At 46.0% G+C, this 57,671-nt stretch carries 45 protein-coding genes and 1 tRNA gene (1 of these 46 running past the window's edge); 25 read left to right on the top strand and 21 right to left on the bottom strand.

The genetic code is table 11. The features are described 5' to 3' along the window. Positions 1 to 99: 99 nt before the first annotated feature. From N2K84_RS13315 to N2K84_RS13325, 3 genes are all read right to left on the bottom strand, one after another. Complete coding sequence (locus N2K84_RS13315; protein WP_282592311.1) at positions 100 to 1,878, bottom strand: aminopeptidase P family protein; 1,779 nt, start codon at positions 1,876 to 1,878, stop codon at positions 100 to 102. A gap of 26 nt (positions 1,879 to 1,904) precedes the next feature. Beyond that, the gene (locus tag N2K84_RS13320; RefSeq protein ID WP_282592312.1) at positions 1,905 to 2,432 is read right to left on the bottom strand and encodes an NUDIX domain-containing protein; all 528 of its coding nucleotides are present in this window, start codon (positions 2,430 to 2,432) and stop codon (positions 1,905 to 1,907) included. Between the two features lie 172 nt (positions 2,433 to 2,604). Beyond that, complete coding sequence (locus tag N2K84_RS13325; RefSeq protein ID WP_282592313.1) at positions 2,605 to 4,221, bottom strand: ABC-F family ATP-binding cassette domain-containing protein; 1,617 nt, start codon at positions 4,219 to 4,221, stop codon at positions 2,605 to 2,607. A 474-nt stretch (positions 4,222 to 4,695) separates the two neighbouring features. Here N2K84_RS13325 and N2K84_RS13330 point away from each other — a divergent pair, with 474 nt between their 5' ends. The 4 genes from N2K84_RS13330 to N2K84_RS13345 all read left to right on the top strand — a co-directional run bounded on the left by N2K84_RS13330 (position 4,696) and on the right by N2K84_RS13345 (position 10,124). Next, on the top strand, positions 4,696 to 7,140 hold the full coding sequence (locus N2K84_RS13330) for an SLBB domain-containing protein (protein WP_282592314.1): 2,445 nt from the start codon (positions 4,696 to 4,698) through the stop codon (positions 7,138 to 7,140). A 37-nt stretch (positions 7,141 to 7,177) separates the two neighbouring features. Next, on the top strand, positions 7,178 to 7,423 hold the full coding sequence (locus N2K84_RS13335; protein WP_282592315.1) for a hypothetical protein: 246 nt from the start codon (positions 7,178 to 7,180) through the stop codon (positions 7,421 to 7,423). A 72-nt stretch (positions 7,424 to 7,495) separates the two neighbouring features. Continuing rightward, on the top strand, positions 7,496 to 8,626 hold the full coding sequence (locus N2K84_RS13340; RefSeq protein WP_282592316.1) for a Wzz/FepE/Etk N-terminal domain-containing protein: 1,131 nt from the start codon (positions 7,496 to 7,498) through the stop codon (positions 8,624 to 8,626). A 19-nt stretch (positions 8,627 to 8,645) separates the two neighbouring features. Next, positions 8,646 to 10,124, top strand: coding sequence for a UDP-glucose 6-dehydrogenase (locus tag N2K84_RS13345; RefSeq protein WP_282592317.1), 1,479 nt, complete (start codon positions 8,646 to 8,648; stop codon positions 10,122 to 10,124). A gap of 174 nt (positions 10,125 to 10,298) precedes the next feature. On the opposite strand, the gene miaA is transcribed toward N2K84_RS13345, so the two are convergent. Next, the gene (gene miaA, locus N2K84_RS13350) at positions 10,299 to 11,231 is read right to left on the bottom strand and encodes a tRNA (adenosine(37)-N6)-dimethylallyltransferase MiaA (RefSeq protein WP_282592318.1); all 933 of its coding nucleotides are present in this window, start codon (positions 11,229 to 11,231) and stop codon (positions 10,299 to 10,301) included. Positions 11,232 to 11,284: 53 nt separating this feature from the next. Between miaA and N2K84_RS13355 the strand changes: the two genes are divergently transcribed. The 5 genes from N2K84_RS13355 (at position 11,285) to N2K84_RS13375 (ending at position 14,373) form a co-directional block, all read left to right on the top strand. Next, positions 11,285 to 11,869 (top strand): Yip1 family protein, encoded by a 585-nt coding sequence (locus tag N2K84_RS13355; protein ID WP_282592319.1) that lies wholly within the window; start codon positions 11,285 to 11,287, stop codon positions 11,867 to 11,869. Further along, positions 11,859 to 12,317, top strand: a complete 459-nt coding sequence (gene smpB, locus N2K84_RS13360; RefSeq protein ID WP_282592320.1) for an SsrA-binding protein SmpB — start codon at positions 11,859 to 11,861, stop codon at positions 12,315 to 12,317. Before N2K84_RS13355 ends, smpB begins: the two co-directional genes overlap by 11 nt. Before the next feature lie 73 nt (positions 12,318 to 12,390). Next, positions 12,391 to 13,170, top strand: coding sequence for a nucleoside triphosphate pyrophosphohydrolase (gene mazG / locus N2K84_RS13365; RefSeq protein WP_282592321.1), 780 nt, complete (start codon positions 12,391 to 12,393; stop codon positions 13,168 to 13,170). A 12-nt stretch (positions 13,171 to 13,182) separates the two neighbouring features. Next, positions 13,183 to 13,710 (top strand): hypothetical protein, encoded by a 528-nt coding sequence (locus N2K84_RS13370; protein ID WP_282592322.1) that lies wholly within the window; start codon positions 13,183 to 13,185, stop codon positions 13,708 to 13,710. A 21-nt stretch (positions 13,711 to 13,731) separates the two neighbouring features. Next, complete coding sequence (locus N2K84_RS13375; protein ID WP_282592323.1) at positions 13,732 to 14,373, top strand: trimeric intracellular cation channel family protein; 642 nt, start codon at positions 13,732 to 13,734, stop codon at positions 14,371 to 14,373. Between the two features lie 50 nt (positions 14,374 to 14,423). Here N2K84_RS13375 and N2K84_RS13380 read toward each other — a convergent pair whose 3' ends face one another. Continuing rightward, positions 14,424 to 14,957, bottom strand: a complete 534-nt coding sequence (locus N2K84_RS13380; protein WP_282592324.1) for a CHRD domain-containing protein — start codon at positions 14,955 to 14,957, stop codon at positions 14,424 to 14,426. Positions 14,958 to 15,201: 244 nt separating this feature from the next. Between N2K84_RS13380 and N2K84_RS13385 the strand changes: the two genes are divergently transcribed. From N2K84_RS13385 to N2K84_RS13400, 4 genes are all read left to right on the top strand, one after another. Next, a complete protein-coding gene (locus N2K84_RS13385; protein ID WP_282592325.1) occupies positions 15,202 to 16,734 on the top strand; it encodes an AbgT family transporter in 1,533 nt (510 codons plus the stop codon). Between the two features lie 176 nt (positions 16,735 to 16,910). Continuing rightward, positions 16,911 to 17,915 (top strand): PhoH family protein, encoded by a 1,005-nt coding sequence (locus N2K84_RS13390; RefSeq protein ID WP_282592326.1) that lies wholly within the window; start codon positions 16,911 to 16,913, stop codon positions 17,913 to 17,915. Then, entirely contained in the window at positions 17,908 to 18,855 is a 948-nt protein-coding gene (locus tag N2K84_RS13395; RefSeq protein WP_282592327.1) for a phosphoribosylaminoimidazolesuccinocarboxamide synthase, read from the top strand. The genes N2K84_RS13390 and N2K84_RS13395 overlap by 8 nt, the downstream gene beginning before the upstream one ends. Before the next feature lie 127 nt (positions 18,856 to 18,982). Beyond that, complete coding sequence (locus tag N2K84_RS13400) at positions 18,983 to 20,344, top strand: sensor histidine kinase (RefSeq protein WP_282592328.1); 1,362 nt, start codon at positions 18,983 to 18,985, stop codon at positions 20,342 to 20,344. A 16-nt stretch (positions 20,345 to 20,360) separates the two neighbouring features. On the opposite strand, the gene N2K84_RS13405 is transcribed toward N2K84_RS13400, so the two are convergent. After that, positions 20,361 to 22,385: a cache domain-containing protein gene (locus N2K84_RS13405; RefSeq protein WP_282592329.1), complete on the bottom strand. Its 2,025-nt coding sequence runs from the start codon at positions 22,383 to 22,385 to the stop codon at positions 20,361 to 20,363. Between the two features lie 322 nt (positions 22,386 to 22,707). On the opposite strand from N2K84_RS13405, the gene N2K84_RS13410 reads away from it, so the two are divergent. Beyond that, the gene (locus N2K84_RS13410) at positions 22,708 to 24,153 is read left to right on the top strand and encodes a Do family serine endopeptidase (protein WP_282592330.1); all 1,446 of its coding nucleotides are present in this window, start codon (positions 22,708 to 22,710) and stop codon (positions 24,151 to 24,153) included. A gap of 110 nt (positions 24,154 to 24,263) precedes the next feature. Beyond that, positions 24,264 to 25,124, top strand: a complete 861-nt coding sequence (locus N2K84_RS13415; protein WP_282592331.1) for a sigma-70 family RNA polymerase sigma factor — start codon at positions 24,264 to 24,266, stop codon at positions 25,122 to 25,124. A gap of 53 nt (positions 25,125 to 25,177) precedes the next feature. Here the strand turns inward: N2K84_RS13415 and N2K84_RS13420 are convergent, their stop codons facing one another. The 13 genes from N2K84_RS13420 to N2K84_RS13480 form a co-directional block, all read right to left on the bottom strand. Further along, positions 25,178 to 26,488 (bottom strand): glycosyltransferase family 4 protein, encoded by a 1,311-nt coding sequence (locus N2K84_RS13420; protein ID WP_282592332.1) that lies wholly within the window; start codon positions 26,486 to 26,488, stop codon positions 25,178 to 25,180. Positions 26,489 to 26,893: 405 nt separating this feature from the next. Then, a complete protein-coding gene (locus N2K84_RS13425) occupies positions 26,894 to 27,091 on the bottom strand; it encodes a hypothetical protein (RefSeq protein WP_282592333.1) in 198 nt (65 codons plus the stop codon). Positions 27,092 to 27,284: 193 nt separating this feature from the next. Further along, on the bottom strand, positions 27,285 to 28,010 hold the full coding sequence (locus N2K84_RS13430) for a (Fe-S)-binding protein (protein ID WP_282592334.1): 726 nt from the start codon (positions 28,008 to 28,010) through the stop codon (positions 27,285 to 27,287). A gap of 144 nt (positions 28,011 to 28,154) precedes the next feature. After that, positions 28,155 to 29,738 (bottom strand): sulfatase family protein, encoded by a 1,584-nt coding sequence (locus tag N2K84_RS13435; protein ID WP_428221990.1) that lies wholly within the window; start codon positions 29,736 to 29,738, stop codon positions 28,155 to 28,157. A gap of 195 nt (positions 29,739 to 29,933) precedes the next feature. Continuing rightward, complete coding sequence (gene bglX, locus N2K84_RS13440) at positions 29,934 to 32,210, bottom strand: beta-glucosidase BglX (protein WP_282592336.1); 2,277 nt, start codon at positions 32,208 to 32,210, stop codon at positions 29,934 to 29,936. A 12-nt stretch (positions 32,211 to 32,222) separates the two neighbouring features. Next, positions 32,223 to 34,031: a family 43 glycosylhydrolase gene (locus tag N2K84_RS13445; RefSeq protein WP_282592337.1), complete on the bottom strand. Its 1,809-nt coding sequence runs from the start codon at positions 34,029 to 34,031 to the stop codon at positions 32,223 to 32,225. A 40-nt stretch (positions 34,032 to 34,071) separates the two neighbouring features. Further along, the gene (locus N2K84_RS13450) at positions 34,072 to 35,415 is read right to left on the bottom strand and encodes a glucoamylase family protein (protein WP_282592338.1); all 1,344 of its coding nucleotides are present in this window, start codon (positions 35,413 to 35,415) and stop codon (positions 34,072 to 34,074) included. Positions 35,416 to 35,422: 7 nt separating this feature from the next. Further along, positions 35,423 to 36,316, bottom strand: a complete 894-nt coding sequence (locus N2K84_RS13455; protein ID WP_282592339.1) for a metallophosphoesterase — start codon at positions 36,314 to 36,316, stop codon at positions 35,423 to 35,425. 76 nt (positions 36,317 to 36,392) lie between these two features. After that, complete coding sequence (locus tag N2K84_RS13460) at positions 36,393 to 38,378, bottom strand: glucoamylase family protein (RefSeq protein WP_282592340.1); 1,986 nt, start codon at positions 38,376 to 38,378, stop codon at positions 36,393 to 36,395. A 112-nt stretch (positions 38,379 to 38,490) separates the two neighbouring features. Beyond that, positions 38,491 to 40,230, bottom strand: a complete 1,740-nt coding sequence (locus tag N2K84_RS13465; RefSeq protein ID WP_282592341.1) for a LamG domain-containing protein — start codon at positions 40,228 to 40,230, stop codon at positions 38,491 to 38,493. 11 nt (positions 40,231 to 40,241) lie between these two features. After that, complete coding sequence (locus N2K84_RS13470) at positions 40,242 to 41,774, bottom strand: RagB/SusD family nutrient uptake outer membrane protein (protein ID WP_282592342.1); 1,533 nt, start codon at positions 41,772 to 41,774, stop codon at positions 40,242 to 40,244. A 12-nt stretch (positions 41,775 to 41,786) separates the two neighbouring features. Beyond that, positions 41,787 to 44,000 carry a SusC/RagA family TonB-linked outer membrane protein gene (locus N2K84_RS13475; protein ID WP_282592343.1) on the bottom strand — a complete coding sequence of 738 codons (2,214 nt, stop codon included), beginning with the start codon at positions 43,998 to 44,000 and terminating at the stop codon, positions 41,787 to 41,789. Between the two features lie 39 nt (positions 44,001 to 44,039). After that, entirely contained in the window at positions 44,040 to 44,837 is a 798-nt protein-coding gene (locus N2K84_RS13480; RefSeq protein ID WP_282592344.1) for a carboxypeptidase-like regulatory domain-containing protein, read from the bottom strand. A gap of 349 nt (positions 44,838 to 45,186) precedes the next feature. On the opposite strand from N2K84_RS13480, the gene N2K84_RS13485 reads away from it, so the two are divergent. The 8 genes from N2K84_RS13485 to N2K84_RS13520 all read left to right on the top strand — a co-directional run bounded on the left by N2K84_RS13485 (position 45,187) and on the right by N2K84_RS13520 (position 55,246). After that, positions 45,187 to 48,018, top strand: a complete 2,832-nt coding sequence (locus tag N2K84_RS13485) for a helix-turn-helix and ligand-binding sensor domain-containing protein (protein WP_282592345.1) — start codon at positions 45,187 to 45,189, stop codon at positions 48,016 to 48,018. Positions 48,019 to 48,171: 153 nt separating this feature from the next. Next, a tRNA-Trp gene (locus N2K84_RS13490) sits at positions 48,172 to 48,244 on the top strand. Between the two features lie 153 nt (positions 48,245 to 48,397). Further along, positions 48,398 to 48,880, top strand: a complete 483-nt coding sequence (locus tag N2K84_RS13495) for a methylated-DNA--[protein]-cysteine S-methyltransferase (protein ID WP_282592346.1) — start codon at positions 48,398 to 48,400, stop codon at positions 48,878 to 48,880. Between the two features lie 249 nt (positions 48,881 to 49,129). Next, positions 49,130 to 49,516: a hypothetical protein gene (locus N2K84_RS13500; protein WP_282592347.1), complete on the top strand. Its 387-nt coding sequence runs from the start codon at positions 49,130 to 49,132 to the stop codon at positions 49,514 to 49,516. A gap of 9 nt (positions 49,517 to 49,525) precedes the next feature. Then, positions 49,526 to 50,215 (top strand): DUF2490 domain-containing protein, encoded by a 690-nt coding sequence (locus N2K84_RS13505; RefSeq protein WP_282592348.1) that lies wholly within the window; start codon positions 49,526 to 49,528, stop codon positions 50,213 to 50,215. A 9-nt stretch (positions 50,216 to 50,224) separates the two neighbouring features. Next, a complete protein-coding gene (locus N2K84_RS13510) occupies positions 50,225 to 51,028 on the top strand; it encodes a polyphosphate polymerase domain-containing protein (RefSeq protein WP_282592349.1) in 804 nt (267 codons plus the stop codon). Then, entirely contained in the window at positions 51,003 to 51,683 is a 681-nt protein-coding gene (locus N2K84_RS13515; RefSeq protein WP_282592350.1) for a DUF4956 domain-containing protein, read from the top strand. The genes N2K84_RS13510 and N2K84_RS13515 overlap by 26 nt, the downstream gene beginning before the upstream one ends. Positions 51,684 to 51,706: 23 nt before the next feature. Then, positions 51,707 to 55,246: a CotH kinase family protein gene (locus N2K84_RS13520; protein WP_282592351.1), complete on the top strand. Its 3,540-nt coding sequence runs from the start codon at positions 51,707 to 51,709 to the stop codon at positions 55,244 to 55,246. Positions 55,247 to 55,281: 35 nt separating this feature from the next. Here the strand turns inward: N2K84_RS13520 and hydE are convergent, their stop codons facing one another. Then, positions 55,282 to 56,373, bottom strand: coding sequence for a [FeFe] hydrogenase H-cluster radical SAM maturase HydE (gene hydE, locus N2K84_RS13525; RefSeq protein ID WP_282592352.1), 1,092 nt, complete (start codon positions 56,371 to 56,373; stop codon positions 55,282 to 55,284). A 111-nt stretch (positions 56,374 to 56,484) separates the two neighbouring features. Further along, positions 56,485 to 56,724: a hypothetical protein gene (locus tag N2K84_RS13530; RefSeq protein WP_282592353.1), complete on the bottom strand. Its 240-nt coding sequence runs from the start codon at positions 56,722 to 56,724 to the stop codon at positions 56,485 to 56,487. A 47-nt stretch (positions 56,725 to 56,771) separates the two neighbouring features. Between N2K84_RS13530 and N2K84_RS13535 the strand changes: the two genes are divergently transcribed. Beyond that, positions 56,772 to 57,026, top strand: a complete 255-nt coding sequence (locus tag N2K84_RS13535) for a TM1266 family iron-only hydrogenase system putative regulator (protein ID WP_282592354.1) — start codon at positions 56,772 to 56,774, stop codon at positions 57,024 to 57,026. Positions 57,027 to 57,031: 5 nt separating this feature from the next. Next, positions 57,032 to 57,671, top strand: partial view of a [FeFe] hydrogenase H-cluster radical SAM maturase HydG gene (gene hydG, locus N2K84_RS13540; protein ID WP_282592355.1) — the start only. Its footprint extends 758 nt past the window's final position; 640 of the gene's 1,398 nt are visible here — the first part of the coding sequence; the start codon lies at positions 57,032 to 57,034; its stop codon lies off the right edge, out of view.

The following is a 57,671-nucleotide window of genomic DNA, read 5'->3' on the forward strand; positions in this document are numbered from 1 at the left end:
TGGAACCATAAACAAACCAACTACAAAATCTAAAATCTCCAAAATCCAGAAAAAGAAAGACCGTCCCAAATTTTGTTTTGAGACGGCCTCTTTTTATGCTCACAAGCTGGTAGTCAACCGTTTCAAAAATGCCTGTTTATCAGGCTCCAACAAAGGCGACAATTCGTCGAAACACCATTGATGATAAGCATTGATCCATTCTATTTCCGTTTCGGTCAACAAATCAACATCAATTAATTTCAGGTCAAGCGGGCACAAGGTTAGCGTTTCAAAACCGTAAAATGTTCCGAAATCCGTAATTTCACGCGGAACGCAGACCATCATATTTTCGGTTCGCAAACCATACTTCCCTTCCCGGTAAAAAGCAGGTTCGTTTGATAGCACCATACCCGGTTCAATGCTGTATTCATTATATTCCTGCCGGATGCTCATCGGCCCTTCATGAACGTTCAAAAAGTATCCGATACCATGACACGTACCATGTCCGTAATTCATGCCGTTTTGCCACATGAAAAAGCGGGCAAGCACATCCAGGTTGCAGCCTTTGGTCCCGGCAGGAAACTTGGCCAGCGTCAGGTTGATCATTCCCTTTAGCACGATCGTGAAATCAAATCTCTGCTGATTGGTAGGCTCTGACAGGCTGATCGTCCTTGTAATATCTGTGGTTCCGGTCACATATTGCCCTCCCGAGTCAAATAAAAGCATTCCATCCGGTTTCAGCTCGCTTGCAGTTTCCCGGGTCACCGAGCGATGCACAATAGCACCGTTTTCGTTGTATCCCACAATCGGGAAAAAGCTGTCGCCCCGGTAGCCCTCCTGCAACGACCGGAATGAAGACAACTTCAACGCAATATCATATTCGGTAACCGTTTCTTTCCCAATTGCCTGATCCAGCCAAAACAAGAATTCAACCATGGCCACGCCATCCTTTCGCATGGTTTCGCGGATGTACTTCAATTCGGTTTCCGATTTAAGCGCCTTCAACCGAGCAGGCACCGAAAGCTGGAACTGCACTTCAACATCCGGATTCAGGCATCCCAACAACGCTTGGTTTGTCCGGTCAGGATCAACCAGCAGCGTACCGCGGAAAGCTCTTAGTACTTCAAAAACAGCCAAATAAGGAAGCATCCTCACACTATCTGAAGCGAGCTTCGTGCTCAACGCCTCCGGCACCTTCACAGGATCAACAAAAAGCAAGGCCTCTTCCGGAGTAATCATGCCGTAACCCACAAATACCGGGTTGAAATCCACATCCTGCCCCCGAAGGTTCAGCACCCATGCCAGATCGTCCAATGCGGTAATCAACAAGCCATCGGCCCTGCATTCGCGCAATTCATCACGTACTTGCTGGAATTTCTCCTGTCGGCATTTTCCGGCAAAAGGCAGTTCATGTTCAAAAATCGGAATTGAAGGCAAAGGCTGCCTTTCAGTCCAGCACGAAGCCAACAAATCACCGGTATCACTCAGTTGCAGGTGACATTTTTGAAGATCGGCTTGAAACGTTTTATACTGGTTCACCGACATACAACAGGCGTCTGTTCCCACCAAAGCGCTTGGCTCCAATACAGCTCCAAGCCATTCTGCCGGCGTTGGGGTACCTGCTATCCGCAACTTCATAAGCTGGATTCCGGTGCCAGCCAATTGCTCTTCGGCCTGCAAAAAATACCGCGAATCGGTCCACAGCGCAGCTCGTGTGGCTGTAACAACCACCTGCCCTGCCGAACCGGTAAATCCGGTCAAATATTTTCGCGCCTGCCAATATTGCGGCAAATATTCACTTTGATGCGGATCAGTCCCCGAAACATACCAGGCACGAACACCCGATTTTTCCATTTCCCGGCGAAGCCCGGCCAAACGACTGACAATAAGTTCATTCATCGCTTTTTCTGATTAGGTTGAAATAATTACTTTTCCTGCAATTTATGCAAGGCAAGACGAATGGAGTTAGATGGCACCTCGCTGAGATCAACTTCGTGCGGGTAATAAAACTCGATAGACGCAACATCATCCATCGGCACCATGTTATCTAACGAAACCACAGTTACCCTGAACGTGAGGTCGAGCGTAAAAACCGAAATTCCGGAATAAGGATATTCGTTTGGAAAGGAACCAAAGTACTCCATGCTTTGAACCGTTACGCCAAGCTCCTCTTTCAATTCACGACAAATGGCCTCCTCTGCAGTCTCCATCGGTTCAATAAAACCGCCGGGCAAATCAAGCATGCCCAAATGCGGCTGAATGGCCCGACGTGCAAACATCAACCGCCCCTGCGGGTCAAAAATCAGGGCCGCTACGGCCGCCGATGTATTAAAATAATAGGCAAAACCACATTGTGCGCATTTTTTAGCACGGTCGCCCAGCTGGTTAAAGTTTGCAGAACCGCAACGCGGGCAATACCGAAAGAACTGAACAGGAGGAATAGCTGAATCCATACTGGTAAAGTTTAAACGCAAATGTAACCAAGCTCGAAGGAAACACCAAAACAAAGTCAAGCGCAGCTTGCCCCCAAATTTCAACAAAAGTATATTCATTAAAACGAAGGAAGACGGCTGATTACCAACCGTCTTCCTTTTTTCCCTTTTTACTTTTGACTTTTACCTTATATTACCGATGATAGCGGGCCTCGCGATTCGCTCTGATTTTTTCATCGGTCAGGTATTCTTCAAAGTCCATATATTTGTCAATCACACCTTCCGGAGTCAGGTCGATCACGCGTGTACAAACGGTGCTGATAAACTCGTGGTCATGCGATGCCATCAGTATTTGGCCCGGGAAAACCTTCATATTATTATTGAATGACTGAATCGATTCCATATCCAGGTGGTTTGTGGGGTGGTCGAGAATGACCGTGTTTGGGTGCTCCAGCATCATGCGCGAAATCATACAGCGCATCTTTTCACCACCCGAAAGCACTTGTACATTTTTCTGCAAATCATCGCCCGAAAACAACATCTTCCCCAAGTATCCGCGCAGGAAAGCCTCGCTGGTATCGTGCGAATAATCGCCCAACCATTCATACAATTTCTTATTCTCAGTGAAATATTCGGTGTTATCCATCGGCAAGTACGCCTTTTTGATGGTCACGCCCCACTCAAAACTACCGGATGTGGGTGCCAGTTCGCCCATGATAATTTTAAAGAACATGGTCATCACGCGGTTATCTTTTCCGAGGAAAACCACTTTATCATCTTTTTCTATTGTAAAAGTGGCATCTTTGAAAAACACTTCACCATCCTGCTCGTAACTCAGTCCTTCAACACGCAACACGCGATCGCCTGTTTGCCGTTCGGGCTGAAAAATGATGCCGGGGTAGCGTCGGGTTGACGGCTCAATTTCTTCGATATTAAGTTTTTCCAACATCTTCTTGCGGCTGGTTGTTTGCTTCGACTTGGCCACGTTGGCGCTAAACCGACTGATAAATTCCTGCAGTTCTTTTCGCTTTTCTTCAGCTTTCTTGTTGGCAGCTGCCTGCTGCCGAAGTGCCAGCTGGCTCGACTCGTACCAGAACGTATAGTTTCCTGAAAACGCGTGGATCTTTCCATAATCGATGTCCACCACGTCGGTACAAACATTGTCCAGAAAGTGACGGTCGTGCGACACGACGATGACCGTATTTTGGCTGTTGCCGAGATAGTTCTCCAGCCACAAAACCGTTTCAAGGTCGAGGTCGTTGGTTGGTTCGTCGAGCAACAAGTTATCGGGATTGCCAAACAAAGCCTGAGCCAGCAAAACCCGTACTTTGGCTTTTGCATCCAGGTCTTTCATCAGCTGGTAATGAAAATCTTCTTTAATACCCAGGCCACTGAGCAACATGGCGGCATCACTTTCAGCATTCCACCCGTCCATTTGGGCAAACTCATCTTCCAGTTTCGCGGCCAGGTGCCCGTCTTCTTCCGAAAAATCAGTTTTTGCATACAACACCTCCTTTTCTTTCATCACCCGCCACAACTCTTTGTGTCCCATCAGTACTGTGTCCAATACCGGAAAACCGTCGAACGCGTGGTGATCCTGTTTAAGTACCGAAAGGCGCTCGCCAGGGCCCATCAGCACTGACCCACGGGTCGGGTCTAATTCGCCCGAGATCAATCGCAGGAAGGTGGATTTTCCGGCACCGTTGGCACCAATGACCCCGTAACAGTTTCCGGGGGTAAATTTCAGGTTTACGTCAGCAAAAAGCGGCTTCTTTCCAAACTGGATCGCCAAATTTGAAACAGTAATCATTCGTCAAGTCTTTCTATTACATTTAAGGGGCGCAAAGGTAACACATTTTCGCCCGAAACAGCTAATTTTCAGTTAACAAATCCTTAAACCTGACAGGTTAGTACGGCTACGCTCAAACCATTTAAGAGAGCCTCATGATCTCAAAACCTATGACTGTCAGTAAAGAAAGACCCCAAATTAATTGACCTGGAATAAACGACATAAAGAACAGAATGAGCTAAAAATAACTTAACAATAGAAAATATTCCTGTGACTAAACAGATAAATCCTTAAATTTGCCAACCGGAAACATTTCTGAAATAATACCAGGGATGTTTTTGTTATCACGAACATTGAAAAAAGCTTCAAAAGCAATAACTTACGCCTGTTTTACGCAAAGCTGATCCGGGATGAAAGGTTTAGCGGGAAACGGCTTGGCAACAAAATTGAAAAAAAGTAGTTATCAGATACATTCAGGCACATAAATACGATCACATGTCTAAACAAATTTTTCTATTCCTTTTTCTTTTCTGCCTGTTGGGAACCGCAACAGTCTCGCTAGCCCAACGCGAAGCTTCATCTGTAAAGATTGAAAATCTTTCCGATCAGCAAATTAAGCAAATCATCGAAGAAATAAACGCACGTGGTTTAAGCCAGGAACAGGCCATCCAACTGGCCAAGGCCCGCGGCGCCACCCAACAGCAAATTGATCAGCTCACCCGCCGCATCAACCAGATGAAATTTTCGGGCGAAATAGGTACGAAAAGCAGTACGACCAAAATCGACCAGAAAATTCCAGGCACACCCGATCAATATCTGGACAAGGATAGTGCGAAAATGGAGGTTTCACAAAAAAAACTACTGTCGCCTGTTTCTGAAAAGAACCAAAAACTATTTGGATATCATTTGTTCAACCAGGAAAACCTGACTTTCGAACCTTCGGTGACTATTCCGGTACCGGCAGACTATGTGCTGGGCATTGGCGACGAGGTGAACATCCAGGTTTGGGGCGCCAGCCAACAAACTTATCTTTTGCAAATTGATGCCAATGGTGCAGTCAATATTCCCGACGTTGGTCCTGTCAAAGTGGCTAACCTCAACTACGAATCTGCCAAAGAGCTTTTACTGAAACGGCTAACCTCCATTTACAACGGTATGGCTGGGGCAACCCCAAACACCTATGCAGAGGTGAGCCTCAACAACCCGCGTTCTATTAAAGTAAACGTTATTGGCGAGGTCATCGCCCCCGGCACATACACCTTGCCGGCCACGGCTTCGGCATTTAACGCCCTGTACCTGTCGGGAGGCCCGGGCGAAAACGGCTCTTTCCGCAACATACGCATCATCCGCAACAACAAGCTGTTTGCCGAAATTGACGTATATGATTACCTGATCCGGTCGAATACTAAAAACAACATTTCGCTGCGCGATCAGGATATTATTTACATCCCTACTTACCTGAAACGGGTAGAAACGATCGGCGCTTTCAAACGCCAGGGAATATTCGAACTGAAGGAAGGCGAAAATGTTCGCGAACTCCTCCAGTTTACCGGGGGGTTCAGCGAAGCAGCCGCCCAATCGCGCGTATTACTGACCCGCTTTACCAACGACCAATACCAGTTGGTTGACCTGGAGCAAAATCAGTTTGACAGCTTTGGACTAAAAAACGGCGATCTGATCCGCGCTGAAGAAGTGATTGACCGGTACGAAAACCGTGTCAGCATAGAAGGCGCCGTCTTTCGTCCCGGCACTTACGCCTTGGATGAGGGCATGACCCTTTCCAACTTAATTGGCAAAGCCGGTGGCCTCCGCGAAGATTATTATGCCCAACGCGGCCTGATTATTCGCCTCGACGAACAGCTTTTTCCCACCACCATTCCATTCGATCTGGGTGAATTGTTCAGCGGCGTCAACGATCCGGTGCTTCAACGGGAAGACCAGATCATCATCCGCGACATTTTCAGCATGGGTGAAAAGAAAACCGTGCGCATTTTGGGAGAAGTATTGGCAGCTGGAGAATATGGCTTTTTCAGAAACATGACCCTGAAAGACCTCATTTTTATGGCTGGTGGCATGACCGAAGCAGCCAGTGAATCGTACATCGAGGTGGCCCGGCGCAACAGCAAGGAAGAAGCAAGCACCATCAACAGCAAACTGGCCTCGCTGTTTCAGTTTGAGATCGACCGCAACCTACAACTGACCGATGAAGATGCAGCCTTTGTGTTAAAACCGTTCGACCAGGTTTACATCCGCAAAGCACCTTCGTACCAGGTGCAAAAAACGGTTCGCATAGAGGGAGAAGTTCAATTTCCCGGTGAATACAGCATTAGCGACAAGAACGAGCGAATTTCCGATCTGCTCAAACGGGCCGGTGGGTTGACCCCCTACGCTTTTGCCGAAGGGGCCAAACTCAAACGTTCCGTCGCAAGCCAACAAATGGCCCAGATGGAAGCGATCCAACGCCTGCAGGAAACCAGCGACTCCTCTCTTCAGGTAGAAATGCCGGAGCAATTCGAAAGTCTTGAACTCCGTCTGGAAAGAATCATGCAACAGCCAGGTTCTTCCTACGATTATTTCCTGCGTGATGGCGACCAGCTAAGCGTTCCGATGCGCTCAGAAGAAATCTGGGTAAACGGAGAAGTGATGAACCCTATTGGCTTGGCCTGGGAGCGCGGACGCGGAGTAAAATACTACATCAACAGCACCGGAGGGTTCAGCCAAAATGCTAAAAAGAATAAAGTTTACGTGGTTTACAGCAATGGCACCACCGACGTTACCCGGAGTTTTATCCTGAAAAAATACCCAAAGGTAAAACCAGGAAGCCAGGTTATTGTGCCCGCAAAACCGGAAAAGAAAGACACGGATAATACAGGCAAATGGCTGGCCATCACCAGTACACTTTCATCCCTGGCCGTAGCGATTGCCGCCGTTCTCCGGTAACTTGAAGATCCATGAATACCACACATCAAACAACTACATGAAAACATTGAAAATCAAAATCATGAACGGCAAGGCTGAAAAAATTCTGGATGCCTTGGTGGAACTCAATCTGGTAAAAGTGATAAAAAAACCAGAACCAGAACCAATTATGGTTAAGGTTCCAGCACCTACGGGAAATGAATATTCTCGAAATATTTCGCAAAATTTCAACAACAATGCCCCAAAAGCAACCAGTATGGAGGAAATGCGCAACATCATCAATGCTGTCAGGAACAAAAAATAAGGGAATCAACCGAACAAGGATACAGCTTACCGAAAGACAACGGACATCAGACCGGTAAGAAAAAGAATAGCTATGGAAAACTCGAACAATACACAACCGCAAGTAACACATAACGCTGCCGATGACGAAATTGATCTGATTGAACTGGCCAAAACGCTCTGGAATGGCCGGGGCACTATCCTTCGTTATGTGGTTGCCGGAGCAGTACTGGGTGTGTTGGTGGCACTTGTATCGCCCAACAAGTTCACCGCCTCCACCACCATTGTGCCACAGTCGGCCAACAGCCAAAGTTCCAAGCTGGGGGGGCTTTCCTCCCTGGCTGCCATGGCCGGGTTCAACCTGAATAATATGGGCACCAGCGAATCGTTGTCCCCGTTAATGTATCCGCGGATCATCAAGTCGTTGCCACTCCAGCTCGAACTGATGAACTCCACGTTCCATTGCCCAGGCGTAGAGCAGCCGGTCAGCCTGTATGAATTCTACACAGAACATCAAAAAGCGGGAATTGGATCCATCGTTATAAAATATACACTGGGCCTGCCCGGCGTCATCATTAATGCATTAAAAGGAAACGAGCTTGCTGATGATGAACAGCTTTCCCCCGGTCAATTATTATCCTTAACGGATGAACAGGAAAAAGTCAGAAAAATATTGGACGAGCAAATTAGCCTGGAACTGAACGACAAAGAAGGGTACCTATCGTTAAGCACCACCTTTGGCGATGCCCGGTTGGCTGCCGAAGTAGCGCAAAAAGCACAGACGATGCTGCAGGATTACATCACCCGTTACAAAATTGAAAAAGCGGCCACGCAGTTAAACTTCATACAGGACCGCTACAACGAGAAAAAAACCGAATTTGAGGAGGCCCAAAAGAAGCTGGCCCTGTTCCGCGACCGCAACAAAAACGTTTCGACAGCAATGGCGCAAACCGAAGAAGAACAACTGCTCAGCCAATACAACATTGCCTATTCGGTTTATTCCGAGTTGGCCAAACAACTGGAGCAGGCACAAATACAGGTGAAAGAAGACACACCCGTACTTACAGTAATCGACCCGGTGCGTATTCCTACCGAAAAATCGGCGCCTAAACGCTCACTCATCCTAATTGTATGGATATTTTTAGGAGGAATTATCGGTACCGGAGTGGTTTTCGGCAAAGAATTTATGGGCTCGATAAAAAAACGATGGCTCGAAGTTAATTGATAATAAAAAACATTCATCCATGATAGCATCCAACATTACCAAGATTGCCTGCATTGGAGCAGGATACGTCGGTGGCCCAACCATGGCCGTTATTGCGAAGCAATGCCCGCATATCAAAGTTACCGTTGTTGACATCAACGCACAACGTATTGCCGACTGGAACCAAATCGACCTGGACCGCCTGCCGGTGTATGAACCCGGGTTGCCTGAAGTAGTGGCCGAAGCCCGCGGACGTAACCTCTTTTTCTCCACCGATGTGGAAGGCGCCATACGCGAAGCCCAGATGATTTTCATCTCGGTAAACACACCCACCAAAACGTACGGGGTTGGCAAAGGCATGGCTGCCGACCTGAAATATGTGGAACTTTGCGCCCGGCAAATTGCAGAAATCGCTACCGACGATAAAATCGTGGTCGAAAAATCTACTTTGCCTGTGCGCACAGCCCAAGCCATCCGCACCATTTTGGATGCCGCCGCGACCAACGGGAAAGACACACAACTAGCAACATCCCGCCCCAAATTTGCAGTTCTTTCCAACCCGGAATTTTTAGCTGAAGGCACAGCCATCAACGACCTGCTTTATGCCGACCGCATGTTGATCGGCAGCGAAGATAACGAAGACGGAAAACGCGCCGAGCAGGCCCTGGCCGATGTTTACGCCAACTGGGTACCGCGCGAACGGATCGTCACCACACGCATCTGGTCATCTGAATTATCAAAATTGACGGCCAATGCTTTTTTGGCGCAACGGATCTCTTCTATCAATGCCATCTCTGCCCTTTGCGAACGAACCGGAGCCGATGTGGACGAGGTTGCCCATGCAATTGGCATGGACTCCCGCATCGGGCCAAAATTTCTGAAGTCGTCGGTGGGTTTTGGAGGGAGCTGCTTCCAAAAAGACATTCTCAACCTGGTCTATTTGTGCCGCCATTTTAACCTTCCCGAAGTGGCTGACTACTGGGAACAGGTGGTCAAGCTGAACGATTACCAGAAACACCGGTTCGCCAAACAAATTATTGATACGCTGTTCAACACCGTATCGGGCAAGAAGATTGCCTTCCTGGGCTGGGCCTTCAAAAAAGATACGAATGACACGCGCGAATCAGCTGCCATTTATGTGGCCGACGAATTGCTGCAGGACCGGGCCGAAATTCATGTGTATGACCCCAAAGTTACTGCTGAACAGATATACGGCGACCTGGAATACCTTCAAAAGCACCGCCGCAACGATAATCCCTGCACAGCAACTCAATTTAGTGCTTTGAGCGCAGTTGAAATCCGCAGTTTAGTGACGGTACATGATTCACCTTACGAAGCACTGAAAAATGCCCATGCCACCGCCATTCTTACGGAATGGGATGAATTTAAAGGCTACGATTGGCAACAGATTTATAACAATATGCTAAAGCCGGCATTCATTTTTGATGGACGGAACATCCTGAACCGGAAAGAAATTACTTCAATAGGTTTCGAATTGAAAAGCATTGGGAAAGGATAATCGTCTTTCCCTCTTAAAAAAAACGAACGGATCAAGTCTTGGTACCGTGTCAACACAGTTTTGAAAGAGCGCCATGCCGAACTTGTTTCGGCATCTCATCACAAATGAGACACTGAAACAAGTTCAGCGTGACTGAATCAATTCAATTTATTGTTGACATGAGTTTGGGATGAGTCAGTGTTCCAGCCAGAATTTGATCCGTTCGAGCTTTTCGGCTAACGGCATGTAGCCGTCCAGCCAATGAATGTGGGTACCCTGTCGTTCCATACGCCGAAACCAGGTCATCTGCCGTTTGGCAAACTGGTGGATGGCTGTTTCCAGACCCGAAAACATTTCATCGTAAGTCAGCTCCCCTGTTAAATGCTGGGTCAGGTACTTGTACTCCAGCCCGTAATAAGTGAGTTGTTCCGGGCTCAACCCCTTGTCGAGCAATGCTTGTACCTCGGCCAGCATACCTTCGTCAAGTCGTTGTTTTAGACGTTCAGAAATGCGGCGACGACGGCTCAACCGGTCGTATTTCACCCCAACCACCAGACTGTTCATTTCGGGCATGTGCGTATCGATTTCAGGATGCAACGTTAGATAGTCTTCAATTTCAATGGCACGCAGCGCCCGCTTTCTGTTTTCAATGTCGGTGATGTTGTGCAGATCGGATTTGTAGGTCTTCAGAATTTCGGTTAATTCGTCCAGACTTTTGTCCTGTAACCGACTGCGCAACTCCTCGTTGTGGGGAACCTGCACCAGCTTGTAATTTTTCAGAACCGCTTCGAGGTACAAACCACTGCCCCCGCACAGCACCGGAAACTTGCCCCGGCCAGTCACATCGGCATACACTTTCAGAAAATCATGCTGATATTCAAACACATTATACTCGTAACCAGCATCCACAATATCAATCAGGTGATATGGTATTTTTTGCCCGTCAATCTCGTAATCTCCATAATCTTTCCCTGTGCCCAAGTCCATTCCCCGGTACACCTGGCGCGAGTCGGCCGAGATCACCTCGCCGTTGAGCATATTGGCGGCATGGGCAGCCACCGCTGTTTTGCCCGAAGCGGTTGGACCAACGATGGCGAGCAGTTGATATTTTCCCTCTTGCATGGTCATTCTTGATAAGGTTGTACAAAATAATGTATTTTTGTAACGCAAATGTAAGCGATATGGATTTAAAACAACGATACACCTGGCTTTTCAACGAAAGCAGGCAACTCCTTCTCGAACCCAAAAAATTCTGGCAACAAAAAAGCGAAGCGCCGTTTACCGGAAATATCGTCATCCGTTTTTATGCCCCGCTGGTCATCGCCGTGGGTGTGGCCGTTTTTCTGGGTGAAATAATCGGTAAAGCCCAGTTCCTGCTATCGTACGCCACCATGAAGGGACTGCGGGAAATCATCAGCTACCTGATCCAATATTGGATTGCCGTGCCGGTGCTGGCTACCTTGCTGATCAACTATGGCGGCAGTCACGATAGAAAAACTGTTCGCCACGTGTTAGCCTATTCCCTGTTGCCTTTTTTGCTGGCATCATTCATCACCGGCCTGTTTCCGGGCCTGTACGTACTCAGCATCATCGGTTTGTATGGCTTTTACTTGTTTGTGTTGGGGTCACAGCAATGTCTGGGCTTGCCCGCTGAAAACCGGTCAAGGTTCATCATCCTGTCGATCTTGCTGATCATCCTGATTTTCGGCATGGTCAATATCATTAGTTGGAAACTTTTACTGGCAATTTTCCCTTATGGCGCATAAACCCACACAAATCAACATCAAAAACAAACGGGCCTATTTCGAATATGAAATATTGGAGAAATTTGTGGCTGGCATTCAGCTGGTGGGCACCGAAATTAAATCGATCCGTAACAGCAAGGCCAGCATTGTGGAAGCCTATTGCCGGTTTACCAAAGACGAGTTGTACGTGGTGAACATGAATATTTCGGAATACGATTTCGGAAATATCAACAACCACGAAGCCCGGCGCGACCGTAAGCTACTGCTCACCAAAAAGGAACTGGATAAACTTCAGAAAAAAATAAAAGAAAGCGGCTTGACGATTATCCCGCTGCGCATGTTTATGAACGACCGCGGACTGGCCAAGCTGGAAATCGGACTGTCCAAAGGGAAAAAAATCCACGACAAGCGCGAAACGCTGAAACACAAGGACGCCCAGCGCGATATGGACCGGGCCATGAAATTTTAAAGAAGTCAGCTGTTCGACAACTAAAAATCAAGGGACGGGAGCATAAAACTCCGGGCCCGCATCATCTTTCACTATGAACGAAAAACTGCAAGCTTTTGACCAACTACTAGGCATCATGGACGAATTGCGCGAGAAATGCCCGTGGGACCGCGAGCAAACCTTCGAGTCGCTCCGCAAGCTGACCATTGAGGAAACATACGAGCTGGGCGACGCCATCCTGAAAAGCGATCTGGAAGAAATAAAAAAAGAACTGGGTGACCTGCTTTTGCATATCGTGTTTTACGCCAAAATCGGCGAAGAAAAGCAGGCCTTCAACATGGCCGATGTTATCCGCAATCTGAATGAAAAGCTAATTTACCGCCATCCGCACATATACGGCGAAGTAGATGTGAACAATGCCCGCGAAGTGGAGCAAAACTGGGAATCGCTGAAACTGAAAGAAAAAGGCCGCAAAAAGAAAACGGTACTCGAAGGCGTTCCGGCTTCGCTGCCGGCTTTGGTAAAAGCCAACCGCATTCAGGAAAAGGCCAGTGGCGTAGGATTCGACTGGGAGCACCCCGAACAGGTGTGGGAAAAGGTGAAGGAAGAAATTGGCGAACTGCAACACGAGCTGACCCACGACAACAAAGACAAAGTGGAAGCTGAATTCGGCGACCTGTTTTTTGCGATGGTAAATGCTGCCCGCCTGTGTGGCGTTGACCCCGAAGCTGCCCTTGAACGCACCAACCTGAAATTTATCAACCGCTTTAATTACCTGGAAAGCCAAACCCTGAAAAAAGGCCTTGACCTGAAAACGATGTCGCTGGCCGAAATGGACAAATACTGGGACGAGGCAAAAAAGATGGAATCGTAAACACAGCTTATCATGAAAAAACAAATTCTTCTCGTCAGCCTGATTTTTTTTGCCGTGAATGTCGTAGCACAAAACAGCCCGTTTCAAGGCCTTGAGTTTTTGCTGGGAAACTGGCAGGGAACAGGCAGCGGTTTTGGCAACAGCCAGTCAAAAATCACGACTTCCTTTCAATCGGTAATGAACGGACAATTTATCGAAGTGATCAATGACTCGAAGTTTGAGCCGACGGCCAGCAAACCCGAGGGAGAACACCATATCGACCGGGGTATGATCAGTTTCGACAAGGCCCGGAATCTGATTGTCTTCCGACAGTTTCATATCGAAGGCTTTATCAATCAGTATGTGCTGATTGACTCTCTTTCATCCGCCAATTTTCTGGTTTTTCAAACCGAGCATATCGAAAACTTTGTGCCGGGAGGTTCGGCCAAATGGACAATCGAAAAAACAGGAGACCACGAAATTGAAACCAAGTTTTACCTGGCCTTTCCCGAACAGGAAGCTGCCTGCTACGGCACGAATCAACTCATTCGAAAAAAATAAATGCAGCCTGAAAGAAGGGCAATGGAAATCATCATCAACTATATCAGCATTCTGGGATCGTTTGCGCTGGCCATTTCGGGCGCCATTACCGCCATGGACAAACGTTTCGATCCGTTTGGCGTGTTCATCATCGCCTTTGTAACAGCCGTGGGCGGCGGTACCCTGCGCGACATGCTGATCAACGACCGCTCGGTGTTCTGGATTACGCAAACCTCCTACATTCATTTTATCATTGCCGGGACCATTTGTGCCATCATCTTCAAATCGAAGCTCGATCACATCACCAAACCGCTGTTTATTTTCGACGCTATCGGGCTCGGTCTATACACGATCACCGGCGTTCAAATCGGGCTCGAATACGGGTTGGCTGCCGTCAACTGTGTCATACTGGGAACCATCACCGGAGCCTTTGGCGGTGTGCTGCGCGACATCCTGGTCAACGAAGTACCCATCATTTTCAAGCGCGAGGTGTATGCCACCATTAGCATCCTGGGTGCCATCCTTTACCTCACGCTGAACAAGCTCCACTTTATTAACCCCATTTTGCAAATTGTCCCGGTGTTGTTCATCATTGCCATGCGGCTGGTAGTTATCCGCTACAACATTTCGCTGCCCTCGCTGTATGCTGACGAACGAAAGAAGAAGGGAACAACGAGAGAGTAAACCCCTACTCGCCGGATTTCCGCTTTGAAACTTCACCCCGTCTTCAAAGATTATTTCCCGCTAATTTGACCACGGATTTCCCCACCCGGAAAAGCTGTTGTATGAACATTTACATAGGCATTCCCTGCCATCATGGCATCAACCAGTGCATCAAGCGGCTGACCTGCAAACGCCCCGATTAGGTTTTCGGCCTGAATTACCCCTTCAGCCAAAATCCCGTTGGTAGTGCCTTGCAGCAACATGGCTGGCGGGCCTGATGGATACAACCAGGCGACAACTCCCCCGTTGGTTCCGGCTGCTCCCATGTGAATGTGTGACATGGTTACATTTTCGAGGTTCGCCACAATCAATTTATACGAAATCATCGTTCCATCCTTACTCAGGGCAAAAGTTGCCTGCCCGGTAGCCTGCGATGTGTTGGCCGGTACCTCTTCCCCACCGGACAGATGGGCCTTAAATCTCGACATCAGGTGGGCTTTCTTCAAGATTACCTCCTGTTCGGCATCCGCCACCACATCTGATTTTTCACATGAGGGGAATGCAAAAAGAAAAACCGCAATAAAAACAACGTAAATTACTTTCATAACTTTCAGAATTAAATGGTTATGACATTCTTTACTTCTTTATTCACTGCAATGTTTCTATTTTAAGATATTTTTATCTTTTATTTTTTTTAAAAAAGTACAGTGGATGCTCGTTTGCCATGCACAAAAGGCATGATTTCTGAAAGAAAAGCACACAAAAAACAAACGGTATATCGCTCAAATTTTATTATTTAAGTAATTATGACTTTTTTTAAGAGTCAATAAAACCGAAAAGAGAGAGATTATGAGCAAGATGAAAGTAGGATTTTCGCAACGATTACTGAATTGGACTGAGCGGGCCGGCAATGCTCTGCCCCACCCCGCCACATTGTTTGCCCTCTTTGCCTTGGCAGCTTTGTTACTATCGGCTTTGGGCCATCATATGAACTGGGAGGTTATACACCCCGGCACAAAGGAAGTCGTAAAACCATTCAACTTGTTGTCGCACGACGGCATTCACCGCATTTTACTGGAGATGGTCGATAACTTCACCGGCTTTGCCCCCCTGGGGATTGTACTGGTAGCTATGCTGGGGATTGGTATCGCCGAACAAAGCGGACTAATTAATACGCTCATCCGCTTGCTGGTACTCAATTCGCCCAAACACTTGCTCACTTTTGTGCTCGTATTTTCCGGAATTCTTTCAAATCTGGCTTCCGATGTGGGCTATGTATTACTTATACCGCTGGCAGGTGTCATCTTTTTAGCAGTCGGGCGACATCCGATAGCGGGTATGGCAGCAGCCTTTGCCGGAGTGTCGGGAGGGTTTAGCGCCAACCTGGTGCTGGGTACCGTCGATCCCCTGCTTGCCGGACTTTCCGAAGAAGCAGCCATCATCCTTGATCCAACTTACGAAGTAAATGCCACTGCCAATTATTATTTCATGGTAGCATCCACCTTTGTCATTTCACTGGCCGGGACTTTTGTCACCGAAAAACTCGTGGAACCACGACTGGGAACATACAGCGGCGAGGTGAAACCAGAGGACCGTTCGTTTGACAAGCTTTCGAAAACCGAGAAGAAAGGACTACTGGCAGCAGCACTAACATTTCTGGGCATATTCATCCTCACCCTTATCGGGATTATCCCCGAAAATGGTTATTTCCGGGGAACAGATGGAGGACTGCTTTCTTCTCCACTGATCCGGGGCGTTGTAGCCATGCTGTTTGTCACAGCCGGAGCAATGGGATTGGCCTACGGTTTTACTACCGGCGTGTTTAAAAATGACTCGGATGTAATGGACGGAATGGCGAAATCGATGAAAACGCTGGGCACGTACCTGGTGTTGGTTTTTTTTGCCGCCCAGTTTGTGGCATACTTCAAGTGGAGCAACCTGGGTATCATCATGGCCGTGAAAGGAGCCAATCTGCTGATGATGGCCAACCTCGGCCTGATTCCGCTGATGATTCTGTTCATCATCCTCTCGGCCATGGTCAATATGATCATGGGCAGCGCATCGGCCAAATGGGCCATCCTGGCACCTATCTTCATCCCGATGTTTATGATTATGGGCTATTCACCCGAGCTTTCACAAGTTGTTTACCGTATCGGCGACAGCGTGACCAATGTGATCTCGCCCATGATGAGCTTCTTTGCGTTAATCATTGCTTTCGTACAAAAGTACGATGCAAAAGCAGGCATCGGCACCATTATCGCCACCATGGTACCCTATTCCATCGTCTTCTTTATTGCCTGGACCTTATTGCTGATCGTTTGGCTGCTGTTTGGCATCCCGCTTGGGCCCGGCGCCGGAATCCATTACGAAATAGGCATATAATCCGGAATGAAAAAAAATGATTGTTTGATCCGCCACTTGAAACGTTCACTGCAAACGTATGCTGTAATCCGAAATTCGCATTGGGAAGAGATGCAAAAGGCCGCCGTTTTGCCCCGCCTTGTGCCAACATTTTTTGTTACTTTTGCAAGCGGAACCAAGAGATTTTACACTGCGCTATGTTTGAAAAGCTGATTTTACTGGAAGGGGTTGACCCGCTTGAATTTTACGGGGTGAACAATGCCAAGATCGATTTGATCAAAGCTTCGTTCCCAAAACTGAAAATAATCAGCCGGGGCAATCAGCTGATCGTACATGGCGACAAAAAAGAAAGCGCCGCCTTTGAACAAAAACTGCAACTGTTGCTCGATCATTATCACCAATTCAACATACTGCCGGAAGATACAATCCGTCAGGTATTGAACAATGATCCGCTGACCATGGATGGCATCCAGGTGAGTCCGGGAGATGTGTTGCTGCATGGGAACAGCGGCAAGCCCATTCGCGCACGTACGCCCAACCAGCGCGTTCTGGTGGAAGAAAGCCGAAAATCGGACCTGATTTTTGCCATTGGCCCTGCCGGAACCGGGAAAACATATACAGCCATAGCATTGGCTGTCAGGGCCCTCAAAAACAGGGAAATAAGGCGCATCATCCTGAGCCGTCCCGCCGTGGAAGCAGGCGAACGATTGGGCTTTTTGCCCGGTGACCTGAAAGAAAAAATCGATCCCTACCTGCAACCGCTGTACGATGCCTTGCAAGATATGATCCCGGCAAAAAAATTGGAAGAATTCATGAAAGACGGCATCATCCAAATTGCGCCCCTGGCTTTTATGCGCGGACGCACCCTGAGCGATGCGTTCGTCATCCTGGATGAAGCGCAAAATACCACGCTCAACCAATTGAAAATGTTTTTGACCCGCATGGGGATGAATGCCAAGTTTATCATTACCGGCGACGAAACGCAAATCGACTTGCCATCGCCCAGCCAATCAGGCTTGTTGCAAGCCAAAAAAATCCTTCGCAACATTAAAGACATTTCCTTTGTTCAATTCAACTCAAAGGATATTGTCCGCCACCGGCTCGTTCGTGAAATTGTGGATGCTTATGATAGGCATTACCAATTGCAACTGGCCAAAAGAGAAGAGAAAAAACAACCAGATAAAAACGAAGAAAATGACTAAAGCATTAACCAGAACGGATTTTAATTTTCCGAAGCAAAAAAGTGTTTACCACGGCAAGGTGCGCGATGTATATAACATTGACGATGAATTCCTGGTAATGGTGGTGAGCGACCGCATTTCGGCATTCGACGTCATCCTGCCGGAAGGAATTCCCTACAAAGGGCAGGTTTTAAATCAAATTGCCTCCAAATTTCTGGATGCCACTGCCGATATTGTCCCCAACTGGAAAATCGCTACGCCCGATCCTAATGTAACGGTTGGCCACGCTTGCGAACCGTTTAAAGTTGAAATGGTCATCCGCGGATACCTGACCGGTCATGCCTGGCGCGAATACAAAAGCGGGAAACGTAGCCTTTGCGGAGTTGCCTTGCCGGAAGGGATGGTGGAAAACCAAAAATTCCCCGCTCCCATCCTGACACCGACCACAAAAGCCGATGAGGGCCACGACGAAGATATTTCGCGCGAAGCCATTATCAACAGTGGTTTGGTTAGCAAGGAAGATTATGAAATGCTGGAAGATTATACCCGCAAACTGTTCCAACGCGGCACAGAAATGGCCGCCGAAAAAGGACTGATTTTGGTGGATACCAAATACGAATTCGGTAAAAAAGACGGTAAAATTTATCTGATCGACGAGATCCACACACCCGACTCTTCGCGCTACTTCTATGCAAATGGATACGAAGAACGGCTGGAAAAAGGCGAAGCACAAAAACAACTTTCGAAAGAATTTGTGCGCCAATGGCTGATCGAAAACGGATTCCAGGGCAAAGAGGGCCAAACCATTCCCAAAATGGACCAAACTTTTGTTGCCTCAGTATCCGAACGTTACATCGAGCTGTATGAAAACATTACCGGCGACGAATTTGTAAAGTCGGACATCGACCAAATCCAGGACCGGATTGCGGCAAACGTGACCAATTTCCTGAACACGTTATAAACAAAATCATATTCAACTCCCGGAAATTAACAGCCGGGAGTTGATAACTTAGCGATACAACCGTCTCCCCGTCACCTTCGATTAAACAAATAATTTTTATCTTGCCAAGAGATTCAGGTGGTATGCAATGAAAATAAAGCTTTTATATCAACTTCTCATCGGATTCCTTTGCTTTAGCCTCAACGGCTCGGGTGCAAGGGCAGCTAAAGCGGACAGTGCGGTTGCAGATATAAAAGCAAATATTTCGTCTCTGAACAAATTGGCTGCAGCCGAATCTGAAAAAGAAAATTACCCTACCAGTTTTCAACTGAGCAGTGCCGCGCTCGATCTTTCTCTGAAATACGGTTTATTGGATGAGGCAATCATCGCCTACGAAAACCTTGGAAATTATTACCTCACGTACCGGAATATCACCCAGGGCCTAAATAACCTGAACGAAGCCATTCGCCTTTCTGAAAAACTGGGCCAGCACGAAAAAGCCCTTCATCTGCACAAAAAGACAGCAGGCATTCTGAAACAGATTGGCGATTATCGCAACTCGCTGGAACACCTTGACCGATACCAGGCCTTACAGGATAGCCTGAGTGAACTTGACAAGAACAACCAGCTTGCAGGCCTTGAACAGAAATACAGCGACGAGCAAGCTGCAAGTCAGGCCCAATTAATGGAAGCGCGTAGTGAAACCCAACATGTCATTCGCCTTTCGTTGCTCATAGCTGCCGGGTTAATTCTGCTGGTGGCTGTTGCCTGGACCGTGGCACTGAAAAAGCACCGCGAAGTGAAGCGTTATTTCCTTAAGCTCAACGAACAAAAGGACCGCATGTTTTCCCTGATCAGTCACGGATTACGTGGCCCAATTGGCAGCGTTAAAGGCATTTTTGACCTGATTGTGGAACAAGATCTGGAAGATCCGCAAGAGCTGAAAAGTATTCTCTACGAATCGCGCGAAGTGGTCGACAGTTCCTTCAACCTGCTGGAAAACCTGTTGAACTGGTCGAAAAGCCAAACCGGACAATTAACAGTAAACCCACAAAAAATAAGCATCGCCAGCCTTGTTAAAGAAAACCTACAACTATTTACCAGCTCGATAAAACATAAAAATTTCGTTATTGAAAACCAGGTGGACGAGAACCATTTTGCCTATGCCGATATGGAAATGGTAAATGTGGTTGTCCGGAATATCCTATCCAACTCGGTAAAATTTACACGAACGGCCGGAAAAATCAGCCTGCACTCACAAGTTGCCAAAGGCAAACTACTGCTGACCGTCAGCGACACGGGAGTTGGCATGACCCCTGAAATGATTGAAGACATCATGGAAGACGATCCGATCGCGCTGGGGCCAGCCGAAGCCAACTACGATAAAGACCGCGGCATCGGGCTGAAAATATGCAAGGACTTTCTGGAACGAAACAGCGGCGGATTAAGTATTGAAAGCTCGCCAAACAACGGAAGCCGATTCATGATATACCTGCCTTTGAGCGCATAGAAAATCCAACAAAAAATCAGCAAAGAATAGAAAAATAGAATTCTGAGCCTTCGCCCGATTTGGATTTTACACCAATTTCGCCTCCAAGCAAATGAACGATATTTCGCGAAATGGCCAGTCCCAACCCGGTTCCGCCATAATTACGCTTGCCTTGGTTAGCTGCCTGGACAAAACGCTCGAAAACGGAATCCAACTCTTCCGGGGATATCCCAATCCCGGTGTCTTTTACCCTGAAATAAACACGGTCTGCCTGCGCGTGAACAATTAACCGAACAGAACCAACCGCTGTAAACTTAATGGCATTCCCAATCAGGTTGTCCAATACCTGTTTTAACCGAAATTCATCCGAATAACAGGAAAACCTGGCAGGCAAGTGGTTCTCCACTTCAAAATGAAGGTCCAAACCGGCATGATTGCTGATGTATTCGCGGTAATGCGATTCAACCCGGCCCAGCAAATCATTCAGTTGAAATCTCTTTTTCAGAATATTTAGCTGGTTTGATTCTATCTTGGCAATATCAATGATATCGTTGATCAGACTCATCAGAAATTCTCCGTTTTGTAAAATCAACCGGACAAATTTCTTCTTGTCTTTTTCGTCAACAGAATCATCATTAATCAGTTCCGAAAAGCCAATAATGGCATTCATGGGTGTGCGAATTTCATGTGACATATTGGCCAAAAAAGCCGTTTTCAGACGATCAGATTCCAATGCCCGCTTCTGTTCTGCCACCAACTGTGCATGTACTTTGACGCGCTCATCAATCATCTCGTTGGCCACTGTTCCCATATTGCGGAATTCTTCAAAATGGAGTTTCTCTACCTCAATCCGCTTGTATTGACCCTTACCAACCTTGAAAAAATGGGCAAAATGCGAAAAGTCGGCCAGGTAATTTTTCCTAAAACGGCTGAAAATAAACATCTCTACGCCAAGGATCAAGATCAACAACACAAATACACGCAGCATATTTTGAAAAAATCCTTTTTTTAGCTCCTCGTTTTGAATCATCAAATCAGCATTGATGTCATCCTCATAAAAACCAGCCCCAACAATCCAGTCACATTCGCGGAAATACCGAACAAATGCCAGCTTAGCCGAAGGCTCCTCTCCATCCAGTCGCCTCCAGTGATAGTTAAAATAATCGCCTTCCTCTGACGATGCAACAGCAGCAATTTCCTTCTGGAATACGTCCATCTTCGCAGAATCGCTCCCGTCCAGAAAGTTAAAAGACCCCTCATAGACCTGTCCGTCCAAAACGATCGGTGTTCCATCAGCTTCATTCAAAAAAATATAACCACCATACCGGAACCGCTCGGAGCTAACCTTTTTGGCGATCTCCAGTTTAAACTCATCGTAGAAATCGCCCAGGTAACATTTCGAGCCAAAATACCAGCCAAACGGCTCAAACAACTTGACATAGGTAACCTTATTTTGCGGCAACCCATTTTCGTCCTTCTCCTCATCGGAGCCATAAAAAATAAAACCTTCCCCTCCTTCCCTCAGCAAATCCGTTTCCTTCTGAACAACCAAATGACCGTTAACATCCTGAAACATAGACAAATCCTTACCGGTTAAATCGGGTCGGCCGGGATAATAAACCCCACTGCCCGCCATCTCATTGATAAACACTTGAGCAAAAGGGCTCGAACAGGTTAGGGCAGAAACCGCATTGACAATCAACTCTTTGATTTCGGAATCCGACATCCGCCCATGATATTGCCGATAAAATTTCTCGGCCAGATTATGGGCATAGCAAACATTTTCGGCTAATTCAGCAGTTACCCGGCTATCAAATTGCCTTTTATGCTGGGCAATGTAATCCACCTCCATGTCAATTAACTCCTTGATAAAGTCCTTCTGACGGCTGATATGGTTTTCACGTTGTTGGTTGCTGATTCGCTGAAACAACAAGTACTCCTGAAGCATCATCACAGCACCCATGCCCAGTGTGATCAGGATCGTTGAAAAAAGAATTATCCGCCGAATATAATCGGTTACATTCACTGAAAACCCGCTGGATTTGCGATGATCTGTCATCATGGTTGATCGGAAAATAAATTAGATCGGTTTGTATGCAAATTTTTCGCTAAAATAGGTAATTAATGAAAAAATGTCAGTTTCATCCCTATTTAAACTGAAAATAAGTACGCACCGCAAGCACATCAAAAAAAGGACAACAAACGCTGCAAATGATGAATTTTCAAACGCATAAGCCATGAAACCCCACTATTGACGGGCGCTTCACCTGTTAAAACATGTTAAACATGATAAATGAATGATAAACAGAAGAAACACTGGCACTTTTTATGCGTTATTTTTACCATCCAAAACAATAATTGACAACTCAAAAAAATATCATGCCATGAAGAATTTAAGAAATTTGAGCTTAACCATGATTATTGCAATCGGAAGTGCCTTACTTGCAGTTTGGGCATATACCCGTTTTTTTGAAAAACCACAGATCGTTACGATAGACGAACGACAAGCCGTGCAATATGCCAGCCTGCCGTCGGCACCACAGGGAGAAGTTCCCGACCTGACCTATGCGGCAGGAAGCACGGTGCATGCCGTAGTCCACGTAAAAGTGATTTCGACACAGGACGTAACGATCTATAGTAATCCGTTTTTCGACTTCTTTTACGGCGACCGTTATCAACGGCAACAACCTCAAATAAAGCAAGGTTCCGGCTCCGGCGTCATCATTTCGCCTGATGGCTACATTGTTACTAATAACCATGTAATTGATGATGCCGACGAGATTAAAGTGGTTTTGAACGACAAACGCGAATTCAGCGCCCAACTGATCGGGAAAGATAATACCACCGACTTGGCCCTGTTAAAGATTGATGAAAAAGAATTGCCTGCGCTGAAATTTGGCAATTCAGACGCTTTAAAACTCGGTGAATGGCTACTGGCAGTAGGAAACCCGTTCAACCTAACCTCAACGGTCACCGCCGGGATTGTGAGCGCCAAAAGCAGAAACATCGGTATCAACCGGGCCGACATGAGCATCGAAGCCTTTATACAAACCGATGCTGCCGTAAACCCGGGCAACAGCGGCGGGGCATTGGTGAATATGAACGGCGAGCTGGTTGGCATCAATACTGCCATCGCCTCCCAGACCGGTTCGTACACCGGCTATTCATTTGCCATTCCCTCGAGCATTGTTGAAAAAGTGGTTGCCGACCTGAAACAATACGGACAGGTACAGCGTGCCTTACTGGGAGTAACAATCAGTGAAGTGACTGCTGAGAAAATGAAGGAGTTCAACCTGGATAAAATTGAAGGAGTTCTTATTCGCGGTGTGAATGAAGGAAGTGCAGCAGAGAAAGCCGGTCTGAAGGCTGATGATGTTATTATCAGTATCAACGACATCCCGGTTAATTCAACAGCTGAATTACAAGAACAGATTAGCAAACACCGCCCCGGCGATGTGGTAAAAGTTCTGATAAAAAGGGATAACAAACCGAAACCCTATAATGTAACCCTCCGTAACATGCACGGAGATACGGAAATTCTTACCGCCAGCGAGGACGAATTCCTGGGTGCCAAATTTGACAATGTTTCAGAAAACGAGCGATATAACCTTCGCATTGGCCATGGAGTAAAAATTGCTGATTTAAAAGATGGTAAATTGAAAGATGCCGGTCTTAAGAAGGGATTTATCATTACCCACGTGAACAAGCAAGCTGTGAGCGCGGTTAATGATTTGATACGAATAGTAAAGAAAGCTGAGGGGGGCATTTTGATTGAAGGGGTTTATCCCAGCGGGGAACGCGCCTATTTCGTTTTTTCTTCAGAAAATTAATTCATGTTTACTGAAAATTAACAAATTGATACAGTTTTCCCAATGCAGCTTTTTATTTTGAATAATTGACTTCGAAAGTCTATATTTGCACGATTTTTTTAGAAGGGTATATGAGACAATTAAAGATTACAAAATCTATTACCAACCGTGAGAGTGCCTCTTTGGACAAGTATCTGCAAGAGATTGGCAAAGAAGAACTTATCACCGTTGAAGAGGAAGTTGAATTGGCGCAACGCATCAAAAAAGGTGATCAGGCTGCTTTGGAAAAACTGACCCGTGCTAACCTGCGTTTCGTTGTTTCTGTGGCCAAACAGTACCAAAACCAAGGATTAAGTTTGCCCGACTTGATAAACGAAGGCAACCTGGGACTGATTAAAGCAGCAGAGAAATTTGACGAGACCCGCGGGTTCAAATTTATTTCCTATGCAGTGTGGTGGATCCGTCAATCCATCCTTCAGGCGCTTGCAGAGCAGTCGCGTATTGTTCGGTTACCGCTTAACCAGGTAGGTTCGTTGAACAAAATCAACAAAGCTTACTCTAAGTTCGAACAAGAAAACGAGCGCAAGCCTTCTCCTGAGGAATTGGCCGAATCACTTGAATTGCCAGCGGAGAAAGTTGCTGACACACTTCGGGTATCCGGACGCCATATTTCGGTGGACGCCCCCTTTGTGGAAGGCGAAGACAACAGCCTCCTCGACGTACTTGTCAATAACGATTCCCCCAACGCTGACCGCAGCTTGATGATGGAATCGCTTGCACGGGAAATTGAACGCGCTCTCGCTACCCTTACCGAAAGAGAAAGTGACATCATCAGGATGTTCTTTGGAATTGGCTGCCAGGAGATGACCCTGGAAGAAATTGGAGAAAGATTTGGGCTGACCCGCGAAAGGGTTCGCCAGATAAAAGAAAAAGCTATCCGCAGATTGCGGCATACATCCAGAAGTAAATTGTTGAAAACATATCTTGGATAGTAACGAAAAAACTTTTTAACCGCCCGCTGTGGCGGTTTTTTTTTGCTCCTTCATCAACCCGTTTGGAGCAACTGACGATAAAGTGCATGAATTTTTCCGGCAGCATCCTCCCAACAGATTCGCTGCGCTTCCATCTGCCCGTTTTTTGCCATCATCGAAAACAAAGATGGATGAGAAAGAATACCATGAATAGCATCGGCCATCGCGTGAACATCCCAAAAATCAATTTTAATGGAATGCTTAATCACCTCAGCCACCCCTGACTGCTTAGATATAATGACCGGAACCCCCAACTGCATAGCTTCTAACGGACAAATACCGAAAGGTTCGGAAACCGACGGCATCACGAAAACATCGGTACATTTCAGCAAACGATAAACATCCTCGCCCTTTAGAAAGCCGGTAAACAAAAACCTGCTGGCAATACCGGCCCGTGCCACTTTTCGAACCATTTCAGGAAACTGATCGCCACTCCCTGCCATTACAAACCACACGTTCTTCATTTTGCTTAATACCAGCTCTGCCACCCGAACGAAATATTCCGGACCTTTTTGAAGGGTGATCCGTCCCAGAAAGGTAACCACCTTGTTCGAAAAATTAGTTTTTGGAGCCGGTAAATGTTCAAAGGGCGCTTTCTCAACGCCATTGTGGACCGTACAGGTTTTGGAAGGTGAAATCGAATATTTCCCGATTATTTGATCGCGGGTACGATTACTGACACAAATGATGCAATCTGCTTGCTCCATGCCTTCTTTTTCAATCTGAAATACCTGTGGATTAACCTTTCCGCCACTGCGGTCAAAATCGGTGGCATGCACGTGAACAATCAGCGGTTTTCCCGTTCTCTTTTTTGCAGCTATGCCAGCAGGAAAAGTAAGCCAATCATGCGCATGAATCAGATCGAATCCGTTTTGACCGGCAATATATTCGCCAACTGTAGCAAAGTTCCGGATTTCGGTCATCAGGCTAGGACCGTATTGACCGGTAAAATTAATTTGCCGGGCGTTTTCGGAGGCCACTTGTCCGGAATTCCCTTCAACCGAAAAAGCAGTTTGATAAGGATATACTTCCGGATCGACATAGGGTACCAGCAACGATTTCACACTGTACCGTGTAATTGGCAAGGATGATCGTTCAAGCCTCAAGCTATTTCTTATCAGATCAACTTGATTTGCTCCCAGTAAGTGAATGCTGGTTTGTGCTTCATCACCATATACTTTGGGTACTACAAACGTGATATCTAATCCTTCATGTGCAGATAAACTCTTGGTAAGTCCATAACAGGCTGTTCCTAAACCACCGGAAATATTGGGTGGGAACTCCCATCCAAACATGAGCACCTTCATGGCAGGATTATTATTCATCTTTCGTTACGTCATCAGTTTTATACCTGGAAGATTAAAAAAAAATTGGTTTTCTAAAAAGAGAAATTCAATAGGCAAACGCAATAGAATACTCGCTTAATACCAAGACAGCAAAGTCGTTATGCGCACAATTCCATGAAAAGTCAGAAAAGCATACATACATGAAGAAGTGTTTTCTTTCGCCTTGTTACCCATTCTCACGTGCGGTAAAAAACAACGCCATCAGATTAAATAACAAACACTTATATTCAACCATTTAACTTCAGAAAAACATAATACCTCCCTCTTTGCTGCTGTTTCATGTAACGAAACAGCAACATGGACACTTCCACTTGCTTTGATACACAATCAATTAACCAATACTGGTTTCTTAAGGGCGTTTTGGTATTTTACAGATGGTAAAAATTACTTGGCCAAAATTTGTTCCCGCTTCTTTTCAGAAACCTGCCAATCAACTACATAGCCAAATTTATCACCTACACAATGAATTCCCTTTTGACTTGCAAAAGGTTTGTGCATGGTGGTATTGCCCGTTCGTAAATAGTGCACGTGGTGCAAATTCACCGTGGAAGTCTTTCTTGAGTCGTCCTGCGTTTTCATCATAATAAAATCCTTTCGAAATCAACTAAATACAAGCAAAAATCAACACATGCAGTTCACTCAAAAAATCCGGAAATTTTCAATTCCCGATCGCCGAGTTTTCAAATAGACAAACATGATCACTCCCATGTCTTGTTTCAACATGGGAATAAAGTTTACGAAGGGGTTCGGGAAAAGTTTGTTAATAAATTCTAATTTATTCCCAGCCGTGTGCCAGGATGTCGGCAATATGGATTGGTTTAATGGGGAGTTTATGTTTATTTACGTAACCTTCGATATTCATCAGACAGGAGGCTTCGGTGGAGATGATAAACTCCGCACCCGTATTCAGAGCTTTTTCGACTTTCTGCTCGGTCATAGCGGAAGAAATGGATTTAAATTTGGCCGAAAAAGTGCCTCCAAACCCGCAGCAGGTTTCTGTATCTTCCATCTCAATCAGTTCCAGCCCATCAACTTTCGACAACAGAAGACGGGGTTCGCGACGGATGCCGTATTCGCGCAGCGCCGTGCAGGCATCGTGGTAGCAAACTTTATGCGGGAAACTGGCGCCAAAATCGGTGAAATTAATTTTATTCACCAGAAAGTCGGTCAGTTCAACCAAACGGTTCTTCAGGTGAAGATGTGCTTCGTATTCCAAATCTTCGGGTTTAAAAAGATCCGAATAGTAATTTTTGATGAAGCCGGTGCACGAAGCCGAAGGACTGACAATCAACCGATCACCTTGAAAATCGCCGATAAACTTGCGGGCCAGGCTTTTGGTTTCGTCCCAATAACCACTGTTGTAAGCCGGTTGCCCGCAACAGGTTTGCTCCGGATTATATTCGGCTTCAACTCCGGCCTTCTTCAATAACTTAATAACATTGAATGCAGTTTGCGGATAAATCTGATCGATAAAACAAGGTATAAACAGATCGACGGTCATGGTTTCAAAATTTGTCTCTAATTAAAGGAAATATGGTTTACAAAAAAAGTGATCTTATGACCACTTTCCAAATTTTTTCGAAGCTGTTTTTCCGGGTATAATTACCCAGCATCATATCGGACAAATCTCACGATCTGAAAAACGTTACTTAATCAGCCCCCGTTCTTTATATTTTTGAATGAACCGCTGATCGAGTTCTTCCGAATCTTTGTATTTGACACGAAGTTCAGCCAATTGATCTTTCAATTTATCCACTACGGCGGCATAAGCCGGGTCGCTATACACATTGTTCAACTCAAACGGATCGTTTTTACGGTCGTACAGCTCCCATTCATCCACATCGTAATAAAAGTGGGCCAATTTATACTCGGTAGTCACTATTCCGTAATGGCGTTTCACCATGTGAAATCCCGGATATTCGTAATAATGATAATAAACGGCATCGCGAGTCCATTGTTCCGATTTGCCTTCCAGTAATGGCACCAAACTTTCGCCCTGCATATCAGCTGGCTGGGGAAGTCCGGCCGCCTCCAAAAATGTTTGGGCAAAATCGAGGTTTTGCACCATTTCATCCGATGTTGAACCGGCTTCTATTTTTTCGGGCCAGCGAACCAGCAACGGAGTTTTAAACGACTCGTCGTAAATGAACCGTTTATCAAACCACCCGTGCTCTCCCAGATAAAATCCCTGGTCTGAGGTGTAAACCACGATGGTATTTTCCCGCAACCCATTTTCATCCAGGTAATCCAGCACACGACCAACATTTTCGTCAACTGCAGCAATGCAAGCCAAATAATCCTGCATGTAACGCTGGTATTTCCACCTCATCAGGTCTTCATCATTCAACGCCGGATAGGCCTTTTTAAACGCTTCATTGATGGGGCCGTAAACCTCATCGTACTGTTCTTTTTGCGCCTCGTTTAAGCGCTTGTATTTCTGCAAAAACACATTCTTCCCCCAATTAGAGGCTTCCCGGATACCCAACTCCTCTGCCACCTCGGGATAAATTTTATTATCGGCCGAAATGGTCATGTGGTGCAGCAGGTTCATCTCGGCAGTTTTTGCAGCCGTTCCGCGGCCCTCGTAGTTATCAAACAAAGTTTCGGGCTCGGGAAAGGTTTTTTTTGTAAACTCGCGATAATGCCTCTCTGCCGGTATCCATTCACGGTGCGGCGCCTTCTGGAGGTACATCAGCAGAAAGGGCTGCTCCTTTTTTCGGCGGTTTTTCATCCAATCCAGCGTTAAATCGGTGATAATGTCGGTAACATAACCCGTTATTGCAGTGTCGCCCCGATTGGTGATGAAATCGGGGTTGTAATAATCGCCTTGGTCGGGCAAAATCATAAACTCGTCAAATCCCTTCGGGTTGTTGCCGAAATGCAACTTACCAAACATGGCGGTTTGATATCCGGCCCGGTGCAGCAACTGGGGAAAGGTTACATTGGTTGTGTCGAACGGGAAATTGTTATCGATTTTGCCATGAATATGCGTGTGCTTTCCGGTTAAGATGGTTGCTCGCGAAGGGGCACAAATCGAGTTGGTAACACAGGCATTGGTAAATAACATCCCTTCTTTGGCCAACCGGTCGATGTTGGGTGTTTCGATCAGTCGGTTACTGTATGCACTGATAGCCTGATACGCATGATCATCGCTCATGATAAACACAATATTTGGACGCCTATCCTGCTGTTCTTTGGCAGTACATGAAAATAAAGCCACCGCTGCCATGCCAATCGCTGAAACTGATTTTCCGTAACTTTGCATCTTCTTTGATTTAGTTTTAGGTTAGTATGAAAGTAACTGAAAATGACAGAAATGAAAAAATCTCAACCTGTTTTTAAGTACATTCTCCAAAAAAATCGAATAGCAACATTTCACTAATCCGATCAAGCTGCCATTTTCAGCGACTTCACCAGTTTTTTATTATTTCAGTGTGAACTCTTCAAAGTCTTCCGTATCCGAGTTGCTGCCCACAAAAACCATAAATTGACCCGGTTCGGCTCCAAAGCTCAAATCATTCCGGTAAAAGCTTAAATCGGCAACCGAAAGCTTAAACGAAACCCTCTTCGTTTCGCCTTTCGGGATGAACACTTTTTGGAAAGCTTTCAATTCCTTCAACGGGCGAGAAACAGAACCAACCACATCGCGCACATACAACTGCACCACTTCGGCCCCGTCGTAATTGCCTGTGTTGGTTACATCCACCGTAACCTCCAGGGATTCATCCAGAGTGATGGTTTCTTTACTGACGGTTAGATCTTTATACTCGAACCTAGTATAGCTCAACCCGTAACCAAACGGGTATAAAGGCGAATTGGGAACATCCAGGTAGTTTGAGCGGAATTTTTGAAATTCGTCGCCGGGATTAGGTCTACCGGTATTTTTATGGTTGTAATAGATGGGTATCTGCCCTACGTTTCGAGGGAAGGTGGCCGTTAGTTTTCCCGAAGGATTGTATGCCCCGAACAACACGTCGGCAATGGCATTTCCGGCCTCAACGCCGGGGTGCCAAGTCAGCAGGATGGCATCGGCCAGTTGGTTTTCTTCTTCCAAAGCCAGAGGTCGTCCGGACATCAGCACCAAAACAAGCGGTTTCCCTGTTTTCGCCAATGCCCGTAATAACTTCTTCTGCGGTTCGGGAATGGTGATGTCCGACCGGCTTGACGATTCGCCGCTCATTTCGGTAGCTTCGCCAATCACAGCAACCACCACATCTGCCTTTTGGGCAATGACTACCGCTTCTTTCAGCATATCCTCGGGCGAACGCTCGTCAATTTCGATACGAGGACCGAAAACATTCACTTTCCGGGCAAACTCAGGATCGTCCGAAATATTTGCACCTTTTGCGTACAGCAGTTTCACATCGGTGCCGGCAACATTTTGCATCCCTTCCAACACCGGAACTGAAAGTTGCGGATCGCCTGTAGGCGCCCAGGTACCAAGCATATTGTTTTTACTATCGGCCAAGGGGCCTACCAGCGCGATGGTGCCAGCCTTTTTCAGCGGCAACACTTGCTTTTCATTTTTCAGCAACACGAATGATTGGGCCGCTGCCTGACGGGCAAGTTCCCGATGGGCCAGACTCAGTATTTCAGTTTTTGCCCGGTTTTCATCGATATACCGGTACGGATCATCGAACAGGCCCAGTTTGTATTTGGCTTCCAGTATCCGGCGACAAGCCGTATTGATGTCGGCCTCGGAAACCTTGCCTTCTTCCAGCGATTTTTCCAGGGTGGTCAGAAAACCTTCGCCCACCATGTCCATATCAAGTCCGGCTTTCAGCGCCAAAGCCGAAACGGTTTGCAAATCACCCAGGCCATGATCGATCATTTCATTCACAGAAGTATAATCGGAAACCACAAAGCCATCGAAGCCCCACTGATTGCGGAGCAAATCGGTGAGCAGCCATTTGTTGCCCGAGGCCGGGATGCCGTCCACATCGTTAAACGACGACATGACACAACCTACTTCTGCATCGATAGCGGCCTTGTAAGGCGGCAAATATTCGTTGAACATACGCAGGCGGCTCATATCGGTGGTATGGTAATCGCGTCCGGCTTCGGAGGCGCCATATAAGGCAAAATGTTTTACGGTGGCCATCATGGTGTTCGGGGCAGTCAGGTCGTCGCCCTGATACCCTATCACCATTGCTTTGGCAATTTCGGAGCCGAGATATGGGTCTTCGCCTGCTCCTTCAGCAATCCGTCCCCAACGCGGATCGCGGGCAATGTCAACCATGGGCGAAAAGTTCCAGAAAATACCGTCGGCAGTAGCCTCAACGGCAGCTATCCGGGCTGTTTTTTCAATCAGCTCCATATCCCAGCTGCACGACAGACCCAACGGAATCGGGAACGTTGTTTTATAACCATGAATGACATCCGACCCAAAAAGCAGCGGAATTCCCAATCGGCTTTCCTTTACTGCCAAATCCTGGGCCTGCCTAACCTTTTCGGGCCCGCTTACCCCAAACACACCGCCCACTTTTCCGGCTTTTATTTTGGCCTCTACATCGGAACTTACTGCTGCTCCGGTGGGGATTCCCCCACCCGGCGTAATCAAGTTCATCTGACCAATTTTTTCCTGCAAGGTCATTTCTGCCATCAAATTATTAATATACCTGTCCATCTCGGTTTCTTTGGGTTTCTGTCCACACGAAACCAGGAACAAGGCAATCGCCCCAATCAACAACATCGTTCTCATAATCTCCTCCTTTTATTCAACTTTTACAGTTTTCGATCGTTTTGAAATACCATTTTCATTGAATGCTTCCACGGCAAAGAAATAGCCCTGTCCTTTATTCAATGCACGTAATTCGTAACTATTCCGGTCGTAAATCATCACCGAGTTATTCATCCGGTTCTCAGAAATCCCCCAATACAGCACATAGCCCATCGCCCCGTCAACGGCTTTCCATGTCAGGTCGGCATTGCGCTCATCTGCCTGCCGAATGGCCTGGAATGATTCCGGACTTTCAGGCGCTTTTCCATTGCCGTTTCCAAACACACGAAGCTCCCCGACAGCCAGATACTTATTCGGAAAATAGACATTCCTGTATTTGACATACCTTGCCAGAAAAGGCTCTTGCAGCTCGATAAAGGCATGTGGCCGATCTCTTTGATTGTCGGAATAGTCGATAGCCGTTTCCCATTTTTTGCCATCAAGCGAAGTTTCAATAACAAACTGTTGCCTCAGGATATCCGGCTTACCAAATATTTCGGCATTGAAATCCTGAAAATTAACCTGAACAGCATTTACGGTCATCTCCCGGCCCAAATCAATTTCCACGAAAAGCGAGTCACTATTGTTTTCGGCCACCCATAAGGTCCGGATATTTTCATCGTTGATCATGCCAACAGAATAGTCAGGTTTTTCCTGGTCCAGCATGTAACCTTCCTCGTGTTCATCAACCACATTGCGCTTTACACCAGTCAGCACCGAATTGGTCGTTACCTTTTTGTCTTTTGATAGCAACATCCAACCTGTAAAACGGTGTTTGTGATCCTCAACTTCTGTATCAGGCAAATAATGAGGATAATCGCCATACGCCGTATTGACGTACATCTGCCCATCTTCCTCGAAACCGGCCGGATACATAGCAATCCGCCTCTCGAATTTGTAGTTAACCGAAATGGCCATGGTCGAGAAATGCCAGTAATTATCGTTGTTATCTTTCACGGTGCTTCCGTGCCCCGATCCTTTCAGAAAGCCACCCGGCTTATATGAAATCGGATTATACGGGGCATACTCAAAAGGCCCCAACGGGTTCTTGCTGGTATAAACGCCGTCGGCATAAACGTTCCATTGGGTTCCGGGCGCCCCGTACTCCAGATAGTACATGCCGTTGTGTTTTACCATCCAGGGGCCTTCGATAAAAGGATCAATGTCGGAGTTATGATCTTGTCCAAACCGCTCCCAACCATGATTTTCCGGGGCGAGATGGAACAAATCAACCTGCTGGCCTTTCGGGATGTAATAATTTTCCGCATCTAATTCTACCCCCCGGATTGGCCACTTGTTGGATGACTCTTCATACAGATAGACCCTGCCGTCGTCGTCCACAAAAATGTCCGGGTCCTGAATCCCACCCGGAGGGTTCAATACCGCAAAATTGGTTTTCCAGTCTCCCAATTCAGGATTGTCGGTCTCGATGATGGCGCCTCTTCCGGAAGGATCTCCATAAACCAATATTTTCCCGTCTTTCACCGCCGCTGCAGGGGCATTGCTCCCATTAAAATACCAGCTTTGCGGCCGGGTGAATTTCCAGTCACTCATATCGTTTGACACCCAATAACCATGCGAGCGGGTAACAAACATGTAATATTTGCCGTTGAAATTGACCACTGCCGGATCGGCCCCGGATCGGTAGGAAACATTAAAGTTGGCCCGGTATTGCGACATGTACGTGTAATCAATATCGATAGGGTTGCAATAGGTTTTCATTTTCGTCGGCTGTGCCCGAAGATTCTCTCCAGAAAAGAGCACCAATACCAACATGAAAAAAAAGAATAGCGTTTGTTTCATTTCAATGATTTTTAGTCAGACAGAAAATTGATCATTCCTGTTAAAATTGAAATCCTAACTGTTCCAGCCCCCGTTTAACATCTTCATTTTGCATGAATAAATTCCAAAGCAAACCACTGCGATAATTTTCAATCATCACCGGGATCGGGCCCTGGTCGATGGCGAGGTAACGCGGAAGATACCATTTTGAGGTATTGCTGTACGCATCATAAGGACCATATTTCCCAACCAGCGAATCGGCTTCGGTATAGAGGTAGCGAAGAAATTGCATGGATTCAGTTGGTGTGTAAGGAAAGGAAGACAGGGCAGCCGTTGGTGAAATGACCCCCAAATCGGCATCGCCCGGATGATGACCTGCATAACCGTTCGTCGAATAGCTAGACGTCAATCCCCATTGTTTTTCGCCATAACCTTCAAAGCCTTTCGGATTGTCGAGCGCATATTTGTAATGGATCAATGCATGATTCCGGTTTAGCATCCAATAATCGGCATATTGATCCGACAGCCCTTTCGGGTTCAACCCGAGGTAAGAATAATGCGCCCAAAACAAAGGGCCGGTAGGATCGTCGCTGTGTTCGTAAAAATCGAGCACCGTGTTTAATCCGTAATAAACCGTGTCGTTGGCGATTTCCCCGTCGCGTGCCCAGCCTTTGTGATATACGCTTGGCTCTATCGGGTAGGTTGGCGAGGCAGCCGCGAGGATATACATAATCAGGCATTCGTTGTAACCGCCGACGGGGAAGTTCATCTCCCAGCCATAATTTGGCGACCAGTGCCAGTACAGCACTTCTTCGCCCCCTTTGGTGTACCAATTCCACTCCACTTCGCGCCAAAGTTTGTCGATGTCGGCCACCAACTGCTGTTCGGCCTCGTTACCGTTTTCGAAATACCCGGCAACCGTTAGCAATCCCTGGATCATGAAAGCTGTTTCGACCAAATCGCCTCCGTCATCTTTCCGGCTAAAGGGTTTGACTTTACCTGTAGGTCCATCCAGCCAATGTGGCCAGGCCCCGTGGAAACGGTCGGCTGCTGCAAGAAAATCCACGATTTTCCGAAAGCGCTCCACGCCCTGTTCGCGGGTGATAAAACCACGCTCAATGCCAACCAAAATCGCCATCACGCCAAAGCCGGAGCCCCCGAGCGTAACCACGTCCTGATCGTTCTGCGGATAGATGCCATCCAGGTGGATCCGTTCCCGGGCCATCCCGGAAACGGGTTCCGCACCCTCCCAGAAATACTGAAAAGTTTGATATTGAATTGTATCCAACAGGGTATTATCCGATAAATTCTTTGCTGTTTCCGTTTTTTTCTGATTGCCGTCGCACGAAGTGAAGAGCATTCCTGCAAACAACGTAATAAATAAATAGGCAACTATTTTTTTCATTTTTTTTTTAATTTACATTTCCTGTTTTAAGATCGATTGTATAATGATGGGCAGCTTCCGGATGAAATTTCTCTTCCCATGTGGAAAATGTTTTCACATCCAATGTTTCATTTTTTGCATTGAATTCAACAATTCGCAAGTAGCCATTTCCGCCCCGCTCGATATTGTCAACCCCTCTTTGATAGTTGGTTAGTATTTGGACGACCTGATTCCCCTGCTTGCCTTCGCTTATCAGCAAGCCGGTTCCTGTTTTCAAAACATGCCCGCTAAAAACGGCCACAAAATTGGGATGCTTTGATACCAGTTTTTCCCAAATTTGCTCGCCGTCATTCACGGTGTCGGCGGTATCTTTCCCGATGCCGTATGCCTGTGGCCTCCACCAGTCGTCACCGCCCATTCGGGTACTATCAAGATACAGATAGGCATGGGTGTTCAGAATGATTTTTTTATCCCTATTCTCACCAACCACCTGGTTTGCCCATTCCAACACCTCATCACTCGGGCCGAAAGCCAACGATAATACCAACCAATCGGTTTTTCCGGCTTTCAGTAAATGGTAGCGATTGTCCATCTTTCCTTTTTCAAAACAAAAAGCAGAATCAGCCGGGCCCACCGGAAAATATTTATTGGCCAGCGTACTTTGCCGCGTATCGGCAAACACCCCCGGTTTACTGCCCATGTCATGATTTCCCAAGGCAATCGCGTACGGTACTTTCAGTTTATCGAAATTCTTTTGGGCAACATACCATTCCACTTCCCGGTTATCCTGGGTCACGTCGCCCAGATGGATTATAAAATCAACATTCTTCTGTTTTGCGATCCATTCGAATTGATTTTCCATTACCTCGGGGTACGATTCCAGGTATGTCTGCGTGTCGGGAACAATGATAAATCTTGCCATATGCTTTTCATTTGAACACGATATAAGCAAAACATAAAGAGGGATAAGAATTATCTGTGAATAGCGCATCGTTTTCTTATTTTAGATGAGGGCTTGAAAAGCCCAGTCTTTTTAATCCGTTCTGTACATCCGGGTGACTCATGAGCAAATTCCAGATCAGTTGCGAACGGTAGTTCTCAATCATCACGACAATGGGTCCCTGGTCAATGGCCAGAAATGAGCTGGCGGTCCAACTCTCGGTAAGATTAAAGGCATCGTAAAAACCATATTCTCCCCATAGCCGGTCGCCCAACTGATAATAGAAAAACCTCAGGGCATCCAGTGATTCCTCGGGTGTGAACGGCATGGAAGACAATGCAGCAGTTGGCGTAATCACCCCCAGATCGTTTGTTGGCGAATGGGCAGAATACCCCTGGTGATTATCGCTGGCAGTCAAGCCCCAGCATTCGGCACTGTAGCCAACATATTGCTGGTTATTTTCTATGCAATAACCCCGGTTAATCAGGCTATGATTGCGGTTCTGCTCCCAGTAATCGGCATATTGATCGGACAGGTCGCGCGGGTCAATTCCTAAAAATGAATAATGAGCAAAAAATAAAGGGCCGCCATAGTCGTAACCAACCGGCAACCTGATCCCGTAGAATTCCTTGCCATTTTCAATCGATCCGTTACGCGCCCATCCCTGATGATACACATCAGCCGATACAGAATGAGTTGTGGAAGAAGCCGCCATGATGTAGGTTATCAGCGCTTCGTTATAGCCCTGAATTTTCATGTTCATATCCCAGCCATAGTCGGGCGACCAGTGCCAATACAAAACATTCTGTCTTCCCTGAGTATACCAGTCCCATTCGATGGATTTCCAGAGTTCATCGATCTTGCCGATCAACAGATTCTCTGCTGTATTTGCAGGGTTCAGATATTGACGGGCAGCCAGCAAACCGGCTGCCATGAATGACGTTTCGACCAAGTCGCCGCCATTGTCTTTCTGACTGAAAGGCAGGGCTTTCCCGGTGCTGCCGTTGAGCCAATGCGACCAGGCGCCATGAAAACGGTCAGCTTTTCCCAGGAAATCAACCATGGTTTTCAGCCGATCAACACCTTCGGCCCGGGTGATAAACCCACGTTCGATCCCAACAAGAATGGCCATCACGCCAAAGCCGGAACCTCCGATAGTCACGGTTTCGCCGGAAGTGTTGCGTTCACGGGCCAAACCGCTAACCGGATGACCAAAGTCCCAGAAATACCTGAAAGTTTGCTCTTGCACTTTTGTTAGAAGCTCGTCATCGCTGATAAGCGGAAACTTCGGCGCCGGATCCACTTCGGTATAAAAATTCAAGTCCAGTCCGGCAAAAGGTTTCCCGATTCGATTTTCAAGGTTCGAAGAAATCGTGAAACGATACTTTGCCAGTCCTGCCAACGTTTGATTGGCCGATACTGAAATCGTGCGCTCATCAACCTGGTTAAGACTGAAATCAATAGCAACAGTACCACTGCTGAAATCAGAATAAAGCGCAATATCATCTTTTAAAACCTGCGAACTGAACTGTAACGTAATTTGAGGATTGCGGGAAATATTCTGAATCCGGCTGAGCGGATTAACCGATGAGTCATCGATCAAGACTGCCTCCATAAACAACGGCGATATCATTGTTTCAAAATTGAAGGTTTGCCCGTCGAATGTTTCGTTGTTTTCACCTTTGAGCCCGCCTAATACTTTCAATGTGTACATAGCCCCTTCAGCAAGCTGGTCGTGCGTCAGCTTAACCAACTGGTTTTCGCTGAAAAAGGTAAACGTAACAGCAACTTCCTGATTGTTGGCATCCTGCAGCCGAATGTTTTGCTGGGCCGAAGCAGTATTCACCGCTTTATCGAACTTGATTTCAACAGGTTCGTTCAGTGCCACATTCTCACTCGTACCACCTGCCGACAAGGCCGTTGAGCCTACATACACGTAGGTGATGCCAAGTTTCTCCGGCGTTTGGTCCGGCTCGGGATCATCCTTTCCGCACGAAGCCAAAAGAAGCATGGAAAAAAGTGGCACTAACAAAGAATATCGCATGAATTATTTATTAAGATGAGAATTAACGACTTACTCAACAACTGATTAATCAGGACAAAAGCCCCTCCGCCCAAATGCGGAGGGGTTATTTTGACAAAACGATACGTTACGACTATAACCCGGTGTTTCTTAAAAGAGTCACTTCAGCAGGAGTTAGCGCTTTATGGAACAAATACAGATCATCCATTTGCCCACGCTCCGTTTTATGGTTCCACCCGGAGAAGTTTGGATCACCGGACATGATTGACAAGTCGCCAACATCAGTCCAGTCGATACCTGTAAATGCGCCCTGGCTAACCTGTACCCCGTCCATGTAAAACGCGGCCTCTGTTGCAGCAATCGAAATAGCGAAGTGAATCCAGCCTGTTTGAACAGTTGGGTCAATGGTAGCCGGATCTCCCGGATTAAACCAGGATGCATTAGTGCCGTTTCCTACCAGCAGTAAGAATTTCTGATTGGTACCACTGTTTTCGCGGATAAAGCCAAAGCCACTGGGCTTATCCGACGGGCTGGTGGGTGAAGCTGGCGCAATGGCCAAAATGCCTGCACGAGTATCAGTTGCATCAATTTTCAACCAGAAGCTGGCACTGAATTCACTGCCGGTGGCAAGCCCTGCTGAAGGAAACGTCAAATATGAATCTGTAGCCCCTTGGTAAGCATCGCCTGAAATACCTCCTCCAAATGCAAAGCCAGGTGTGCCGACAGCAGTTGCTTCATCGCCACTTAAGGCCTCTTCGTAATCGCCGTCAAAGTCCATATAAAAACTCGCCTGTTCTTTCAGCATAATGGTTTGGACTTCTTCCTGGGTAAGTGCTTTATTAAACAATCTCAGTTCGTCCATTCCTCCTTTTTCAACTTTATGGTTCCAACCAGAAAAGTTGGGATCACCCGACATGATGGACAGATCACCAACTCCTGTCCAGTCAATTCCGGTAAATGCTCCCTGGCTCACCTGAACACCATCCATATAGAATGCAACCTCAGATGCGGAAATTGATATTGCGAAATGGATCCATCCATTCCGAACAGTTGGGTCGATGGTGGCAGGATCTCCCGGGTTAAACCAGGATGCATTGGTGCCGTTTCCTACCAGCAGTAAAAATTTCTGATTGGCTCCACTGTTTTCCCGGATAAAACCAAAGCCACTGGGCTTATCAGACGGACCGGTTGGCGTAGCAGGTGAAATAGAAAGAATCCCAGCCCTAGTGTCAGATGCATCTATTTTTAACCAAAAGCTGGCACTGAATTCATCACCCGTAGCAAGCGCGGCTGAGGGGAATGTAAGATATGAATTGGCTGCCCCCAGATAACCGGGACCTCCCTGGATACCAGTACCAAAACCTGGCGAACCAACAACTGTTGCGTCAGAGAGACTGACCATATCCTTGAATTCGTTATTAAACGGCATATAAAATATCTCGCCATCGTATTGAGGCACATACGGCGGCGCCTTGGTAAAATTCACATTTTTGGTTGTTGTTTTTCCATCAATGTCCGTTGCAACAACTGAAAATACATGTGAGCCGGTTATAACGTTGTCATACATGTATTTTTCCATGGCTACCCGGTAATCCTTAAAAGTGGAGTAACTGGTAATTTCAGTGCCATCAACTTTCAGCGAAATTGACGCAATTTCGATATCGTCCCGAACTTCGAAATCAAAGTTGATGGATGCAACGGCATCATTGGTTTGCAGTTCATATCCCTCTGGCGGGAAATTCACCTTTATTTGCGGCGCCGATTCATCGGCCCCCGGATCGACCTTTGATATCCCATCGATGTAGTTTTGCTCACATGCACTGAGTAAAAGCAAGCTCAGTACAAATATTATCAGGTTATAATATGTCTTCATTTTCATTGGTTTTATTCGTTAATTCCTTCTGCCAATTGCGGTAACTCAGCAAGTTGAGGCGCCGGTATTGGAAAATATGCCTTGTTCATCGTAAAGGTTTTTCCTTCGTGGCTCAGTTCAGCGGTGTTTCCTGTTCGTACCATGTCATAAAACCGGATATCCCATTCCGTGCCCAATTCTGCAAGTTTTTCATTCAGCACAATCTGTGTTGTCACACCACTCAGACTATTAAGGCCTGCCCTTGTGCGTACCAGGTTTACTGCCTGATCAGCAGTCATCGAAATATTGCTGCTTGCTCCCCTGGTTAAGGCTTCTGCATATACCAGAAGAATTTCAGCATAACGAATTACAATCATGTTTTTATTACTTCCAGGATCTGTTCTTCCTTCTATCAATTCTGTTGATGGTTGAATCCACTTTCCGGCTCCCCACTTTTTTCGAGCATTGTTGATGAAAACGTCCCCTTCCCGGTTCGTATTGGTAATCCAAGCAGGCAATGTCCCCCATTCATCTTGAATTTCAGTTATACCGTCGGGTGTCCAATGGACAGATGTTTCAAGCCGAACAGTTTCGCCCCTATCCAGCATAAACTTGATATACTTCTTGGTGGGTTCATAAAAATTCCATCCACCACCTGCACCGGCTCTGGCCGGAGTCCATTGGAGTCCAAAGGGAGCAAACAAATGACCAAACCGATCCCCGGTTCCGGAATTAAAGTCAGAATATTGGAATTCAAGTATGATTTCATCATCCAATTTTCCTGCTTTCTTGAATAAATGGTAGAAATCATCAGACAATTGGTATTCACCGGAACTGATGATTGCTGCGGCTGCAGTTGCGGCCCCCTGGTAGTCTTCCATTTCCTGGTATGCCAAAGCCTGTAGAGCATAAGCCGTGTAACGGGTAATTCCTCCCTGAATATCGCTTCGCTTGTTTGGATTCATATCCGGCAAAAGAGGGATCACTTCATCCATTTCATCGACTATGTACTGCATGACTTCTACTTTACTGCTGGCTGGTGTACTTTGAATATTGTCAAGTTGATCGATGACAATAATTTTTCCGAATGCTTTTGCCATGTTTAAATACAGATATGCCCTTATTGTACGGCATTCTGCAATGTACTGATTGGCCAACGCATCATTGCCCGCGGCAGCACGATATTTCTCGATTTCATCCATTGCTGTAAAAGCGTTGATGATATCGTTGTAATGATTTTGCCATATGGAATTGAGATTCCAGTGGCTTGGGAGGTAATTGAACGCATCTTGTTCCTGCATCGGCGCCTGGTCGCCGGCGGCATTGACATCGTCGCCACGGATACCCAGTGTTACCGGATCCTCCCAACCACGAGTATATAATCCTTCGTAGGCGCCTAAAAGAGGCAATATCATATCCTCTCCTTTCGTGTAATCAACATCGCTGGTAAAGGCTACATCCTCAAAAGGCAAATCCAGCTTATCGGTACATCCAATGACCGAAATAAGAAGCACCCCGCTGAAAAACACTGGCGCGAAATATGTTATTAAATGTTTTATTTTCATGTCTTTATGTATTTAGAATTTAAGACTTATACCAATTGTATATACGGCAGGGACCGGGTAAAACTGACGATCGATACCATCCGGAACTTCAGGTGAAAAGCCGTTATATTTGAACAGAGTTAACGGTTTTTCAGCCGTGACATAAATTCTGGCATCAGGCATTCCCGGGCCAATCAGTTTTTCACCTTTAATATTATAGGCAAGTTGAATGTTCTGAATTCGGAAGAAAGCGCCATCCTCCAAAAAGTAATCGCTGAAATTCTGGTTCCAACCTTTTCTTAAGCCTGCTGCAGAGGGATATTTATTTGACGTTCCTTCACCATTCCACAAACCTGTAGCCAGATCAGCATCGAAATTGGTATCGTTGGTCCAGATAATTTCGCCCCGTTTCCGGTTGAGGATTTTATTGCCGGATTGTCCCATGATGTTCATGGAGAATTCAAAGTTTTTGTAGGAAAGCCCAACAAAACCACCGTAAGTGAGGGTGGGAATGTATGAACCCAGGAAAACTTTATCATCATCATCGATTACACCATGCCCTTCTTCCCCTTCTCTTTGTTGGTCTATGAATTTGAAATCACCGGGAATAAGGCCGTTTGCCGCAGCCACCGGATCTGAATTAATTTCAGCCTGGTTCTGGTACACACCAGCTACCTCGTATCCAAAGAACGACAGCAAGGGCTCTCCAACCTGCGACCTTTGCCGAAATTCGGCCTGACCTCCATCGATATAGGTCTGCCCGTACAGGTCGCGCACTTCATTTTTAAGTGTTGATATGTTCGCACCAACCGTATATTTCAGATCGTTGTTGATTTTTCCTTTCCATGAGCCCACCATTTCAAAACCGGAGTTTCGGATGATCCCTACATTTCGAAGTACACTGCCCGCTTGTAATTTGAGGCTAACCGGGATAGCAGCATCTTCGGTATCGCGTACAAAATAATCGGCCTCAATGCTCAGACGATTGTTAAACATTTCAGCATTTAATCCGATATTCGTTCCGGTTACAGTTTCCCAACCCAAATACCCAAACGTGCTGGTTGTTTTGGTTCCGTCTACCTGTGTATCGTCAATTGCCAGAAAAACCGGGTTCGTTGTGTTGGCACCATCCTGGCGTGCAATTTTATCGTTTCCAAGTTTTCCCCAACCACCTCGTATTTTAAGGTAATTGATCAGATCTACATCCGGGAAGAAGTCTTCTTCCGATACCACCCAACCAAGGCCAAAGGCAGGAAATGTTCCCCAGGTTTCCTGGTATTTCTGGGTTCCTTCCACACGCACTGTTGCATAAGCAATGTACCTGTTTTTATAGTTGTAAGACACCCGTCCGAAATAAGAAATACCATGAAGACGCTCTGCATTATCATCAGCATTTTTGGATGCTTCGGATTTGGTTTGACCAATGTACCAAGCGTTTTCATTGACCGGGATATCCTCGGCTGAAGCACCCAGGTAATCGTACCATTCATCCCGGTAGGATGTACCAACCATGGCAGTCAGGTTATGGTCCCCAAAAGTGTCGCTATAGTTCAACGTGTTGTCCCAGAACTGGTTCACATCTGTGGTTCTTGATGAACTGATAGTTGATAGGAGCCTGTTGGTTTGATTAGTCGCGTAATAAGGTAATCCAACATTTCTGCCTTTCAAAAACATCATGGAAAGGTTGTAATTCGTTTTAAATGTCAGCTTATTCGGAATTAATTCGAGCTCGGCATAAATACCGCTGAGTACTTTCCGGATGTCCTGCCTGTTATCCCTGTATACCAGCGGGAAGAAAGGGTTTTGAGAACCACGATAACCCAAAAGCTGGGCGCTTGCATAATTACTTGCATTTGTCTGTCCCTGAGCTAAAAGGTAGTTATAGTTCTCCTGATCGTATACCGGCAGGATCGGAACGGCATGATAAGCTTCAAACCAGGCGGCATCGTCGGCAATATAGCGCGTTCCGTTGCTCACATTAAAATTAACCCCAGTTTTTAGCCAACTGTTTGCCTGGTGGTCGATAGAAGCTCTGAGATTCATTCTCTTGTAGGAGTTTTTGGCTTCCAAAAGTCCTTCCTGATCAAAATAACTCATGCCTAAAGAGTAAGATGTCTTGTCATTGCCCCCCAGAACAGACAGGGAATGATTTTGCTGAGTGGCATGCGATTTCATAATTTGAGCATACCAGTCAGTATTTACATCCGGTACGTTCGGATTAATCCGGCTTCGGCCGTAACGCTGCATGGCATTTGCAACAAAACTAATATCAGCAGGATCCCCTGTTTAGTTCACGTAGTTCACAAACTGTTCGGCATTTGCCATTTTCATGACATTTTGTGGAACCTGAACGCCATAATAACCTTCGTAAGTTATGGTCGTTTTGGAATTAAGCGATCCTTTTTTGGTGGTAATCAACACAACCCCGTTGGCAGCCCTTACCCCGTAAATTGCTGCGGCTGATGCATCCTTTAAAACAGACAAGGTTTCAATATCGGATGGATTCAGGAAGTCGATATTATCGAAATACATCCCGTCAACAACATAAAGAGGGCTTGAATTACTGCTACCAGGAAACGAGCCAATCCCCCGGATTCGGACAGTAGGTTCACCACCCGGTGCACCAGCGCTGACAATTTGTACGCCGGCCACTTTTCCTTGCAGAGCCTGCATGGCCTGTCCTGCAGGGGTTTTTACCAGTTCCTCCGATTTGAGGGTGGCAATGGATGAAGTCAGGTCTTTCACCTTCAACTGTCCATAACCAACCACCACAATTTCATCCACAAATTCGGTGGATTCGGCCAACGACACATTAATTTTGGCCCGGTTGCTGATGGCAACTTCCTGGGTGGTTAAACCAACAAAGCTGAAAACCAAAATTTGGTTTCCTTCCGCTTCGATTGAATAATTACCGTCAAAATCGGTGATTGTCCCAACGGTTGTGCCTTTAATGACAATGCTTACACCCGGAATGGGAGCGCCGCTGGCCTCATCGGTTACTGTACCCGTAACAACATTTTTTTGTTGAGCGGAGACAAGGGTAACCGATAAAAAAAGTAGAAACAGAATGGTTAATTTTTTCATAGTTCAATTTTTAGAATCAGTTTGCACGAATGTAAAGACACCGTAACCGGAAGTGAAAAATTTGCCTACATCACTGATTCTCCATCGAACGTGAAGCTGCGATTCCACCTCACCGTTACCTCATCAAAAAGAGTAAAAATTTCTTTATAAAATTGACCTGCAAGTATTTAGCTAATACGAAAAATTGTATGGAAATGATTTTTTAACTATATATTCTATAACATGTTTGTTGAAATATATCGAGATCGGTGGACAAGTTCCTTTTTAAAAAATAGTTCCTTTGCATTGAACCCGGGCAAAACGGTCCGGAGAAACCATTTAATGGCAGACTAAAAACCGGAATTTGCTTATGTTGGGGAAAATCGGGACACAAACAGTGCTCACCTTCATGCTTCTTATTCACCTGCTGGCGCCAACTGGAATAGCTGCCAACCGGGTACCCGGAATAAAAAACTTTGGCAAAACCGCTTACGGGGCAGCCAGCCAAAACTGGGGTGTGGCAGCGGGAAAAGACGATTTGATGTATTTTGCCAACCACAACGGGTTATTGGAATTTGACGGAACAAACTGGCAATTGCACCGCTTACCCAACGAAACCATCATCCGTGCGGTTTTTACAGAGAATGACAGTATAATTTATACCAGTGGCTATCGTGAAATGGGTTTCTGGAAACGCGACAATACTGGCCGTTTGTTCTACAATTCGCTAAATCCCAAAATCCAGCACCTGTTCTCCAAGAATGAAGAATTCTGGAACATTACTTCCCTGCGCAATGAAATTTATTTCCACTCCTTCAACCGCCTGTTCATATACAAACACGACACCATTGTTCCGGTTGATTTGCCTGGCTTTACCAACACCATGCACCGTGTGGGCAACCAAATCCTGATCGCCGTTAAAGACCAAGGAATTTTTACCATTGAAAACGACCAACCCAAGCTGTATATTTCCGATCCGTTTTTTAAAGATAAAACCATCCGGTTTCTGCTGCCTTATAAGGACAACCAACTTATGATCGGCACGGCATCGCATGGTATTGCTGTGTGGGACGGGCAAACGATCAGGGAATGGAACCCGGAATGGACAGCCTATTTTGCGGAAAACGAACTTAACCGGGCCCACCTGTCTAAAAATGGCGAGCTTATTTTGGGCACCATCGTTGACGGGATCATGATCTTTGACCGGCACGGAAAGTTCCTCAGCCAGGTCGGTGTTTCAACTGGTTTGCAAAACAACACTGTCCTTGGGATTGCCACCGACCCGTTCAACAACATCTGGCTGGCGCTCGACAGCGGGATCGATTTTGTTTCGTCGGCTCCACCAACCGGCCTCGTATTCGAAACCATTCCCAATATTGGCGCAGTATATTCGGCAGCCATCTACCAGAAAAAGCTTTACCTGGGCACTAACCAAGGCCTGTTTGAGAAAGATCTTTCGGACTCTACAACTACCTACCGGATGCTCCCCGGCACGCAAGGACAAATTTGGGACTGCCGGGTTATCGGAAACCAACTGCTTGCCGGCCATAACGCGGGCACTTTTTCGGTCAGCAACGGCGAAGCAATCCAAATTTCACGTAATTCAGGTGGTTTTGCCATTCGGCAGGATGCAAAAAACGGTGACCGGCTCATTCAATGTACCTATTCCAACCTGGTAACCTATACTAAAGAAAACGGAAAAATTGGTTGTAGCCATTTAATCAACGGATTTTACGACCTGATCCGGTTCGTCGAAATCGACCACCTCGGGAACATCTGGGCCAGCCACATGCACCGCGGCATATACCAACTACAGCTTGACGATGAATGGGAAAATGTCATCCATCAAAAATATTACGGCGAAGGATCGGTTTTTGGGAAAGACCATTCACTGCATGTGTTCAAAGTTGAAAACCGGATTGTTTTTACGACGGAAGAAAAACTATTCACCTACGACGACCTGAACGACACCATCATTCCTTATACACTTTTAAACGATCGACTTGGGAAAAATGCGGCCTGCCACCGCATCATCGAAGCGCCGAATCACCACTATTGGCTCATCTCCAGCGAAAGCATCGTGTTGTGCCGGATCACTGCTTCCAAGGTAGAAATCATCCAGTCCTATCCCAACACGGTGTTCAGCAACCATGCCTTGGTGGACGGGTTCGAAAATATCTACCCCGTATCGGAAACCCGGGCAATCCTGTGCCTCGAAGACGGGATTGCCTGGTTGGATGCAGCTGCCAGGGATTCAGTACAAACCATCCGCTATCATTCGCCACAATTGCGTGAACTTCAACTTTTCGACAATCGAAATGAACCGACATTCTTAATGCCGAAGAATAAATACTTGAAGGTTGATTACGGTAAAAACAATATCCAACTACGATGTTCATTTCCTCATTTCACAGATGCGCCCATCTTCTACCAAGCCTGGCTGAAAGGAATTGATGCCGAATGGTCCCCAAAAACCGAGTCGCCGGTATTCCGTTTTGACCGCCTGCCTGCAGGCACCTATGAATTGCAGGTGAAAGCGGTTGATCTCTGGAACAACGAAAGTCAACCCTACCTGCTGACCCTGGAAATTTTGCCGCCATGGTACCAAACCCGCTTGGTCCGGTTCGGCTACCTGGTATTGCTGGTCATTCTTATTCTCGGGGTAAGGGCACTGGGAATCAGGCAAACACAACGAAAAGAACAAGCAGAGCATGAAAAACGCGAACAGGAACTGATCCGTCTGCGCAACGAAAAACTAAATGCAGAGATTGCGCACAAAAGCCGGGAACTGGCCAACTCCACCATGTCCATACTAAAAAAGAACGAATTTTTGCTTGATCTCAAACGGATTGTGGCCGAACAGAAAGAACAACTGGGCTCGCGCTACCCCGACAAATATTACCTCCACCTCACCGATAAAATTGAACAAAACATCAGCAGCCACGACGACTGGCAACTGTTTGAAACGAACTTTGAACAAGCACACGAGCAATTCCTGAAGAAAATAAAGGACGACTACCCCGACTTGACCGGGAAAGACTTGCGACTGTGTGCTTACCTACGCATGAACCTCTCATCGAAAGAAATAGCCCCACTGCTGGGAATCTCGGTGCGCGGCGTGGAAAACCATCGTTACCGTTTGCGCAGAAAGATGGGCATGGAACACGACGATACCCTGATTGACCTGATCCTGAAATATTAAATGCCCGGATTGGAAAACCGACAAAAAAACTCATGGATTTCCTGCTGTGAGCCTCAATAATTTAAGCATCCAGACCGATTTAAAATCCTCAGAAAGCAAAAATATTTTTAGGTAGTTTGGAAGGAATTACTATATTTGCACTCGCATTGAAACACGGGTGTAGCTCAGTTGGTAGAGCACTGGTCTCCAAAACCAGGTGTCGGGCGTTCGAGTCGCTCCTCCCGTGCAAAGCTGTCCAAACGGGCAGCTTTTTTTTTTGAAAAAAGGTTTTTCTCGCTCATCCATAAAGCAAGGCTACCGAGCACCATAAAAAATGTCAGCCAAAGATTGATTAATGTTACCCATTTGTTAACTTTGCGTTAACTCAAATCGATCGGTTTTGACAGAAAAATTCACATACTTTTCCCCGATTGGCCTCCTGTTGATTGAAACAAAGGAAGATCTGATTTGCTCGGCCACTTTCTGCGAGAAAGAAACCGAGACGGTTGGATTTAACCCGGAATTGAAAGAACAGATCATCGAACAGCTGGAAGCTTACTTTGCCGGAACCCTCTACGAGTTCAACCTGCCGCTTTGTGCTCATGGCACCGAATTTCAGCAAAAAGTATGGACGCAACTACGTAAAATTCCTTATGGAACCCGTATTTCGTATGGCGACCTGGCCTTGCAGCTGGGAAATAAAAAATTGGTCAGGGCCGTTGGCGGGGCAAATTCTAAAAATCCACTGGCCATTTTGGTGCCCTGCCACCGGGTAATCGGCAGCAACCATAAATTGGTAGGCTATGCAGGTGGTTTGTGGCGAAAAAAATGGCTTCTCCAGCATGAAGCTTCCAATCTCCCTGCAAAAATTTCACTATTCTGAAGATTCCCTGCTCAATATGCAAAACATCAGCTGATGCCACATTATTGATGATCGTGATCATTTTATCTTCAATTTTGCTATACTTGCCCAATCATGATGCTCGAAATCGGAAAATATTTATTCCTTTGTAAAATAATGTAATAATAAACCAATCTTAAGATAATGAACGATATCGCCAACTTGTTTCATTCGACATACTTGAGTTCTTTCACAAAACTTATCTGGAAAATTCGCCAGATCCGGTTTTGGATGACATTCATCTTGATGCTCTCCATCGGTATTTTTTCAGCCTGTGAAAAAGAGGAGGGGGAAGGTGGCACCTCAACCATCATGGGACGAGTTTACGCAAAAAATTACAATAGCGACTACACCATTAAACTGGGCGAATACTATGCTCAGGGAATAGATGTATATATTATTTACGGTAACGACAGCATCCCGGCCGATGATTTTGAAACCAGTTTGGATGGCTGGTATCGATTTGAATATCTCAACAAAGGCACCTATACGATTTATGTAATGTCTGACGATCCGGACAGGCAATCCCCCTCCGGAAAAATTGCAGTGTCTCAAACGGTGACTATAGAAGACAACCACTCAACCGTGATTGTGGATGACTTGGTTATTTATGAGTAAAAGCAAACGATGAACTGCTTATCTCACAATCACTATCATCGTGTTGTCATTCTGACAATAATCGGCATATTGGCCGGACTAACTAATTATGCCCAAACTAACGATTTTGGACTCTGGACGGGAATTGAAGCCAAAAAAGAATTATCCAAACGGTTTGACCTGTCAATTGAACTGTCGAATCGACTGAAAGACAACCTAAACCAACGGGATGCAACATTTGTTGGAACAGAGATTTCATACGCTAAAAAGATATTTTCAACCAGTTTTCTTTACCGGATTTCCAACGAAAAAAAGAAAAAATACAACGCCACTTCACATCGGTTTAGCTGGGAGGTTGAATTTGAACCGAAGATTGACCGCTTCAAAATTGGCTACCGCGGACGACTGCAAACCCAATACACGGGGATTAACAGCTCGGCAGATGGCCACATCCCGGAGAGCTTTTTCCGAAACCGGATCAAACTGGAATATAACATTAAGGGATTGCCTCTAACCCCTTCCATTAGCTATGAATTTTTTTACCGGATAAACCAATATACGACCAGGCAAATCGAGAAAAACCGCTACACCGTTGGACTTGATTATAAATTCAACAAGCGCAATTCGATTGGCCTTTCTTACTTTTTGAATGAAACCGTTCATATCGCAAATCCGGAGAAAAGATATATTGTTGGAATTGACTATAAATTTGACTTGTAGCACAAACGCATGGAGCTATTATTATCACATAAATCCAGGATAACAAATGTTATCAATGATTTAGCGAGTGGGTTGGATGGTATTTCCCTGGCAGAACTTCCGAAGAACAACCAAATGGATCGGTTTGACAAGAAATATATTTTTCAGGCCGGATTAATCCCTGAACTTCTGGAAAAAGCGGCCAAACAATACGTTATCCTTGAGTCAAACGAAACCCGCATTTTCAGATACACTTCCGATTATTACGACACTCCCGGGTTCGCAATGTACACCCACCATCACAACGGAAAGAAAAATCGATATAAAATCCGGGTTCGCGAATACCTGGACAGCGGAGATAAATTCCTGGAATTGAAGCATAAAAACAACCGCTCTTTTACACGAAAAAAACGCATTGCCTATTTTGATGACTTCCCGTTATCAACAGCTGAAGGCCATAATTTTATCCGAAAAAACACCAACGTTGATCCGGCAGACCTGCAGTACGCCCTGACCACGCAATACCAGCGCATAACGCTGGTAAACAAACACAAAGCGGAGCGTATCACAATTGATTTTGACTTGCACCTGAATAACTTAACAAAGCGGGTTAAACTGTTAAACCTGGCCATCGCCGAAATAAAAAACAACGACAGACACTTTCGGAGCCACTTCAATCAGCTACTTAAGCTTCACCGGATAAAACAGGAAAGTTTCAGCAAATACTGTATGGGCATAGCCCTGCTAAACAACGATGTTAAGAATAATCTGTTCAAAGAAAAAATACAAAAGATAAAAAAAATCGAACATGAACCTATTGTCAATATTAGCTAATCAAGCCTTTAACGAAGTTGCCTTTTACAATTCAGCCAGTTTTTGGGACCTGATCATCCGTTTTTCGTTCAACCTGCTCGTCACATTGATCATCGTTCGGTTTATTTACTATAAAAAAACAAGGCGAAAAGATTACCTCTTCACGTATCTGCTGATCAATACCATGATCTTCTTGCTTGCCTATCTGCTTTCCGGGGTAGAACTAAAGCTGGGCTTTGCTTTTGGTTTGTTTGCCCTGTTTGGCATTCTGCGCTACCGTACCAACCCGGTTCAGATCAAGGAAATGACCTACTTGTTCGTACTGATTGGGGTGGCTGTTATTAATTCAATTTCCGACGAATACATTCCCTACGCCGAGGTACTCCTGGCCAATCTGGCCTTGGTTGTTATTCTGTGGGTGTTGGAATTTGCCTTTCTGCTGTCGCACGAGTCGTCCAAAAAAGTATTGTACGAAAAAATTGAGCTAATCGCCCAGAACAACCATCAAGCGCTTATTGAGGATTTGCGAAAAAGAACCGGCATCAATATTCACCGGGTTGAAATTGTTTCCATCAATTTTCTGCGGGACACGGCAAAAATCATCATCTATTATTACGAGAAAAATAAAATTTTCAACGTCGAAGACCAATTCTATCCGTTGGATCAGGACAATTAAAACAAACGACTAAATCTCAAAGGATGAATAAACTTCTACTCCTGTCAGCTATATTTTTTTATTTGAGCGTTCTGCCCGGACAAGCCCAGAAACTTCAAATTAATGAGATCATGTCATCTAATACCCATACCCTATTGGATGAAGATGGGGAATTCCCGGACTGGATTGAATTGATCAATACAAGTTCGCAAATCATTAACCTTTCGGAATATTTCCTGGCCGACGACCTCAAAAATCCTACGCAATGGCAATTTCCGGACATGGAGCTACAAAGCGGAGAAATCATCGTGGTGTTTGCATCCGGAAAAGACAGGAAAAACATTCCAAGCCATTGGAAATCCCTAATTAAAAAAGGAGACGATTGGAAATATCTGGTTCCTCAGCAAGAAATTTCCGGATGGTATTCTCCCGAATTTGATGACTCATCCTGGGCCACAGGAACATCGGGATTCGGGTACGGCGACAACGATGATGCAACCATTATCCAACCACTTACCAGCATCTTCATGCGAAAAGAATTCACCATAGATGGTCTTTCTGAAATTCAACAGATGGTTTTATCCATGGATTATGACGATGGATTTGTTGCCTACCTTAATGGGACGGAAATTGCCCGGGCCAACCTGGGAACCTCCGGTGTAGCTCCAGCCTTTGATGCATTAGCAACAGTTGATCACGAAGCAAATATCTACCAGGGATTTAGTCCCGGATTATTCAACATTGAAAATTTTGCAGAACTGTTACAAACAGGCGCCAACGTGTTGGCTGTACAGGTCCATAATAATCATGCCGGATCATCCGATTTCACTGCAATACCTTTCCTATCCGCATTAACGCATAAATATCCGGATAATGTCGCTCCGCCAATTCTTAATCTGGCAGGAGCAAACCTGCACACTAACTTTAAACTCGATGCACACGGAGACAGTCTGTTCATTTTCAACGCAAACGGTCAAGAAATTGATGAGTTAATCATCACACCAATCCCTATTGACATCTCAACAGGATACAAGGAAGGAGACTTCAGTCAACTTTTTATTTTTGCATATCCTACACCTTGGGAAGCCAACACTTCGCAAGCACTTATTATTGACGAGCATCTGACACCGGTGTTCTCGCAGGAAGGTGGCATATTCAACAATTCCGTAACTTTAAGCCTTTCAACAGCAAATGCAGGAGATACAATTTATTATACCACTGACGGTTCAGACCCGAATCTGAATTCACTTTTCTTCATTAATCCGATTACAATTTCAGAACCTACAACAATCCGGGCGCGGATTATCAAATACGGTTATTTTCCGGGGAAAATAATAACTCAAAGCTATTATCCCGAATATGACAAATCTCTTCCAATCGTATTTGTTTCTACCAATCCGGATAATCTTTGGGACTACAACACCGGAATTTACGTGAAAGGGCCCAATGCGTCCCCGAATTTCCCGTACAAAGGAGCAAACTTTTGGCAGGACTGGGAAAAGCCGGCCCATGTTGAGCTCTATTTTCCATCGGGAAAGAGCGGTTTTTCGATTGATGCCGGACTGAAAATTTTTGGAAACTACACCCGTGGATATACACAAAAGTCTATGGCCGTCTATGCCCGGTCCCAGTACGGCGATAAAAATATTAACTGCAAACTTTTTGACGATAAACCCATCGATAAATTTGAAAGTATCATCCTGCGTAGCGGTGGCACGGACAATTTCGGAGAGAACCAGTTTTGGGGAACTTTATTCCGCGATCGCTTCATCGCAAACATTGGCCTTCAAATGAACCTTGATGCACAAGCCGGCTTCCCCTGCGTAGTTTACCTAAATGGCGAATATTGGGGCATACACAACATTCGCGAAAAAGTAAACGAACATTTCCTGGCCGACAACAACGGGATTGATTCCGATGAGATTAACCTTCTGGAACTTGATTCAGAAATTATTTACGGATCAAACGAACATTACCGGGAGATGATGTCGTTCATTTACAACAACGACATGTCCTTTGAAGGCAATTACGAGTACGTGAAAACACAGATGGATATCGATAATTACATCCGTTACAATGTGATTGAACTGTTCAGCTACAATGACGACTGGCCCGGGAACAACATCAAATATTGGAGAGAAAATTCTGCACAAAGTAAATGGAGGTGGATACTTTTCGATGTTGACACAGGTTTTGGGTTATGGGATCCTGCATCGGTTTATACCAATAGCATTGCCATTGCTCTTAAGCCAGACGGTACAGATTGGCCCAACCCAGCTTGGTCAACTTTACTTTTCAGATCACTTATGCAAAATGAAAGCTTCAAAAAACGCTTTATCAATACTTTTGCGGACCACATGAATACAACGCTGTTGCCGCAAAAAGTAAACCCTTTGGTGACAAATTACGCCAATCAGATTGATGACGAAATTGATGCACATACCGAAAAGTGGGGAAGCGACTATGATATTTGGCTCCATAACGTCGATGGCATTAAAAATTTTGCAGACAAAAGACCTTCAGCCATGCGTAAAATCATGCTGGAGCAGTTTGCTATAGCAGATACTCAAATAGTCAACTTAAACATAACCGGTTGCGATGACGCTTACATCTATCTAAATACCATCACCATCAACGAGTTCCCCTGGGATGGCATATATTTCAACCAAATACCGATTGAATTGACAGCCCTTGCCCCTGCCGGTTACAAGTTTGTCAGATGGGAAGGCGACTTGCAGTCAACCGAACCCAAAATACAGGTTTCTATGGAAACCGATATGAGCCTGACTGCTGTTTTCGAGGAAGATGATCAATCCGGAACGGTTGTGATCAATGAAATCATGTACAATCCGGCCAACGAATTTGACAGTGACGATTGGGTGGAACTGTACAACAACAGCACACGCTACATCAACCTGACCAACTGGACATTGAAAGATTCTGATGATGCCAATAGTTTTAAATTTGCGCCCAATACGGTGTTGGCTCCAAATGAATATTTGGTTGTATGCCGGGAACCGACTAATTTTTCACTAATCCATCCGGAAACTTCTGACGTTCAGGGACCTCTTGGATTTGGGTTCAGCAGTGCGGGTGAATGCATCCGGCTGTTTGACAATACGAGCAATTTGGTTGATCAGGTTTGCTATGCATCGGAATATCCGTGGCCAACCGAACCAAATGGAGGAGGCTACACGTTGGGTCTCAATGATCCGAACCAAGACAATTCCCTGGCCGCAAACTGGTTTACCTCGCAAAGCATAAACGGAAGCCCCGGAAAAGCGAACACGGCTACCGGGGTTGAAGAGACAGTCAGCCAATCCGACCAGAGTTTCCTGCTTCAGAATTATCCGAATCCGTTTACCGGCAATACCCGGATTCCTGTTTATTCGAAATCGAATGAAACAGTAAACATATCTGTTTTTAATTTGGAAGGACAACTGGTTTCCACTGTTTTTCAAGGGAACCTCAGCAAAGGATATCATACCTTCGAATGGGAAGCCCCAACAAATGCCCCGGGAATTTACCTGATCAAATACTCGGGACCGAACCACCTCAGTGTTAAAAAAGCAATTTGTCACTAAGGATGTTTTGAAGACAACGATAATGCCATTGGATTTTATTTCGGGCGATTACCCCGGCTGAAAAAATGCCGGGAGTCGCCCCATTCGCCGTAACCAATTTCGCTTCCGGCCAGCTCTATCCGGGCTTCCAAACAATTTTTGCACAGGTCGGCGTCTTCATCCAAACAGGGCTTATCTTCGTAAAGCTGATATTCCTTACGGTAACTACATGGCGTCAGGTTGGGCATAATGACGTTGGCACCGATTTTCAGGGCTTTTTCCCGTCCGGCCGGATCAATGGCCTGCAAAGCGGTTGCCGCCGCAATGTTGATATCCGGCAGCAGCAGGCGCAACGCGGCCACCATCTTCAAGGCCAGGTCAAAACGTTCCTGCTTCGATTTCAGTAAATAACGATGCTCATAAAGCGGTGTTTCTTCATGCTCAATATAGGGCCCCATACCAACCATGTCCACATCTATTTTTTTCAGGAAAAGCAGATCATCGGCCAGGTTTTCGAGAGTTTGAAACGGCAGTCCGATCATCACACCCGTGCCCACCTGATAGCCGCATTCTTTCAACAAACTCAGGCAATTCAGCCTTTTCTCAAACGAATGATGATCATTGTTGGGGTGGATTTTTGCATACAGTTCAGGCGTTGAACTTTCTATGCGGAGCAGATAGCGGTGTGCTCCGCTTTCGAACCAGCGCCGGTAAGTTTCGCGGCTCTGCTCGCCGCAGGAAAGGGTAATGCCCAGTTCGCCGTTCGACAGTTTTTTAATGGCTTTCAGCAAGCCGTCCACCCGCTCGACAAAGACCGGCGATGAAAGTTCGCCGGACTGAAGCACGACCGAACCAAATCGATTTTGCCAGGCAAAGCGGCAGGCCTCCAGAATCTCCTCATCGGTAGCATCATAGCGCACCACCTTGTCATTGCTTTTTCGGATGCCGCAATACAGGCAATCTTTCGAGCAGATATTCGAAAACTCGATCAGCCCGCGAAAAAAAACTTTCCGCCCAACCACGTCCTCTTTACGGGCTGCGGCTACGCTGAATAATTGCGTCCGCTCCTCCCCTTCGGTATTCAGCAAAACAACCAAATCATCACGGGAAAAGGTTTGCTGCATGACTATTTCCTGCACTGTTTTCATGCGGCAAAGATACATATTTCAGCGGCTTATTGCATCCAACAACAAATTTCGGCAATACTGGAAAACCACCAGAAGAGTGGTTCGTTATGAAACAGAAAAGAAATGGCCGAACTAAAAACCAACCCAAAAAAACAATCCGTTTTCGATTTCCTGAAACAGATTCAACCCGAACAAAAGCAGGATGACAGTTTCCTCCTGCCGGATATTTTCCCGAAGAGGTGAACTTTGTTTCTTTTTTGTGCCCAAACAATTGTAACTTTGCCGCATAACCTGCGGGAAGGTCAACCGGCTGACTTCAAGGGGAACGATGGATTGATGATTGTCAACTGATGATTTCAGATTGAATTTCAATCCTGCCCGATCTTTCGATCTCCTTACCCGCAAAAAAACCAAAAATCATGAATACAAAAAAGCGTCTGGGCTTTGTCGGCATCATCATTGATGACCGGAATAGCTGTGCGGCAACGGTTAACGAAATTCTTTCCAATCATGCCGATCTTATTCTGGCACGCACCGGCGTACCTCACATCAAGGGCAACACCTCTGTTATTACGCTGGTGGTTGACAGCACAACCGACGACCTGGGAAAATTGACCGGCCGCCTGGGAAGTATTGAGGGAGTTCAGGTAAAATCAGGATTGGCAAAAAAATAAACATCATGGAAATAACAAACGCATCATTCATCAACGAACAAGAGATCAGCAACATTCTTCAAAAATACAGCAAACCAAGCTACGAACAGGTAACCGACGTGTTGGCCAAGGCCCGCGAAATGAAAGGCCTCGACTTACAGGAAGTGGCCGTGCTTACCGGAATCAGCGACCCGTTGCAACTGCACGAGCTATTCCAGACGGCCAACCACATCAAGGACACTATTTACGGGAAACGGCTGGTGCTATTTGCCCCGCTTTATATTTCCAACCTATGCGCCAACGAGTGTGTATATTGCGCCTTCCGGGCCAAAAACAAAGCCATCGTTCGCCGGTCGCTGAACCAGACCGAGGTCCGCCACGAAACCGAGGCGCTCATCAAACAAGGGCACAAACGTGTATTGCTGGTTGCCGGCGAATCGTACCCAAAACAAGGCTTTCAATATGTGCTCGACTCCATCCGCTCGGTTTACGAAGCCCGATACAACGACTCCGAAATCCGCCGCGTGAATGTAAACGTGGCCCCGCTTTCAGTGGATGAATTCAAACTGCTTAAGGCAGAAAAGATAGGTACATATCAAATTTTTCAGGAAACGTACCACCACGAAACCTATAAAAAAGTACATGTTGGCGGTAAAAAAATGAATT

Origin of the sequence: Gaoshiqia sediminis (assembly GCF_025907915.1) — a bacterium.
In the GTDB taxonomy this organism is placed as follows: Bacteria; Bacteroidota; Bacteroidia; order Bacteroidales; family Prolixibacteraceae; genus Gaoshiqia; species Gaoshiqia sediminis.

Coding starts and splice junctions, on each gene's coding strand:
- N2K84_RS13315 (WP_282592311.1), bottom strand. CDS start 1,878: ATGAATGAACTTATTGTCAGTCGTTTGGCCGGGCTTCGCCGGGAAATG.
- N2K84_RS13320 (WP_282592312.1), bottom strand. CDS start 2,432: ATGGATTCAGCTATTCCTCCTGTTCAGTTCTTTCGGTATTGCCCGCGT.
- N2K84_RS13325 (WP_282592313.1), bottom strand. CDS start 4,221: ATGATTACTGTTTCAAATTTGGCGATCCAGTTTGGAAAGAAGCCGCTT.
- N2K84_RS13330 (WP_282592314.1), top strand. CDS start 4,696: ATGTCTAAACAAATTTTTCTATTCCTTTTTCTTTTCTGCCTGTTGGGA.
- N2K84_RS13335 (WP_282592315.1), top strand. CDS start 7,178: ATGAAAACATTGAAAATCAAAATCATGAACGGCAAGGCTGAAAAAATT.
- N2K84_RS13340 (WP_282592316.1), top strand. CDS start 7,496: ATGGAAAACTCGAACAATACACAACCGCAAGTAACACATAACGCTGCC.
- N2K84_RS13345 (WP_282592317.1), top strand. CDS start 8,646: ATGATAGCATCCAACATTACCAAGATTGCCTGCATTGGAGCAGGATAC.
- miaA (WP_282592318.1), bottom strand. CDS start 11,231: ATGACCATGCAAGAGGGAAAATATCAACTGCTCGCCATCGTTGGTCCA.
- N2K84_RS13355 (WP_282592319.1), top strand. CDS start 11,285: ATGGATTTAAAACAACGATACACCTGGCTTTTCAACGAAAGCAGGCAA.
- smpB (WP_282592320.1), top strand. CDS start 11,859: ATGGCGCATAAACCCACACAAATCAACATCAAAAACAAACGGGCCTAT.
- mazG (WP_282592321.1), top strand. CDS start 12,391: ATGAACGAAAAACTGCAAGCTTTTGACCAACTACTAGGCATCATGGAC.
- N2K84_RS13370 (WP_282592322.1), top strand. CDS start 13,183: ATGAAAAAACAAATTCTTCTCGTCAGCCTGATTTTTTTTGCCGTGAAT.
- N2K84_RS13375 (WP_282592323.1), top strand. CDS start 13,732: ATGGAAATCATCATCAACTATATCAGCATTCTGGGATCGTTTGCGCTG.
- N2K84_RS13380 (WP_282592324.1), bottom strand. CDS start 14,957: ATGAAAGTAATTTACGTTGTTTTTATTGCGGTTTTTCTTTTTGCATTC.
- N2K84_RS13385 (WP_282592325.1), top strand. CDS start 15,202: ATGAGCAAGATGAAAGTAGGATTTTCGCAACGATTACTGAATTGGACT.
- N2K84_RS13390 (WP_282592326.1), top strand. CDS start 16,911: ATGTTTGAAAAGCTGATTTTACTGGAAGGGGTTGACCCGCTTGAATTT.
- N2K84_RS13395 (WP_282592327.1), top strand. CDS start 17,908: ATGACTAAAGCATTAACCAGAACGGATTTTAATTTTCCGAAGCAAAAA.
- N2K84_RS13400 (WP_282592328.1), top strand. CDS start 18,983: ATGAAAATAAAGCTTTTATATCAACTTCTCATCGGATTCCTTTGCTTT.
- N2K84_RS13405 (WP_282592329.1), bottom strand. CDS start 22,385: ATGATGACAGATCATCGCAAATCCAGCGGGTTTTCAGTGAATGTAACC.
- N2K84_RS13410 (WP_282592330.1), top strand. CDS start 22,708: ATGAAGAATTTAAGAAATTTGAGCTTAACCATGATTATTGCAATCGGA.
- N2K84_RS13415 (WP_282592331.1), top strand. CDS start 24,264: ATGAGACAATTAAAGATTACAAAATCTATTACCAACCGTGAGAGTGCC.
- N2K84_RS13420 (WP_282592332.1), bottom strand. CDS start 26,488: ATGAATAATAATCCTGCCATGAAGGTGCTCATGTTTGGATGGGAGTTC.
- N2K84_RS13425 (WP_282592333.1), bottom strand. CDS start 27,091: ATGATGAAAACGCAGGACGACTCAAGAAAGACTTCCACGGTGAATTTG.
- N2K84_RS13430 (WP_282592334.1), bottom strand. CDS start 28,010: ATGACCGTCGATCTGTTTATACCTTGTTTTATCGATCAGATTTATCCG.
- N2K84_RS13435 (WP_428221990.1), bottom strand. CDS start 29,738: ATGGCAGCGGTGGCTTTATTTTCATGTACTGCCAAAGAACAGCAGGAT.
- bglX (WP_282592336.1), bottom strand. CDS start 32,210: ATGAGAACGATGTTGTTGATTGGGGCGATTGCCTTGTTCCTGGTTTCG.
- N2K84_RS13445 (WP_282592337.1), bottom strand. CDS start 34,031: ATGAAACAAACGCTATTCTTTTTTTTCATGTTGGTATTGGTGCTCTTT.
- N2K84_RS13450 (WP_282592338.1), bottom strand. CDS start 35,415: ATGAAAAAAATAGTTGCCTATTTATTTATTACGTTGTTTGCAGGAATG.
- N2K84_RS13455 (WP_282592339.1), bottom strand. CDS start 36,316: ATGGCAAGATTTATCATTGTTCCCGACACGCAGACATACCTGGAATCG.
- N2K84_RS13460 (WP_282592340.1), bottom strand. CDS start 38,378: ATGCGATATTCTTTGTTAGTGCCACTTTTTTCCATGCTTCTTTTGGCT.
- N2K84_RS13465 (WP_282592341.1), bottom strand. CDS start 40,230: ATGAAGACATATTATAACCTGATAATATTTGTACTGAGCTTGCTTTTA.
- N2K84_RS13470 (WP_282592342.1), bottom strand. CDS start 41,774: ATGAAAATAAAACATTTAATAACATATTTCGCGCCAGTGTTTTTCAGC.
- N2K84_RS13475 (WP_282592343.1), bottom strand. CDS start 44,000: ATGCAGCGTTACGGCCGAAGCCGGATTAATCCGAACGTACCGGATGTA.
- N2K84_RS13480 (WP_282592344.1), bottom strand. CDS start 44,837: ATGAAAAAATTAACCATTCTGTTTCTACTTTTTTTATCGGTTACCCTT.
- N2K84_RS13485 (WP_282592345.1), top strand. CDS start 45,187: ATGTTGGGGAAAATCGGGACACAAACAGTGCTCACCTTCATGCTTCTT.
- N2K84_RS13500 (WP_282592347.1), top strand. CDS start 49,130: ATGACATTCATCTTGATGCTCTCCATCGGTATTTTTTCAGCCTGTGAA.
- N2K84_RS13505 (WP_282592348.1), top strand. CDS start 49,526: ATGAACTGCTTATCTCACAATCACTATCATCGTGTTGTCATTCTGACA.
- N2K84_RS13510 (WP_282592349.1), top strand. CDS start 50,225: ATGGAGCTATTATTATCACATAAATCCAGGATAACAAATGTTATCAAT.
- N2K84_RS13515 (WP_282592350.1), top strand. CDS start 51,003: ATGAACCTATTGTCAATATTAGCTAATCAAGCCTTTAACGAAGTTGCC.
- N2K84_RS13520 (WP_282592351.1), top strand. CDS start 51,707: ATGAATAAACTTCTACTCCTGTCAGCTATATTTTTTTATTTGAGCGTT.
- hydE (WP_282592352.1), bottom strand. CDS start 56,373: ATGAAAACAGTGCAGGAAATAGTCATGCAGCAAACCTTTTCCCGTGAT.
- N2K84_RS13535 (WP_282592354.1), top strand. CDS start 56,772: ATGAATACAAAAAAGCGTCTGGGCTTTGTCGGCATCATCATTGATGAC.